The sequence below is a fragment of the Crossiella cryophila genome (assembly GCF_014204915.1).
In the GTDB taxonomy this organism is placed as follows: domain Bacteria; phylum Actinomycetota; class Actinomycetes; order Mycobacteriales; family Pseudonocardiaceae; genus Crossiella; species Crossiella cryophila.
The window spans coordinates 8,627,295-8,683,553 of the sequence record NZ_JACHMH010000001.1 but is presented as its reverse complement, the minus strand read 5'-3'; the positions used below and the strand labels follow the sequence as shown (position 1 = coordinate 8,683,553).

Annotated in this window: 54 protein-coding genes and 1 tRNA gene (2 of these 55 running past the window's edge); 40 read left to right on the top strand and 15 right to left on the bottom strand. The window is 70.9% G+C overall.

The window, feature by feature from the left end:
* The 13 genes from HNR67_RS37290 to HNR67_RS37230 all read left to right on the top strand — a co-directional run.
* On the top strand, positions 1 to 1,058 hold the 3' portion of the coding sequence (locus tag HNR67_RS37290; protein ID WP_185007779.1) for an NAD(P)/FAD-dependent oxidoreductase. 304 nt of this gene lie to the left of the window's left edge; only the last 1,058 of its 1,362 coding nucleotides appear in the window; its start codon lies beyond the left edge, outside the window; its stop codon occupies positions 1,056 to 1,058.
* Positions 1,059 to 1,067: 9 nt separating this feature from the next.
* Entirely contained in the window at positions 1,068 to 2,282 is a 1,215-nt protein-coding gene (locus HNR67_RS37285) for a cytochrome P450 family protein (RefSeq protein ID WP_185007777.1), read from the top strand.
* A gap of 3 nt (positions 2,283 to 2,285) precedes the next feature.
* Complete coding sequence (locus HNR67_RS37280) at positions 2,286 to 2,735, top strand: hypothetical protein (protein WP_185007775.1); 450 nt, start codon at positions 2,286 to 2,288, stop codon at positions 2,733 to 2,735.
* On the top strand, positions 2,732 to 3,718 hold the full coding sequence (locus HNR67_RS37275; protein ID WP_185007773.1) for a DUF2156 domain-containing protein: 987 nt from the start codon (positions 2,732 to 2,734) through the stop codon (positions 3,716 to 3,718). Before HNR67_RS37280 ends, HNR67_RS37275 begins: the two co-directional genes overlap by 4 nt.
* Before the next feature lie 71 nt (positions 3,719 to 3,789).
* Positions 3,790 to 5,418: an aldehyde dehydrogenase family protein gene (locus HNR67_RS37270; protein WP_185007771.1), complete on the top strand. Its 1,629-nt coding sequence runs from the start codon at positions 3,790 to 3,792 to the stop codon at positions 5,416 to 5,418.
* The gene (locus HNR67_RS37265) at positions 5,419 to 6,561 is read left to right on the top strand and encodes an acyl-CoA dehydrogenase family protein (protein ID WP_185007769.1); all 1,143 of its coding nucleotides are present in this window, start codon (positions 5,419 to 5,421) and stop codon (positions 6,559 to 6,561) included. It begins immediately after the preceding gene.
* Positions 6,558 to 7,811 (top strand): aspartate aminotransferase family protein, encoded by a 1,254-nt coding sequence (locus HNR67_RS37260; protein WP_185007767.1) that lies wholly within the window; start codon positions 6,558 to 6,560, stop codon positions 7,809 to 7,811. Before HNR67_RS37265 ends, HNR67_RS37260 begins: the two co-directional genes overlap by 4 nt.
* Positions 7,808 to 8,281, top strand: coding sequence for a type II toxin-antitoxin system RatA family toxin (locus HNR67_RS37255; protein WP_185007765.1), 474 nt, complete (start codon positions 7,808 to 7,810; stop codon positions 8,279 to 8,281). The genes HNR67_RS37260 and HNR67_RS37255 overlap by 4 nt, the downstream gene beginning before the upstream one ends.
* Positions 8,278 to 8,517, top strand: coding sequence for an acyl carrier protein (locus tag HNR67_RS37250; protein WP_185007763.1), 240 nt, complete (start codon positions 8,278 to 8,280; stop codon positions 8,515 to 8,517). Before HNR67_RS37255 ends, HNR67_RS37250 begins: the two co-directional genes overlap by 4 nt.
* A complete protein-coding gene (locus HNR67_RS37245; RefSeq protein WP_185007761.1) occupies positions 8,517 to 9,734 on the top strand; it encodes a beta-ketoacyl-[acyl-carrier-protein] synthase family protein in 1,218 nt (405 codons plus the stop codon). The genes HNR67_RS37250 and HNR67_RS37245 overlap by 1 nt, the downstream gene beginning before the upstream one ends.
* A complete protein-coding gene (fabI, locus tag HNR67_RS37240) occupies positions 9,727 to 10,518 on the top strand; it encodes an enoyl-ACP reductase FabI (RefSeq protein ID WP_185007759.1) in 792 nt (263 codons plus the stop codon). The genes HNR67_RS37245 and fabI overlap by 8 nt, the downstream gene beginning before the upstream one ends.
* A gap of 5 nt (positions 10,519 to 10,523) precedes the next feature.
* The gene (locus HNR67_RS37235; protein ID WP_185007758.1) at positions 10,524 to 11,000 is read left to right on the top strand and encodes a MaoC family dehydratase; all 477 of its coding nucleotides are present in this window, start codon (positions 10,524 to 10,526) and stop codon (positions 10,998 to 11,000) included.
* A 184-nt stretch (positions 11,001 to 11,184) separates the two neighbouring features.
* The gene (locus tag HNR67_RS37230) at positions 11,185 to 14,448 is read left to right on the top strand and encodes an AfsR/SARP family transcriptional regulator (protein ID WP_185007756.1); all 3,264 of its coding nucleotides are present in this window, start codon (positions 11,185 to 11,187) and stop codon (positions 14,446 to 14,448) included.
* Here the strand turns inward: HNR67_RS37230 and HNR67_RS37225 are convergent.
* Positions 14,408 to 14,980: an RNA polymerase sigma factor gene (locus tag HNR67_RS37225; protein WP_185007754.1), complete on the bottom strand. Its 573-nt coding sequence runs from the start codon at positions 14,978 to 14,980 to the stop codon at positions 14,408 to 14,410. The two genes, HNR67_RS37230 and HNR67_RS37225, sit on opposite strands and share 41 nt — an antisense overlap.
* Before the next feature lie 251 nt (positions 14,981 to 15,231).
* Between HNR67_RS37225 and HNR67_RS37220 the strand changes: the two genes are divergently transcribed.
* The 3 genes from HNR67_RS37220 to HNR67_RS37215 all read left to right on the top strand — a co-directional run bounded on the left by HNR67_RS37220 (position 15,232) and on the right by HNR67_RS37215 (position 17,279).
* Positions 15,232 to 15,405 carry a hypothetical protein gene (locus HNR67_RS37220; RefSeq protein ID WP_185007752.1) on the top strand — a complete coding sequence of 58 codons (174 nt, stop codon included), beginning with the start codon at positions 15,232 to 15,234 and terminating at the stop codon, positions 15,403 to 15,405.
* Positions 15,406 to 15,456: 51 nt separating this feature from the next.
* Positions 15,457 to 15,588 carry a hypothetical protein gene (locus HNR67_RS46000; RefSeq protein WP_281403274.1) on the top strand — a complete coding sequence of 44 codons (132 nt, stop codon included), beginning with the start codon at positions 15,457 to 15,459 and terminating at the stop codon, positions 15,586 to 15,588.
* 95 nt (positions 15,589 to 15,683) lie between these two features.
* Positions 15,684 to 17,279, top strand: a complete 1,596-nt coding sequence (locus HNR67_RS37215) for a tannase/feruloyl esterase family alpha/beta hydrolase (RefSeq protein ID WP_185007750.1) — start codon at positions 15,684 to 15,686, stop codon at positions 17,277 to 17,279.
* 1,085 nt (positions 17,280 to 18,364) lie between these two features.
* Here the strand turns inward: HNR67_RS37215 and HNR67_RS37210 are convergent.
* The 5 genes from HNR67_RS37210 to HNR67_RS37190 all read right to left on the bottom strand — a co-directional run bounded on the left by HNR67_RS37210 (position 18,365) and on the right by HNR67_RS37190 (position 24,627).
* Positions 18,365 to 19,231: a methyltransferase gene (locus HNR67_RS37210; protein WP_246493883.1), complete on the bottom strand. Its 867-nt coding sequence runs from the start codon at positions 19,229 to 19,231 to the stop codon at positions 18,365 to 18,367.
* A gap of 334 nt (positions 19,232 to 19,565) precedes the next feature.
* Entirely contained in the window at positions 19,566 to 19,784 is a 219-nt protein-coding gene (locus HNR67_RS37205; RefSeq protein WP_185007746.1) for a formate dehydrogenase subunit delta, read from the bottom strand.
* Between the two features lie 3 nt (positions 19,785 to 19,787).
* Positions 19,788 to 22,595, bottom strand: coding sequence for a formate dehydrogenase subunit alpha (fdhF, locus tag HNR67_RS37200; protein ID WP_185007744.1), 2,808 nt, complete (start codon positions 22,593 to 22,595; stop codon positions 19,788 to 19,790).
* A complete protein-coding gene (locus tag HNR67_RS37195; protein WP_185007742.1) occupies positions 22,592 to 24,145 on the bottom strand; it encodes a formate dehydrogenase beta subunit in 1,554 nt (517 codons plus the stop codon). The genes fdhF and HNR67_RS37195 overlap by 4 nt, the downstream gene beginning before the upstream one ends.
* Positions 24,142 to 24,627, bottom strand: a complete 486-nt coding sequence (locus tag HNR67_RS37190) for a formate dehydrogenase subunit gamma (protein ID WP_185007740.1) — start codon at positions 24,625 to 24,627, stop codon at positions 24,142 to 24,144. The genes HNR67_RS37195 and HNR67_RS37190 overlap by 4 nt, the downstream gene beginning before the upstream one ends.
* Positions 24,628 to 24,788: 161 nt before the next feature.
* Here HNR67_RS37190 and HNR67_RS37185 point away from each other — a divergent pair, with 161 nt between their 5' ends.
* The gene (locus HNR67_RS37185) at positions 24,789 to 25,163 is read left to right on the top strand and encodes a YciI family protein (RefSeq protein ID WP_185007738.1); all 375 of its coding nucleotides are present in this window, start codon (positions 24,789 to 24,791) and stop codon (positions 25,161 to 25,163) included.
* Positions 25,160 to 26,374 carry an RNA polymerase sigma factor gene (locus HNR67_RS37180; protein WP_185011820.1) on the top strand — a complete coding sequence of 405 codons (1,215 nt, stop codon included), beginning with the start codon at positions 25,160 to 25,162 and terminating at the stop codon, positions 26,372 to 26,374. The genes HNR67_RS37185 and HNR67_RS37180 overlap by 4 nt, the downstream gene beginning before the upstream one ends.
* Here HNR67_RS37180 and HNR67_RS37175 read toward each other — a convergent pair.
* Complete coding sequence (locus HNR67_RS37175; RefSeq protein ID WP_185007736.1) at positions 26,371 to 26,745, bottom strand: PH domain-containing protein; 375 nt, start codon at positions 26,743 to 26,745, stop codon at positions 26,371 to 26,373. The two genes, HNR67_RS37180 and HNR67_RS37175, sit on opposite strands and share 4 nt — an antisense overlap.
* Before the next feature lie 227 nt (positions 26,746 to 26,972).
* Here HNR67_RS37175 and HNR67_RS37170 point away from each other — a divergent pair, with 227 nt between their 5' ends.
* From HNR67_RS37170 to HNR67_RS37160, 3 genes are all read left to right on the top strand, one after another.
* Complete coding sequence (locus HNR67_RS37170; protein WP_185007733.1) at positions 26,973 to 28,787, top strand: DEAD/DEAH box helicase; 1,815 nt, start codon at positions 26,973 to 26,975, stop codon at positions 28,785 to 28,787.
* Complete coding sequence (locus HNR67_RS37165) at positions 28,784 to 29,314, top strand: hypothetical protein (protein ID WP_185007731.1); 531 nt, start codon at positions 28,784 to 28,786, stop codon at positions 29,312 to 29,314. The genes HNR67_RS37170 and HNR67_RS37165 overlap by 4 nt, the downstream gene beginning before the upstream one ends.
* A gap of 278 nt (positions 29,315 to 29,592) precedes the next feature.
* Positions 29,593 to 31,005, top strand: coding sequence for a carboxylesterase/lipase family protein (locus HNR67_RS37160; protein WP_185007729.1), 1,413 nt, complete (start codon positions 29,593 to 29,595; stop codon positions 31,003 to 31,005).
* A 4-nt stretch (positions 31,006 to 31,009) separates the two neighbouring features.
* On the opposite strand, the gene HNR67_RS37155 is transcribed toward HNR67_RS37160, so the two are convergent.
* Positions 31,010 to 31,846 carry an alpha/beta hydrolase gene (locus tag HNR67_RS37155; RefSeq protein WP_185007727.1) on the bottom strand — a complete coding sequence of 279 codons (837 nt, stop codon included), beginning with the start codon at positions 31,844 to 31,846 and terminating at the stop codon, positions 31,010 to 31,012.
* Positions 31,759 to 32,172, bottom strand: coding sequence for a hypothetical protein (locus tag HNR67_RS37150; RefSeq protein ID WP_185007725.1), 414 nt, complete (start codon positions 32,170 to 32,172; stop codon positions 31,759 to 31,761). Before HNR67_RS37150 ends, HNR67_RS37155 begins: the two co-directional genes overlap by 88 nt.
* 322 nt (positions 32,173 to 32,494) lie before the next feature.
* Here HNR67_RS37150 and HNR67_RS37145 point away from each other — a divergent pair, with 322 nt between their 5' ends.
* The 3 genes from HNR67_RS37145 to HNR67_RS37135 are packed head-to-tail and all read left to right on the top strand — an operon-like array spanning position 32,495 to position 35,357.
* Positions 32,495 to 34,726 carry an MMPL family transporter gene (locus HNR67_RS37145; protein ID WP_185007723.1) on the top strand — a complete coding sequence of 744 codons (2,232 nt, stop codon included), beginning with the start codon at positions 32,495 to 32,497 and terminating at the stop codon, positions 34,724 to 34,726.
* A gap of 28 nt (positions 34,727 to 34,754) precedes the next feature.
* Entirely contained in the window at positions 34,755 to 35,084 is a 330-nt protein-coding gene (locus HNR67_RS37140) for an ArsR/SmtB family transcription factor (RefSeq protein ID WP_185007720.1), read from the top strand.
* Positions 35,085 to 35,087: 3 nt separating this feature from the next.
* Complete coding sequence (locus HNR67_RS37135) at positions 35,088 to 35,357, top strand: hypothetical protein (protein WP_185007718.1); 270 nt, start codon at positions 35,088 to 35,090, stop codon at positions 35,355 to 35,357.
* Between the two features lie 244 nt (positions 35,358 to 35,601).
* On the opposite strand, the gene HNR67_RS37130 is transcribed toward HNR67_RS37135, so the two are convergent.
* Positions 35,602 to 36,249 carry a response regulator gene (locus HNR67_RS37130; RefSeq protein WP_185007716.1) on the bottom strand — a complete coding sequence of 216 codons (648 nt, stop codon included), beginning with the start codon at positions 36,247 to 36,249 and terminating at the stop codon, positions 35,602 to 35,604.
* Positions 36,246 to 37,394, bottom strand: a complete 1,149-nt coding sequence (locus HNR67_RS46520; protein ID WP_185007714.1) for a sensor histidine kinase — start codon at positions 37,392 to 37,394, stop codon at positions 36,246 to 36,248. The genes HNR67_RS37130 and HNR67_RS46520 overlap by 4 nt, the downstream gene beginning before the upstream one ends.
* A 119-nt stretch (positions 37,395 to 37,513) precedes the next feature.
* Between HNR67_RS46520 and HNR67_RS37120 the strand changes: the two genes are divergently transcribed.
* On the top strand, positions 37,514 to 38,263 hold the full coding sequence (locus HNR67_RS37120) for an ABC transporter ATP-binding protein (RefSeq protein WP_185007712.1): 750 nt from the start codon (positions 37,514 to 37,516) through the stop codon (positions 38,261 to 38,263).
* Positions 38,260 to 40,695 carry an FtsX-like permease family protein gene (locus tag HNR67_RS46515; RefSeq protein WP_185007710.1) on the top strand — a complete coding sequence of 812 codons (2,436 nt, stop codon included), beginning with the start codon at positions 38,260 to 38,262 and terminating at the stop codon, positions 40,693 to 40,695. The genes HNR67_RS37120 and HNR67_RS46515 overlap by 4 nt, the downstream gene beginning before the upstream one ends.
* Positions 40,696 to 40,713: 18 nt before the next feature.
* Here HNR67_RS46515 and HNR67_RS37110 read toward each other — a convergent pair whose 3' ends face one another.
* Together HNR67_RS37110 and HNR67_RS37105 are read right to left on the bottom strand one after the other, a co-directional pair.
* The gene (locus HNR67_RS37110) at positions 40,714 to 41,187 is read right to left on the bottom strand and encodes a carboxymuconolactone decarboxylase family protein (protein WP_185007708.1); all 474 of its coding nucleotides are present in this window, start codon (positions 41,185 to 41,187) and stop codon (positions 40,714 to 40,716) included.
* Between the two features lie 89 nt (positions 41,188 to 41,276).
* On the bottom strand, positions 41,277 to 41,735 hold the full coding sequence (locus HNR67_RS37105) for a MarR family winged helix-turn-helix transcriptional regulator (RefSeq protein WP_312988918.1): 459 nt from the start codon (positions 41,733 to 41,735) through the stop codon (positions 41,277 to 41,279).
* Positions 41,736 to 41,804: 69 nt separating this feature from the next.
* Between HNR67_RS37105 and HNR67_RS37100 the strand changes: the two genes are divergently transcribed.
* From HNR67_RS37100 to HNR67_RS37055, 10 genes are all read left to right on the top strand, one after another.
* Entirely contained in the window at positions 41,805 to 42,653 is an 849-nt protein-coding gene (locus tag HNR67_RS37100) for an SDR family oxidoreductase (RefSeq protein ID WP_221490177.1), read from the top strand.
* Positions 42,650 to 43,777: a GDSL-type esterase/lipase family protein gene (locus tag HNR67_RS37095; RefSeq protein WP_185007704.1), complete on the top strand. Its 1,128-nt coding sequence runs from the start codon at positions 42,650 to 42,652 to the stop codon at positions 43,775 to 43,777. The genes HNR67_RS37100 and HNR67_RS37095 overlap by 4 nt, the downstream gene beginning before the upstream one ends.
* Positions 43,778 to 43,824: 47 nt before the next feature.
* Entirely contained in the window at positions 43,825 to 44,826 is a 1,002-nt protein-coding gene (locus HNR67_RS37090) for an ADP-ribosylglycohydrolase family protein (RefSeq protein WP_185007702.1), read from the top strand.
* The gene (locus HNR67_RS37085) at positions 44,823 to 45,755 is read left to right on the top strand and encodes a PfkB family carbohydrate kinase (protein WP_185007701.1); all 933 of its coding nucleotides are present in this window, start codon (positions 44,823 to 44,825) and stop codon (positions 45,753 to 45,755) included. The genes HNR67_RS37090 and HNR67_RS37085 overlap by 4 nt, the downstream gene beginning before the upstream one ends.
* Entirely contained in the window at positions 45,752 to 47,164 is a 1,413-nt protein-coding gene (locus HNR67_RS37080) for a purine-cytosine permease family protein (RefSeq protein WP_185007700.1), read from the top strand. The genes HNR67_RS37085 and HNR67_RS37080 overlap by 4 nt, the downstream gene beginning before the upstream one ends.
* A gap of 88 nt (positions 47,165 to 47,252) precedes the next feature.
* Positions 47,253 to 48,476 (top strand): FAD-dependent monooxygenase, encoded by a 1,224-nt coding sequence (locus HNR67_RS37075; protein WP_185007699.1) that lies wholly within the window; start codon positions 47,253 to 47,255, stop codon positions 48,474 to 48,476.
* 50 nt (positions 48,477 to 48,526) lie between these two features.
* Positions 48,527 to 49,237 carry a TetR/AcrR family transcriptional regulator gene (locus HNR67_RS37070; protein WP_185007698.1) on the top strand — a complete coding sequence of 237 codons (711 nt, stop codon included), beginning with the start codon at positions 48,527 to 48,529 and terminating at the stop codon, positions 49,235 to 49,237.
* A gap of 11 nt (positions 49,238 to 49,248) precedes the next feature.
* Positions 49,249 to 50,199, top strand: a complete 951-nt coding sequence (locus tag HNR67_RS37065; RefSeq protein WP_185007697.1) for an alpha/beta fold hydrolase — start codon at positions 49,249 to 49,251, stop codon at positions 50,197 to 50,199.
* Between the two features lie 109 nt (positions 50,200 to 50,308).
* Positions 50,309 to 51,250: a DMT family transporter gene (locus tag HNR67_RS37060; RefSeq protein WP_407645193.1), complete on the top strand. Its 942-nt coding sequence runs from the start codon at positions 50,309 to 50,311 to the stop codon at positions 51,248 to 51,250.
* A gap of 30 nt (positions 51,251 to 51,280) precedes the next feature.
* Positions 51,281 to 51,354: transfer RNA gene (locus HNR67_RS37055), tRNA-Leu, on the top strand.
* 87 nt (positions 51,355 to 51,441) lie between these two features.
* Here HNR67_RS37055 and HNR67_RS37050 read toward each other — a convergent pair.
* Complete coding sequence (locus HNR67_RS37050; RefSeq protein WP_185007696.1) at positions 51,442 to 52,209, bottom strand: dioxygenase family protein; 768 nt, start codon at positions 52,207 to 52,209, stop codon at positions 51,442 to 51,444.
* 134 nt (positions 52,210 to 52,343) lie between these two features.
* Positions 52,344 to 53,087: an HD domain-containing protein gene (locus HNR67_RS37045; RefSeq protein WP_246492679.1), complete on the bottom strand. Its 744-nt coding sequence runs from the start codon at positions 53,085 to 53,087 to the stop codon at positions 52,344 to 52,346.
* A 25-nt stretch (positions 53,088 to 53,112) separates the two neighbouring features.
* Between HNR67_RS37045 and HNR67_RS37040 the strand changes: the two genes are divergently transcribed.
* The 4 genes from HNR67_RS37040 to HNR67_RS37025 all read left to right on the top strand — a co-directional run.
* Positions 53,113 to 53,574, top strand: coding sequence for a MarR family transcriptional regulator (locus HNR67_RS37040; protein ID WP_185007692.1), 462 nt, complete (start codon positions 53,113 to 53,115; stop codon positions 53,572 to 53,574).
* Between the two features lie 68 nt (positions 53,575 to 53,642).
* Positions 53,643 to 54,524, top strand: a complete 882-nt coding sequence (locus HNR67_RS37035) for a bile acid:sodium symporter family protein (RefSeq protein ID WP_312988912.1) — start codon at positions 53,643 to 53,645, stop codon at positions 54,522 to 54,524.
* Between the two features lie 176 nt (positions 54,525 to 54,700).
* A complete protein-coding gene (locus HNR67_RS37030; protein WP_185007690.1) occupies positions 54,701 to 55,312 on the top strand; it encodes an ANTAR domain-containing response regulator in 612 nt (203 codons plus the stop codon).
* 270 nt (positions 55,313 to 55,582) lie between these two features.
* On the top strand, positions 55,583 to 56,259 hold the 5' portion of the coding sequence (locus HNR67_RS37025) for a branched-chain amino acid ABC transporter substrate-binding protein (protein ID WP_312988910.1). Its footprint extends 532 nt past the window's final position; only the first 677 of its 1,209 coding nucleotides appear in the window; the start codon lies at positions 55,583 to 55,585; the stop codon falls past the right edge of the window.

Sequence of the window (56,259 nt, the reverse complement as noted above, 5' to 3'; positions counted from 1 at the left end):
CGCTGGAGGGCATGGCGGCGTTGCGGGAACTGGTCACCGGCGAGGACATCGACTGCGATCTGGTGCGCGGCCGGATGTACCAGCTCCCGGTCACCGCCCAGCACGTCCGGCGCTACACCGACGACCTGCCCGAGATGAACCGCCTCGGCATGCGGGCCGACTGGCTTTCCGCGCGTGAGGCGGCGGAAACCCTTGGCCTGCAAGGGGGATTCGGAGCGTTGCGGGTCGCGCCGCTGTACCAGCTCGACCCGCTTCGGTTGTGCCGGGGACTGCGTGAGGTGTTGTCGGCCCGCGGCGTCGAGGTGTACGAGGGCTCGCCGGTGCGCTCGATCGAGCCGGGGGAGCGGGTGCGGGTGCGCACCAACCGGGGCGAGGTGGACGCGGCCCAGGTGGTCCTGGCCATCGACGGCTACACCCGCGCGGCCGGACTGGTGAAGCTGCCCATCGTCCCGTTCCGCTCCCAGGCCCTGTGCACCGAACCACTCTCCGCCGCCCAGCTCGCCGGACTCGCGCTGCGGCCAGGGGATCTGGTCCTGGACTCGCGGGCCTTCTTCAACTACGTGCGGCTCAGCCCGGACGGCCGTCTCATCCTCGGCGGCGGCCGTGCCGCCAACCCGCGCACCAGCCCCGGTACCCAGCCCCCGGTCTCCGCTGGCACCTGGCGACGCCTCGAACGTGAACTGCGCCAACTGTTCCCGGGACTGGCCGAGGTGCGGATCGCCCGGTCCTGGGCCGGGGTCAGCGGCGCCACCCCGGACTGGATGCCGATCGTCGGGCAGGTCGAACCGGGAGTGTGGTTCGCCGGCGGCTGGAACGGCCGCGGCATCGCCCCCGCCCTGCACTCCGCGGGCTGGCTCAGCGGCCAGCTCGCCGCCGCCCTGCACGGCAAACCCCTACCCCCGCCCACCGTGCCCTGGCACCGGAGCGGAGCGAGACCCGCACCGGTGTTCGACCGGTTGCGTTACCCGCTGCGCCAGACCTTCCTCCAGCTCACCGACCGACGTTCACTGCACACCGGACGTTGCGCGCCGCTTCGCTTCGGCCGCGACGGGAAATGAGTGTCCACAATGGAAAGATGCCCGGTCAGGCCGGATCCGGCCGACGCCGCGTTGTTCGACGCGGACTACCAGCGCGACCCCTACCCGTCCTACGCGCGGCTGCGCGCGGTGTCCCCGGTGCGCTACCTGACCCTGCCGACCGGGCTGACCGCCTGGCTGGTCACCGGGTACGAGGAGGTCCGGCAGGCGCTGACCGATCCGTTGCTGAGCAAGGAAAGCCGCTACGACGCCGAGTCCACCGACGGGCTCTCACCGAGCATGGGCGCCAGCATGCTCAACCTGGACCCGCCCGACCACGACCGGCTGCGCAGGCTGGTGGGCAGTGCGTTCACCCGCCGCCGGATGGACGCCCTGCACGACAAACTGGCCGACAGCGCGGACCGGCTGATCGACGAGTTCGCCGCCCGCGGGCAGGCCGATCTGATGCGGGACTTCGCGTTGCGGCTGCCGGTGGGCATGATCGGCGAACTGCTCGGCGTGCCGGAAGAGGACCGGGACGCCTTCTTCGAGCTGGCACACGACTACGTCGGCTTCACCCCGGAGACCAGGGAGCGGGCCGCGGCCGCGCTGGCCGGGCTGAACGAGTACATGGCCAAGCTGATCGCGGCCAAGAAGAACGAGCCCGGCGACGACCTGATCAGCGCCATGGTCGAGGCCAGGGACCAGGAACAGCGGCTCACCGACGAGGAGCTGCTGGCCAACGCGCTGCTGCTGTTCCTGGCCGGACACGTCACCACCGCCGGGCTGATCGCCAACGCCACCCTCGCACTGCTGCGCCACCCCGAGCAGCTCGCCGCCTTCCGGGCGAACCCGGACCTGGTCGGCAATCTCGTCGAGGAGGCACTGCGGTTCGAGGGGCCTGCCGAGCTGTCCACCATGCGCTGGGCCAAGCAGGACACCGTGATCGGCGGGGTCGCGGTCGGCAAGGGCGAGCGGGTGCTGGTGTCGCTGGGCGCGGCCAACCGGGACCCACGCCGGTTCACCGACCCCGACGCCTTCGACCTCTCCCGCGCCGACGCCAACCAGCATCTCGGCCTGGGCCACGGCAGCCACTACTGCCTTGGCGCGCAATTGGCCAGGGTCGAGGTGCGCACCGCGCTGGGCCGGTTGTTCGCCCGGCTGCCCGATCTGCGGCTGGCCGCCCGGTACGCGGACCTGGAGTGGATGCCCGGCATCGGCCGCGCCCCGCTGTCCCTGCCCATCGTGTTCACCCCGGAAGGCTGAGGCGTGGATCCGCGCAACCTGTTCGAGACCCGCACCACCTACCGCCTGCTGCGACTGGAGTATCTGGCCGCGCTCGGCCTGTGCACGACGCTGTTCATCACGCACTGGCAGGAGGTGCGGCTGATCCCGGCGCTGATCCTGTTCGCCTACATCGACGTCATCGGCTACCTGCCCGGCCTGATCGCCTTCCACCGCAGCAGGTCCGGCAAGATCCACCGCGGTTTCTACGTGGCCTACAACCTGGCACACAGCTTCGTCACCGCCGGACTCGTCGCGTTCCTGTGGGCCTGGCTGGTCCGCCCGGAGTGGGCGCTGCTGGCCATCCCGATCCACCTGTGCGGCGACCGCGGCCTGCTCGGCAACTTCCTCAAGCCGTTCGCGGTGTCCTTCGAACCCAGCCCGCACCCGGCCTACATCCGGCTCGCCGCCGCGGTGTCCGGGCGGACGACGTGACCACCACCGCCCTCGACCTGCTGCGCGCGCACGGCCGCGGCTCCAGCGCCTTCCTGGCCTACAACCAGGACACCGAACACTTCCAGACCCCGGACCTCAAGGGCCTCATCGCCTACCGCCCCGCGGGCCGCAGACACCTGGTGCAGCTCACCGGACCGTGCGCGGCCGAAGCCGACCAGCCCGCGCTCACCGCGGCCTTCCGCGAGTTCGCCGCCCGGCAACGCCGCCGGATCACCGCGGTGCAACTACTCCGCGAAGAGGCCACGGCCTGCGCCGAACTCGGCTACGCGGTCAACCAGCTCGGCGTCTCCTTCAGCATCGACCTGGCCCGGTTCACCCTGCGCGGCGGCAAACTCGCCGAAACCCGCAACCGGCTGTCCCAGGCCAGACGGGCAGGCGTCGCGGTCACCGAGGAGTCCACAATGGACGCCGAACTGGCCGTGCTGCTGGCCGCGATCGACCAGGTGTGGTTGCGGGCCAAGGGCCGCGCGGTGAAACAGCTCGGTTTCATGGTCGGTGAACGCGGCGGCCGGGGCGCGGAACACCGCAGGCTGTTCGTGGCCAGGGCGGCCGGCCGGATCGTCGCCTACATCTCCTTCTCCCCGGTGTACGGCCCACGCCCCGGCTGGCTCTACGACCTGACCCGCCGCCACCCGGAAGCCCCCACCGGCGCGATCGAGTCGATCATCGCCACGGCCGCCGAGGTGTTCCGGGAGGAGGGCGCGGGCTGGCTGCACCTGGGCTTCACCCCGTTCGTGCGGTTGCACCCGGAACACCGGATCCCCGGCGCGGACAACGGAATCCTGCATCGCCTCATGCGCCAGGTGGCCGGGCGGGAACGCTGGCTGTACTCCGCCCGCACCCAGGAACGCTTCAAGACCAAGTGGGCGCCACACCACATCGAACCGGAGTACCTGGCCTTCGAGCACGGGCTGAGCCTGGGCGCGGGCTGGCAGCTGCTCCGGTTGATCGGCGCACTGTGATGTCCGGCTGTATCCACGCGGCTCCGGAGCGCCACTGTGAAGGTGACAACGCCAGTGGAGAGGGAAACCCGATGAGGCCAGCGGTTCCGGTGCCCACTTATCTGTCCTATGTGGCCGGAAAGGAGGTCGACTCCGACCGCTACGTCTACACCGTGGGCGCGCGGCCGATCCTCACCGACCTGTTCGGCAGCCTCACCCTCAAGCGGCGCCTCGAACAAGGACAGCTCGACCCGGCCACCGTCGCCGACCGGGTGGTGGGGCGGTGTGCGCTCGCCGATGAGGACACCATGGCCGCCGCCGTGGCCGCCGCCGCGGCAGCCGCACCCGTCTGGGGTGCGACGCCGTTGGCGACCAGGGTGGAGTTGGCACTGGCGTTGCGGGAGCGGATCCTGCTGGGGCACAAGGAACTGGTGGATGTGCTCATCGCGGAGGGGAATCCGCGGCCGCTGGCCGAGTGGCAGGTGGCCGGGATGTTGTCGGTGGCCAGCCAGGAGACCGTGGGCTGGCTGGCCGGGCAGCTGGAACAGGAGTTCCGGCACGGGGATCGGCGATTGTTGTTGCGGCGCAGGCCCGATGGCGTGGTGTGCGTGAACCCGCCGCAGAACGCGCCGGCCACCAGTGCGTTGTTCGGGGCGACCGCGTTGATGGCCGGCAACACCGTGGTGGTGCGGGCGCCGCGCAGTGCGCCGTTCGGGGTCATGTACGTGCTGCGCGAGTACGTGGTGCCCGCGCTGGCCGATGTCGGTGCCCCGCCCGGAGTGCTCAACGTGTTCTGCGGACGGCCCGGACCCGCGTTGCGTGGCTGGCTGGCCGATCCGCTGGTGGACGACATCTTCTACACCGGTGGGGTGGAACGCGGTCTGGAGCTGGAGCGGGACTGCATCGCGGCCGGTAAGAAGCCGATCCTGGAACTGGCGGGCAACGACTGCGTGGTCATCTGGCGGGACGCCGACCTCGACCTGGCCGTGGAAGCCCTCACCGAATGCTTCTACGGCTCCGGGCAGATCTGCATGGTGCCCAACCAGGCCGTGGTGCACCCCGACATCGCCGACGAGCTGATCGCCAGGCTGCACACCGCGGTCACCGCGCTGCGCCCCGGCTACCCCGACGAACCCGATGTGCTGCTCTCCCCGGTGTTACGGGCCGAACGCTTCGGCACCGTGGTCGAGGACGCGCTCGCTCGTGGCGCCCAGCTCGTCTGCGGTGGCGGACGCCTGGAGGTCGACGGCGAACTGTCCGAGACCGGGCCGTTCCTCGCGCCCACCGTGTTGCGGGTGGACGGACTGGACACCTCCCGGGAACTGACCGCGGTGCGCGAGGAGACCTTCTTCCCGCTGCTGCCTGTAGTTGTGCCCGCACCGGCGCCCGATGAGGAACTCCTGGACCAGATCCTCGCCTTCGTCGACAGCAACCGGTACGGACTGCGCAACTCGTTGTGGGCCAAGGACAAGGACGTCATCGAGCAGTTCCTGGCCAGGGTCGGCAACGGCGGGCTGCTCAAGGTCAACGACTCGCACATCGGGTTCCTGCCCTACCTGCCCACCCACGGCGGCACCGGACTCACCGGCGGCGCCTTCGGCGAGGCCAACTACCTGGTGCTGCGCACCACCCACCTGCAGGGCGTGTCCGTCGCGGAGAACGTGCGGCCCAGTGCCGCGGTGTTCGAGGCGTACACCCGCATCACCCAACCAGGAGCGTGAATGGATCTACAGTTCATGGCCGCCGACCGGGACGTCTGCGACGAACTGGCCCCCGGCCTGCGTGCGGAACTGGCCGGGCTCAGCCTGGCCGAACGGGAGGCCGACGACGGCAAGGCCATCCAGCTCTTCCGCGCCTGCAACGGCACCAACCTCGTGGTACCCAAGGAATACGGCGGTAGCGGCGGCACCGCGGTGCAGGCCATGCACGTCATGCGGGCCCTGGGCGCACTGGCCCCGTCCATGGCGGTGGCCACCATGATGCACCACTTCTCCATCGGCACCCTGTACTCGATGACCGCCGCCATCGGCGATCAGGTCGGCCTCGATCCCACGTTGCTGCACCGGATCGCGGCCGACCGGCTGCTGCTTGCCTCCGGCTTCGCCGAGGGCAACACCGACCAGGACATCCTGCGCCCCACCCTGCGTGCCGAACGCGTGGACGGTGGCTACCTGGTCAACGGCGTCAAGAAGCCGTGCAGCCTGTCCCGGTCGATGGACCTGCTCTCCGCCAGCGTGGCCGTGCCCACCGGCGAGGGTGAGAGCGACTTCGGGCTGATCCTGATGCCCGCGCTGACCACCGGCCTGTCCGTGCACCCGTTCTGGTCCACCTTCGCCCTGGCGGGTGCGGAAAGTCACGAGGTGCGGCTCACCGACGTCTTCCTCACCGAGGACCAGCTCGTCCGCACCACCCCGGAGCTGGCCGGGCGGATGCTGGAACTCCAGATCCTCGGCCTGATCTGGTTCCAGCTCAGCGTCTGCTCCGTCTACAGTGGACTCGCCGGAGCGCTGGTGGACCGGGTGCTGCACCGCGGCCGGGGCAGTGCCGCGGACCGGGCCGCGCTGCTCATCCGGCACCAGTCCGCCGCCCTGCTCACCGAGGGCCTGGCCCGGCGGATCGACGCCGGCGAGACCGGCGTGGACACCCTGGGCGCGGCCCTGGTCGCCAGGCACACCGTGCAACACCTGGTCACCGGCACCGCCTCGCTGGCCGCGGAACTGTTGGGCGGCATGGCCTTCATCTCCGCCAGTGAGGTGGCCTACCTGGTCGCCGCCGCGCACGCGGTCGCCTTCCACCCGCCCTCGCGGACCAGCACCGTGGAGACCATCCTCGGCCACCTCAGCTCGGCCAGGGACGCGGCATGACCCTGGACACCGCCGACTGCGAGGCCGAGTTCGAGCGCACCGCCGCGGCCTACCGCAGTCACCTCAGCCGCGGCCGCGCCGCCCTCGGCGAGCTGTTCGGCCGCGAGCTGGAACAGTCCGCCACCGGGGCCTGGGTGCGCACCAGCCGCGGCCGGGAACTGCTCAACTGCGGTGGCTACGGCGTGCTGCTCATGGGCGCCAGGCACCCCAGGGTGGTGGCCGCGGTGCGCACCCAGCTGCACACCCTGCCGGTCTCGGCCAAACTCCTGCTCGAACCCAGTGCCGCCAAGGCCGCCGCCGCGCTCACCGCGGTCGCGCCGTCCACAATGGACAAGGTGCACTTCGCCTGCTCCGGGGCGGAGGCGGTGGAGACCGCGATCAAACTCGCCCGCACCCACGGCCGCACCCACCTCATCTCGGCCACCAACGGCTACCACGGCAAAACCCTCGGCGCGCTCAGCGTCACCGCCCGCGGGGTGTTCCAGGACCCGTTCCGGCCCTTGCTGTCCGGGGTCTGCCACGTGCCCTACGGTGATCCGGCCGCGCTGCGCAAGGAACTCGCCGCCCACGAGGGCCGGGCCGCGCTGATCCTGGAACCCGTGCAGGGCGAGGCGGGGGTGATCCTGCCACCGGCCGGCTACCTGACCGAGGCGCGACGACTGTGCCACGAGTTCGGCGCCTTCCTCATCCTGGACGAGGTGCAGACCGGCCTCGGCAGGCTCGGCCACTGGTGGGGCGCGGACCGCGAACAGATCGTGCCCGACGTGCTCGTGGTCGGCAAGGCGTTGGGCGGCGGGGTGATGCCGGTGTCGGCGGTGATCGCCACCGAATCCGCCTTCCGCGCCTTCGACCGCGACCCCTACCTGCACACCTCCACCTTCTCCGCCAGCCCACTGGGCATGGCCGCGGTCCGCGGCGCGCTCACCGCCATCGAGGAGGGCGGCCTGGTCGAGGCCGCGCGCGGGCTCGGCGAACGCATCCGCGGCGAACTCTCCTTGATCTGCAAGGACATCCTCGGCACCCGGGTGCGCGAGGTGCGGGGCGCCGGACTGCTCATCGGCGTGGAGTTCAGCGAACCAGGACTGGCCGCCGACCTGCTCGCCGAACTGATGGCCGCCGGGGTCATCGCCAACCACTCGCTCAACTCCGGCCAGGTGCTGCGCCTGACCCCGCCCGCCATCCTGGACGAGTCCGAAGTGGACTTCCTGCGCGGCGCCTTCGCCACCGCGGCCAAGGCGGTGGCGGCATGAGGCGCGTGCACCTGCTCGCCGAGGTCCTCGGCGCCACCCCGGACGAGGCCTTCGCCCTGCTCACCGACTTCGCCCGATTCCCGGCCATCGCCGAGGAGGTCCGCTCGGTCCAGGTCTTCCCAGGCAACCCCCGGCACTCCGCCTGGGAGGTCACCTTCCGCCGCGGCCGGTTGCGCTGGCGGGAATGGGAGAAGCTCGACCCGGCAGGCGCCAGCGTCGAGTTCGGCCAGACCGACGGCGACTTCGAGCACTTCCGCGGCGCCTGGCGGATCACCGAGACCGACACCGGCTGCGCGGTGGACTTCCAGGTGGACTTCGACTTCGGCATCGACAGCCTCGCCGAGGCCATGGACCCGGTGGCCGAACGGCTGCTCCGCCGGGTCATGCGCTCCGTCCTGAGTGGACTCTTCGGCGAAGACACCCAACTGCACGACCTGCCCGCACACCCTGGTGAAAGGAACCACCCATGACCGCCCTGCTCGACCAGCTCAGCACGCTGCTCACCACCCGCTTCGGCGTGCCGCCGGAGGAGGTCCGCGGCGAGGCCACCTTCGCCGACCTCGACCTGGACTCGCTCGCCCTGGTCGAACTCGGACTGGTGACCGAGAAGGAGTTCGGCGTCCGGGTCAAGGACGACGAGGTGTCCACTTCGGACACCCTGGCCACCATCGCCAAGCTGATCGAGTCCAAGCGCGAGGCCGCCTGATGAGCGGCCTCGCCATCACCGGCCTCGGGCTGGTCACCTCCGCCGGGATCGGCGTCGAGGCGAGCTGGGCCCGCATCCTGCGCGGTGAGTCCACCGCCAGTCCCGATGCCAACCTGGCCGGCCAGGTCACCGATTTCAGTTGCCGGGTACCGGATTTCGACGCCGACGCCCAGCTCGGCAGGCGCACCGCGTGGCGGCAGGAACGCTGCGCGCACCTGGCCAGGGTCGCCGCCCGCGAGGCCATCGCGGACAGCGGACTGGACCCGGCGACCTGGAACGGGGCCAGGGTCGGCGTGGTGGTCGGCAACTCCCTCGGCGGCACCATGACCTTCGAGCAGCAGTACGAGATCCTGCGCCTGCACGGGGAATCCCAGATCACCCCGATGCTGATCCCGATGGCCGGGGTCGGCTCGCCCACCGCCTGGCTCACCCTGGACCTGGGCGCCCGCGGCCCCAACCTCGCGCCGGCCACCGCCTGCGCCTCCGGAGCCACCGCGCTCGGCGTGGCCAGGGACTGGCTGCGCTCGGGCATCTGCGACGTGGTCGTGGCCGGTGGCGCCGAATCCGCGCTGTCCCCACTGATCATGGCCGGGTTCGGGCAACTCGGCGCGCTGTCCACCCGCGGTGACGACCCTGGCACCGCCTCCCGGCCCTTCGACGCCGACCGGGACGGCTTCGTGGCCGCCGAGGGCGCGGGCATCCTGGTGCTGGAACGCGCCGAGGACGCCAAGGCCCGCGGCGCCAGGGTGCACGCCCGGCTGGCCGGGTACGGCGGATCCTCCGACGCGCACCACATCACCGCCCCGCACCCGCAGGGCGACGGCGTGGAACGGGCCACCCTGGCCGCACTCGCCGAGGCCGGACTCACCGCGGCCGACATCGACCACGTCAACGCGCACGGCACCTCCACCCCGATGAACGACGTCATCGAGGGCGGACTGATCAACCGGCTCTACGGCGACCAGGTCCCGGTCACCTCGGTCAAGGGCACCCTCGGGCACGCCCTCGGCGCGGCCGGTGCGATCGAGGCGGTGTGCACGGTGCTGTCCGTGCGCGACGGCATCATCCCGCCAACGGCCAACCTGGACCGGCAGGACCCTCGGATCGAACTCGACATCGTGCGCAAGGTGCCGCGGCAGCTGGACCTGCGGGCCGCGGTCAGCAACTCCTTCGGCTTCGGCGGGGCCAACGGCGTGATCGTGGTGACCCGTGACTGAACTGCTCTCCGGCAAGAAGATCCTCGTCACCGGCGTGCTCACGGAAAGCTCGATCGCCTACGGGGTGGCCAGACTCGCGCAGGAGCACGGGGCCGAGGTGGTGCTCACCGGCTTCGGCCGCGGCTTCGGCATCACCGCCGCGATGGCCGCGAAACTGCCGACGCCCTGCGATGTGCTCGAACTCGACGTCACCAAACCCGAGCACCTCGACGCGGTGGCCGACGCCCTGGACCAGCGCTGGGGCCGCCTCGATGGCGTGCTGCACTCGGTCGCCTTCGCCCCGCCCAGCGCGCTCGGCGGCGGCTTCCTCACCGCGGACTGGGCCGAGGTGGCCACCGCACTGCACATCTCCACCTACTCCTTCGCCGCCTTCGGCCGGGTCTTCGGCCCGCTGCTGGCCAAGTCCGAACACGGCTCCCTGATCGGCCTGGACTTCGACGCCAGCCTGGCCTGGCCGGGCTATGACTGGATGGGCGTGGCCAAGGCCGGACTGGAAAGCTGCTGCCGCTACCTCGCCCAGGCGCTGGGGCAGCAGGGAACCCGGGTCAACCTGGTCGCCTGCGGTCCACTCAGGACACTCGCGGCCCGTGGCATCGGCGGGTTCGACCAGCTCGACCAGGTGTGGTCCAGCCGGGCCCCGCTGGGCTGGGACCACACCGACACCGAACCGGTGGCCAGGGTCGTCTGCGCGCTGCTCTCGGCCTGGATGCCCGCGGTCACCGGGGAGATCCTGCACGTCGACGGCGGGGCGCACGCGGTCGGCGCCGCCCCAGAACGGAGTTGAGGCGGATGCGCATCTTCAGCAGTGCCACCGAATTACGCGCGGCGGTCGGCCAGCGGCTCGGCGTGAGCGCCTGGCACACCGTGTCCGCGCAACGGATCGCCGACTTCGCCGAGGTCACCGAGGACCGGCAGTGGATCCACCTGCACCCCGAACGGGCCAGTGAAGGCATGTTCGGCGGACCCATCGCGCACGGCTTCCTCACCGTGTCCCTGCTGCCCGCCCAGCTGATGGAGACCATCCACGTCGACGGCGTCGACCTGGTGATCAACAAGGGCATGGACCGGCTGCGGTTCCACCGGCCGGTGCCGGTCGGCGCCCGGGTGCGCGCGGTGTTCGAGCTGCTGGCGGCCACCGAACGTCCGCTCGGCTTCACCGATCTGCAGCTCGGCGTCACCGGGGAGATCGACGGCGGGCCGGAGGCCGCGTTCACCACCCGGATGCGGATGCTGCTGCACGTGCCGGAGCCGGCACTGGCCGGGTGACCGCGAAGCCGATTCCTGTCCGGAATGTCCGCTCGGCCGGCCCGGCGAATCACGAATTCCTGAACGAGACATTCCAGCAATGATGTCTGGGGTAATTCGGTGTTTCGCACTTTCGGAGTAACCATTCACTGAGCCTCCGCGACAAGGGGGTCACAGCCGCCGGTGAAGTGTGTGGGGACGGGCAGTGGAGTTTCGGGTACTGGGGCCGCTGGAAGCCGTGCTCGACGGCCAGGCGCTGCCGCTGGGGACGCCGAGGGCGCGGACCGTGCTCGGCATCCTGCTCGCCAACGCGGGCGCCATCGTCAGCATCGACCGGATCGCCGAGGAGCTGTGGCCGCACGGCACCACGGTGGACACCAAGGCGGAGATCTACGCCTACATCTCCCGGCTGCGCTGTGCGCTGGGCCAGCGCAAGGGCGGTCCCGCCTGGCTACTACGCCGCTCACCGGGCTACCAGCTGAGTCTGCAGCCCGGTGAGCTGGACCTGCACCGGTTCGAGGCGCTGGTGGAACAGGCCAGGGTGGCCCGCCGCCTCGGCGACCTGGAGACCTGCGCCGGGCGCTACCGGGAGGCGCTCGCGCTGTGGCGGGGCAACCCGTTCGCCGGGGTGGCGGCCACCCCGATCCTGGACGCCGAGATCGCCCGGCTGACCGAGTACCGGCTGGCCACCCAGGAGGAACTCGCCGACTGCGTGCTGGTCAGGGGCGCGGACTGCGGCAGCGACCTGGTCGCCGAGCTGAGCGCGCTGGTGGCGGCCAACCCGCTGCGCGAGCGGCTGCACGCCCTGCTCATGCGCGCGCTCTGCCAGTCCGGCCGCCCGGCCGAGGCGCTGCGGGTGCACCAGGACCTGCGCACCGCGCTGGCCGAGGAACTCGGGGTGAGCCCAGGTCCGGAGATAGGGGAGCTGTACGAGCGGATCCTGCACGGCGAGGCCGACTGCGGCACCGCCCGCCCGGCCGAGCGACCCGGCGCGGGCCGCACCAGCACCCGGCGCAACGACCTGCAGGCCGACATCGTCGACTTCACCGGCAGGCAGGAGGAGATGCGCCGCCTGCTGGCCACCCTGCCCGACACCGACCGGCCGGGCGGCACCGCGCTGGTGATCACCGCCATCGACGGGATGGCCGGGGTCGGCAAGACCACCCTGGCCGTGCACGCCGCGCACCGGCTGGCCGAACACTTCCCGGACGGCTCGCTGTTCATCGACCTGCACGCGCACACCGCGGGCCACGAACCCACCGACCCGGCCGCCGCGCTGGACACCCTGCTGCGCGCGATCGGCGTCGCGGGGGAGAAGATCCCGGAACGCCTGGACGCCCGCTCCGCGCTGTGGCGGGCCGAACTCGCCGACAAACGCGCGCTGCTGGTGCTGGACAACGCCGCCAGCGCCGCCCAGGTCCGCCCGCTGCTGCCCGGCACCGCCGGGTGCCTGACCCTGGTCACCAGCAGACGGCGGCTGACCGATCTGGACACCGCGCAAACGCTGTCCCTGGACGTGCTGCCGCACACCGCCGCCGTCGACCTGTTCACCCGCACCGTGGACCACCCGCCTGCCACCGCCGAGGCCACCGCCGTGGCCGAGGTGGTCGAACTCTGCGGCCGCCAGCCCCTCGCGCTGCGCATCGCCGCGGCCCGGCTGCGCGCCCGGCCGGCCTGGACCGCCGCGCACCTGGCCACCCGGCTGCGCGACCAGCGTCGCCGGCTGACCGAACTGGCCGCCGGGGACCGGTGTGTCGGCACCGCGTTCACCCTGTCCTACCGGCAACTCGCCCCCGCCCAGGCCCGGCTGTTCCGGTTGCTCGGACTGGTGCCCGGACCCGACTTCGACGTGCACGTGGCCGCCGCCCTTGCCGACTTGCCGGTGCCCGAGACCGAGGACCTGCTGGAGGAACTCGTCGACGTGCACCTGGTCCAGCAGCCCACCCCCGGCCGCTACCAGTTCCACGACCTGCTCCGGCACTACGCCCGCAGGGCCGCGCACGAGGAGGAGGCCGAACCCGGCCGCCGCGCCGCGCTGGGCAGGATGTTCGACCACTACGTGGCCGCCAGCGGCGCGGCCGCGACCATGCTGGACCCCAACCTGGTCTGGCTGCCCGAGGCGCCGGCGCCGCGGTCCTGGCTGAGCACCCCGGAACAGGCGCTGGCCTGGCAGGACGCCGAGTACCCGAACCTGGCCGCGGCCGCCACCCAGGCCCAGGAGGACGGCTGGCACCAGCCTGCCTGGCAGCTGCCGCACACCCTGGACGCCTACTTCGACATGCGCGGGCACTCCCCGCTGCGCCTGATGCACGGCGCGGTCGAGGCCAGCCGGGAACTCGGCGACCGGCACGCCCAGGCGTGCAGCCGGGTCGGGCTGGCCGCGGCCTGCCTGCGGCTGGGCCGCTACCGGGAGGCCGTGGACAACCTCAAACAGGCACTGGGCCTGTTCCGCGCGGCCGGTTTCCGCCGCGGCGAGGCCACCGCGCTGCGCCGCTTCGGCGGCATCTACGAACCCACCGGGCGTTACCCGGAGGCCATCGCCAGCCTCACCCAGGCACTGGAGATCTACCGCGAGATCGAGGACCTGATCGGCCAGGGCGAGGCCGAGAACGACCTGGCCAACGTCTTCCTGCACACCAGCCGCTACGACAAGGCCGAACAACGCCTGGAGTCCGCGCTGCGGCTCTACCGGCGCGGCGGCTACCGGGTCGGCGAGGGCATCTCGCTGATCAACCTCGGCTACCTGTTCCTGCGCACCAGCCGCTACCCGCAGGCCATCGAGCACTTCTCCGCCGCGCTGGATGTCAACCGCGCCACCGGATCCCGGCTGGGCATCGGCGGCGCGCTGAACAACCTCGGCCACACCTACCTGCGGGTCGGCCGCTATCCCGAGGCACTGGACCACCTGCGCGGGGCACTGGCCGTGCACCGGGAGACCGGGTACCGCAGGCACCAGGCCAACGCGCTGAGCAACCTCGGCCAGGCCCTGCTCCGGGTCGGCAAACCCGGCGAGGCCACCGAACTCCTGGAACAGGCGCTGGGCGTGTACCGGGAGATCGGCTGCCCGTCAGGGGAGGGCGCGGCGCTCGGCTACCTCGGCGAGGTGCTGCTGTGGACCGGCCAGCTGCCCGAGGCCGCGCAGAACCTGTTGCAGGGCCTGGAGTTGCAGCGCGACACCGGCAACCTGTTCAGCGAGTGCATGACCCTCAACCACCTCGGCGACCTGCACTGGCTGCTCGGCGACGCGCCCAACGCGCGGATCTGGTTCGAGCAGGCCCTGCACCGCAGCGGCGAGGCGCGCAACCGGCACGAGCTGGCGCACGCCCACCACGGGCTCGGCGCGGTGCACGAGGTCCCGGACACCGCCGCCGAACACCGGCGGCGGGCCGAGGAGACCTACCGCGAACTGGACCTGCCCGCCCCCGAACTCATGACCGCCAGCCGTCGAGGGCGTACTGGAGCTGCCTGAGCAGCCGGGCCCTGGTCGGCCCGATCGACCCGCGCGGGATGCCCAGCCGCGCGCTGATCTCGTCGTAGCTGACCGCCTGCGCGCCGAAGAGCAGGATCAGCAGCCTGCGCTGGGCCTCCGGCAGCTTGGCCACCGCGGCCAGTGCCGCGTCCAGCTCCGCGCCCAGCAGCACGTGCTGCTCTGGGCAGGGCTGCTCGTCGGCCATGTCGAAGTACTGCTGGTCGCCGATGGGCAGCTCGCCGTTGGTCCGCCGGTTGAGGTGCCGCAACGCCTCCCGCCGGGTCACCGTGACGATCCAGGCCCGCACCCGGTCCGGCTCCCGCACCGAGCGGATGCCCTCGTAGACCCGGATCCAGGTCTGCTGGGCGATGTCCTCCACATCGGCCCGGCGCAGGCCGAAGGAGGAGGCGATCATGCGTACCAACGGGCCGTACCGCTGAACCAGTTCGGTCCAGGCGTCCTCCTCGCGGTTCTGGCAACGGTTGACCAGGGTGTCGGATTGAACGGGTGGTGCGTGCAGGGTGTGCGACATGGTTTCGCCCGATCGGTTCGCGCGGCGTGGGTGCGGCAGGGGGAATCCTGCGCGGCCGGGATTGGCGAAACCTGGATGGAAACCTGACGCGACTAGTTAACTGTTCAACTTCGCTGACGTCCGGTAAACATCCCTACCGGTTTGCCTTGGCTCTTTTCTTTCCGTGTTTCGTGGTTTAGGTTCAGCGTCCGTCACGTCAGGATGGAACGCTTGCGAGGGCGGGCGTTCCCTGATTGATCAGGGGCTGATTCATGAAACGACTGATGATGGCCGTCGTCGCTCTTGCCGCGCTGGGCGGGCTTGGTTCGGGGCTTGCCTCGGCACTGAGTGCGCAGGTGAGCATGAGTGTGGACGGTGGCTCGACGTCCGATGGCTGCGAGGGCGGCTGTGGGGCGACGGTGCTGGCGGAGTGCGGCGCCTGCTGAATTGCGGACTCCGCGGTAAATAACGGATTCACGTTTCGGAGAGTGATTTTCATGAAGCGCGTGTTGCTAGTTTCGCTGGCGTTGTCGGGTGTGTTGGCGGCCGGTCTGGTCACCACCGCGGCCGACTCGCCAGCTGAGCCGGTGACCGTGGTGGCCGGTGCTTGCGGCCACTGCGATTCCTGATCCAGCCGAGCCGTCGGACGGCGCCCTGCGGGCCGTCCGGCGGCGCCGGCCGGAACTCGGTCGTGGCTGTCGGGGCCTGCCGCTAGGTTCGGCCCATGTCCACCAGTCCGGTCAACCGGCTCCGGCGTCTCGCCGTGCCGCTGCTCGCGCTCACCGCTCTGCTCCTGCCCACCGTCCCCGTCCCCGCCTCCGCCGCGCCCGCCGCCACCTCGGCGGAGTGCGCCCCACCCGCTGCCCCGAACGTGCCCGGCGCCCGAGTGCTGTCGGTGACCGCGCAGGCCAAACCGGCCGGGGTGATCGAGAGTCCGTGGTTCCCGCCGATCGCCTACCCGGCGCTGTGCGAGATCAAGGTGACGCTCACCCACCCCGGGGTGAACGACAACGTGCTCGTGGCGGCCTGGCTGCCGCGCGCGGGCTGGAACGGCCGCTTCCAGGGTGTCGGCGGCGGTGGCTACTCGATGGGCAACTTCGACTTCGGCCTGGCCATGGCACTGCGGGACGGTTACGCCGCGGCCACCACCAACGGCGGGGTCGGCGACGACGGCCTAAGCCCGGCCTCCTGGGCGCTCGGCCCGGACGGCAAGGTCAACGAGGAGCTGCTGACCAACTTCTCCTCCCGGTCCCTGCACGACATGGCCGTGGTCGGCAAGGCGGTCACCGCCGCGCACTACGGCCGCCCGGCCGGCTACGCCTACTGGAACGGCTGCTCCACCGGCGGCCGCCAGGGCCTGATGAACGCCCAGCGCTACCCGGGTGACTACGACGGCATCCTGGCCGCCGCGCCCGCGATCAGCATGCCCCGGTTCCTGGTCGCCGACCTGTGGGGGCAGGTGGTGATGCGGCAGGAGAAGGTGCTGCCGACCAACTGCGAGTTCGAGGCATTCCAGCAGGCCGCGATCAAGGCCTGCGACACCCTGGACGGCGTGGCCGACGGCGTCCTCGAACAGCCGCTGCGCTGTAGGTACGACCCCGCCGCGCTGATCGGCCAGAAGATCCAGTGCGAGGGCAAGGAGATCACCATCAGCCGGGCAACCGCCGAGGTGGTCCGCAAGATCTGGGCCGGCCACCCATCCTGGTCCGCCCTGCCCAAGAGCGCCCCGTTCAGCGTGGTGGCCGACACCCAGCCCGGCCCCAGCGGCAAACGCGTCGGCGTGCCCAACCCCATCGCCGACAACTGGGTCCGCTACTTCGTCGAGGAGAACCCCGACTTCACCCTGGACACGGTGACCTACCGCGACTTCAACCGCATCGCGGCCAAGTCCCCCGCCAAACTCGACCGCTTCATCGGCACCGACAACCCCGACCTGTCCGCCTTCCGCCGAGCAGGCGGCAAAATGATCACCTGGCACGGCTGGACCGACCCCATCATCTTCGCCCAGGGCACCACCGACTACCGAGACCGGGTCGAACACCGCATGGGCGGCGCAGCCCGCGTCGACGACTTCTACCGAGTCTTCCTCGCCCCCGGCGTAGACCACTGCGGCGGCGGCACCGGCCCAGCCCCGGTCGACCCCCTAGGCGCCCTGACCAAGTGGGTCGAACAGGGCAAGGCCCCCGAAACCCTCCCCGCCGCCACCCAATCCCCCACCGGCACCCCCATCACCCGCAACCTCTGCCGCTACCCCCAAACCTCCCACTACGACGGCAAGGGCGACCCCAACCAAGCCACCAGCTACCACTGCACCCGCTAACCCCGCCCCACAACGGCCAACCTGACGTACAACAACGGCCAACACACCGGGAGCGTTGAACCCCTCCGCGCGTGTTGGCCGTTGTGGGACGGCAGGTTGGCCGTTGTTGTACGCCGGGTTGGCCCGGCTGTTGAGCCGGTGGTTGCCCGGTTGCCTGCGGGCGGTGTCCCGGAACGGCCAACACTCGGTACGAGAACGGCCAACGTGACGTACGAGAACGGCCAACACGCGGGGTGGGGTGGACCGGGCCGGGCTGGGTCGGGACTGGCACCCGGCGCGGGATCGGGGCTGGGTCAGGGTCGGGGCCTAGCACGGGATCGAGACTGGGGTCGGGGCTGGGACTTGGGCCTGGGCCGGGGAATGGATCGGCGCTGGCGTTGGGGCCGAGACCGGGACGGGACCGAGATCGAGACCGGGACCGGGACCGAGACCGGGACCGAGATCGGGACTGGGGCAGGGGCAGAGGCTGTGTCGTGGCTGGGAACGGGATTGGCGCTCGGCACTCGGTGTACGACAACGGCCAAAACGGTGTCCCATAACGGCCAACACACCGTCCATTCCGGCCAACACACCGTCCACAACGGCCAACACACCGACGAGGGGTTCACCCCACCGGCGTGTTGGCCGTTGTCGTACGGTGTGTTGGCCGTTGTTGTACGGCACGTTGGCCGTTGTGGGCGGGCGGAGCCCGGAGCGGGGAGCGTTGGGGGCAGGCGGGCGTAGCCCGGGAACGATGCGGCTAGGCGGTTCCGACTCGCCGCGACCGGGCGGAGCCCGAACACGAGCAGACGGGGTGGCTTTTCAAACACCTCCCGAGCGGTTCCCCATCCCCGTCAGCCTGGAGAGGACACACCGCATCCCGGGCAAGCGGCCCGCAACACAAACCGCCGCCACCGCAACACAAACGCGACTGGCCGCTTGCCCGGGATGTGGTTTGGTATCGGAGGGCTGACGGGGATGGGGAACCGTACGAGCACTGCTCTGTGCCTTTGATCTTCTCCCCCCATCCTTTGATTTCTGCCCGTCCGGCGAGGACGCTCTTGATCTTCGCTCTTGCCCCACAACAGCCACCCCGCCGAGCGTGGTCAGCGAACAGCCAACCGCCACAACGTGATCACCTCGGCAGCCCGAGCCACCCCCAACGGACCATCCCCACCCCGCCGATGCCGAGCCCGAGTAGCCCGACTCCCCACCACCCGCAACCCGCTCCCCTCCACAGCCGCCCCCAACGCCCCAACCTCCCGCAACCCCAACAACTCCGCCAAATCCGACATCACCAACCACCCCTCCCCACCCGGCACCAAATGCCGAGCCAACCGATCCAGAAACGCCCCCAGCATCCGCCCACCCGGATCAAACACCCCCCGATCCAACCCACCCCGAACCCGCCCCGGCAGCCAAGGCGGATTGCACACCACCACATCCGCCCGCCCAGCCGGAAAAAGATCCGCCACCCGCACCTCAACCCGCGCCCCCAACCCAAGCCGCGCAACGTTGTCCCGCGCACACTCCACCGCCCGCGGATCAACATCAGTCGCCACCACCCGCAACCCCCGCCCCGCCAGCACCGCAGCCAACACCCCCGTCCCAGTCCCCACATCAAAAGCCAGCCCACCCGCCAACCCAGCCGAAGCCTCCGCCACCAGATCCACATACTCATGCCGGGTAGGCGGGAACACCCCATAGTGCGGATGGATACGCGCGCCCAACCCAGGCACGAAAACCCCCGTCCGCCGCCACTCGTACGCCCCCAGCACCCCGAACAACTCGCGAGCCGACACCAACGCCACCCCGCCGATCTCCCCATAGACCTGAGCGCACGCCGCCCGCACCTCCGGCGCCCCGGCCAGCGTCAACCCGCCATCCAGCGTCACCAGCACCCGCCCGAGCACTGCCGAGCGCCACGCCTGATGCTGCCGCCAACGCCCGAAATCCCCACCGCGCCAGGGCATCCGTCGATCCATCGCACGCAACAGCTGCCGCAGCCCGGCCCAATCTCCTTGCCAGTGCGGGGAAATCCCGTCCCGGCACAGGCTCAGCGCCTCAGCGGCCGATATCCGATTGTCTACTTCGCGAACGTGCTGAGGTCGCGGTTGATCCCGTGTGGACAGCCAGATCCGGCCGTCGCTGAAGAAACCCGTGTCCATGGTCCTGTTCCGCTGGTTCGACTGAGGGGCTCCGAGAACGGAGCGGCGTCAGCGAACGACGGCGGCGAACACAGGACAGGTCACGCGGCCAGCCTAACCCATCGCGCCCGCCCGGCGAACCGGACGGGCGCGTGGGGGCTCAGCCGTGCAGTAGCTTGGCCGCGGAGCGGGCCAGTGGGGACAGCGCCTCGGGGTTGGTGCGGAGCTGCTGGTCCAGGTTCGCGCGCATGCGCGGGTCCCAGAAGGCGCGGATGTGTTCGGCGATCTGGGTCGCGGCCCTGGTGACCGGCTGGCCCTCGAACTGCAGCGCGATCTCGTTGATCAGCCGCACCTGGGGTGACTGGGACGTGGTCGACATGCGTTACTCCACCAGTGCTTCGGCCGGTGCCGCGGCCTGGGACGGGGCGACCGTGCGGCGCAGTCCGACCTGGACCGCGGTGACCTTGTACTCGGGGCAGTTGGTCGCCCAGTCGGAGTTCTCCGTGGTGACCACGTTCGCCCCGGTGACCGGGTGGTGGAAGGTGGTGTAGACGACCCCGACCGGCATCCGGTCGGACAGCACCGCGCGCAGTTCGGTCTCGCCGACGCGGCTGGACAGCGACACCAGATCGCCGTCGGAGATGCCGCGCACCTCGGCGTCGTGCGGGTGGATTTCCAGGAGGTCCTCCGGGTGCCAGGCCACGTTCTTGGTGCGCCGGGTCTGCGCGCCCACGTTGTACTGGCTCAGGATCCGGCCGGTGGTGAGGATCAGCGGGAACTTGCGGGTGCTGCGTTCCTCGGTGGGCACGAAGGTGGTCGGCACGAAGTGGCCCTTGCCGCGGACGAACCCGTCCACGTGCATGATCGGCGTGCCCTCGGGCGCGTTGTCGTTGCAGGGCCACTGGATGCTGCCCAGCTTGTCCAGCCGCTCGAAGGAGACCCCGGCGAAGGTCGGGGTGACCGAGGCGATCTCGTCCATGATCTCGCTGGTGTTGTTCCAGGACATCGGATAGCCCATGGCCTGGGCGATCTCGGCGACGATCTGCCATTCGTGCTTGCCGGTCTTGGGCGCCATCACCGGGCGGACCCGGTTGATCCGGCGTTCGGCGTTGGTGAACGTGCCGTCCTTCTCCAGGAAGGAGGTGCCGGGCAGGAACACGTGCGCGAACTTGGCGGTCTCGTTGAGGAACAGGTCCTGCACCACCACCAGGTCCATCGCCCGCAACGCGCTGAAGACGTGCTTGGTGTTGGGGTCGGACTGGGCGATGTCCTCGCCGTGCACGAACAGCGCGCGGAAGGTGCCGTCGATGGCGGCGTCGAACATGTTGGGGATGCGCAGGCCCGGTTCGGCCAGGATCGGCCGCTGCCACAGGGTTTCGAACACCTCGCGCACGGCGTCGTCGGAGACGTGCCGGTAGCCGGGCAGTTCGTGCGGGAAGGAGCCCATGTCGCAGGAGCCCTGCACGTTGTTCTGCCCGCGCAACGGGTTCACGCCAACGCCGTCGCGGCCGATGTTGCCGGTGGCCATGGCCAGGTTCGCCATGCCCATCACCATGGTGGAGCCCTGGCTGTGCTCGGTGACGCCGAGGCCGTAGTAGATGGCCGCGTTGCCGCCGGTGGCGTACAACCGGGCCGCCGCACGGAGATCGGCCGCGGGCACCCCGCTGACCGCCTCGCTGGCCTCGGGGCTGTTTTCCTGGCGGGCGATGAAACTCGCCCACTCGTCGAAGCCCTCGCAGCGTTCGTCCACAAAGGACTGGTCGACCAGGCCCTCGGTGACGATCACGTGCGCCATCGCGTTGACCACGGCCACGTTCGCGCCGGGCTTGAGCTGGAGGTGGTGCTGTGCCTCGACGTGTGGTGAGCGGACCAGGTCGATCCGGCGCGGGTCGATCACCACCAGCTTGGCGCCCTCGCGCAGCCGCCTCTTCATCCGGGAGGCGAACACCGGGTGGCCGTCGGTCGGGTTGGCCCCGATCACCACGATCACATCGGCCTGCGCCACCGACTTGAAGTCCTGGGTGCCCGCGCTGGTGCCGAAGGTCTGCTTGAGCCCGTAGCCGGTGGGGGAGTGGCAGACCCTGGCGCAGGTGTCCACGTTGTTGTTGCCGAAGGCGGCGCGGACCATCTTCTGGACCGCGTAGACCTCCTCGTTGGTGCACCGGGAGGAGGTGATGCCGCCGATGGCGCCCGGCCCGTGCACGGCCTGGATCTCCCGCATCCGGTCGGCCACGGTGGTGATCGCGGTCTCCCAGTCGACCACCCGCCACGGCTCGTCGATGCTGTCCCGCACCATCGGGTTCATCTGCCGGTCCGGGTGGGTGGCGTAGCCGAAGGCGAAGCGCCCCTTGACGCAGGAGTGACCCTCGTTCGCGCCGCCGTCCTTGTACGGCACCATCCGCACCAGTTCGGTGCCGCGCAGTTCGGCCTTGAACGAGCAGCCGACCCCGCAGTACGCGCAGGTGGTGATCACGCTGCGGGTGGGCATGCCCAGTTCGATGACCGACTTCTCCTGCAGCGTCGCGGTCGGGCACGCCTGCACGCAGGCGCCGCAGGACACGCATTCGGAGTCCATGAACAACTCGCCCGCGCCCGCGGAGACCTTGGAGTCGAAGCCACGGCCCTCGATGGTCAGCGCGAAGGTGCCCTGCACCTCGCCGCAGGCCCGCACACAGCGGGAGCAGGCGATGCACTTGGAAGGGGTGAAGTCGAAGTACGGGTTGGAATCGTCCTTGAGCAGCCCGAGGTGGTTCTCGCCCTCGTAGCCGTAGCGCACCTGGCGCAGGCCGACCACGCCGGACATGTCCTGCAGTTCGCAGTCGCCGTTGGCCGAACAGGTCAGGCAGTCCAGCGGGTGGTCGGAGATGTACAGCTCCATCACGCCCTGGCGCAGCTTCTCCAGTTTGGGCGACTGGGTGCTGACCTTCATGCCCTCGGCGACCGGGGTGGTGCAGGAGGCCGGGGTGCCGCGGCGGCCGTCGATCTCGACCAGGCACAGCCGGCAGGAACCGAATGCCTCCAGTGAGTCGGTGGCGCACAGCTTGGGGATGTCGATGCCGGTCTCGGCGGCGGCGCGCATCACCGAGGTGCCCTCGGGCACCCGCACCGGCATGCCGTCCACCTCGATGGACACGGTGGCCTCACCCGGCTTGGCCGGGGTGCCGAGGTCGTGTTCCTTGAACAGGGTCATGGTGCCGTCCCCTCGTGACGGGCGGTGAAGTCCTCCGGGAAGTGCCGCAGTGCGGACAGGACCGGGTTCGGCGTCAACCCGCCCATGGCGCACAGCGAGCCGTCGGTCATCAGCTCGCACAGATCACCCAGCAGCACGAGGTTGGCCTCTGGTTCGACCCCGGCGACGATGCGGTCGATCGTCTCCACCCCGCGTACCGAGCCCACCCGGCACGGGGTGCATTTGCCGCAGGACTCCTCGGCGCAGAACTCCATGGCGAAGCGCGCCATGGACGCCATGTCCACGGTGTCGTCGAAGACCACGATGCCGCCGTGACCGAGCATCGCCTGTGCCGCGGCGAACGCCTCGTAGTCCAAAGGAAGGTCCATTGTGGACGCGGGAAGGTAGGTGCCGAGCGGTCCGCCGACCTGCACCGCGCGCACCGGCCGCCCGGACCGGGTGCCGCCGCCGTAGTCGTTGACCAGGGTGGCCAGTGACATGCCGAAGGCGGTCTCGAACACCCCGCCGTGCTTGATGTTCCCGGCCAGCTGGAAGACCTGGGTGCCCAGGGACCGGCCGACGCCCAGCGCCGCGTAGGCCGCCGCGCCCTGCGCCAGGATGCTGGGCACCGAGGCCAGGGTGAGCACGTTGTTCACCACGGTCGGCTTGCCGAACAGGCCGGTGATCGCCGGGATGGGTGGTTTCGACCGCACCATCCCGCGTTTGCCCTCCAGGCTCTCCAGCATGGAGGTCTCTTCGCCGCAGATGTAGGCGCCCGCGCCGACCCGCACGAACAGGTCGAAGCGCTGCCCGGAGCCGAGGTAGTCCTGGCCAAGCCAGCCGCGGGCGTAGGCGATCTCGATGGCCTGGCGCAGGGTGGCCACCGCGTCCGGGTACTCCGAACGCAGGTACACGTACCCCTCGCTCGCCCCGGTGGCGTAGGCCGCGATGGCCATGCCCTCGATCAGGCAGAACGGGTCGCCCTCGATCAGCATCCGGTCGGCGAAGGTGCCCGAGTCGCCCTCGTCGGCGTTGCAGCACACGAACTTCAGCTCGCCGGGGGTGTTGTGCACGGTGTTCCACTTGATGCCTGCCGGGAAGCCCGCGCCGCCACGGCCGCGCAGGCCGGAGTCGGTGACCTCCTTGACCACCTCGGCCGGGTCCATGGTCAGTGCCCGGCGCAGTCCGGCCATGCCGCCGTGCGCCAGGTAGTCATCGGCGGAGACCGGGTCGGTGACGCCGACCCTGGCGAAGCAGAGCCGCTGCTGATCGGCCATCCAGGGCAGTTCCTCGACCAGGCCGAGGCGTTTCCCGTGCGCGCCACCGGTGAACAGGCCGGCCTCGATCAGCGCGGGGATCTCGCTCGCGGACACCGGCCCGTACCCGATCCGGCCGGCCTCGGTGGCCACCTCGACCAGGGGCTCCAGCCACAGCATGCCGCGGGATCCGTTGCGCACCACGCGGACATCGGCGCCACTGGCCGCGGCTTCGCGCGTGATCGCACTCGCCACCGCGTCGGCGCCGACCGAGCAGGCGGCGGAGTCACGGGGCACATAGATAGTGATCGTCATGCGCGTTCCGCCTCCGCATCGAGGATGCCATCGAGTCTCGCCGCGTCCAGCCGTCCGTACAAGCGGCCATTGACCTGACCCGCGGGCCCCAGCGCGCAGTTGCCGAGGCAGAACACCTGCTCCAGGGTCACCTGGCCGTCCGCGGTGGTGGAGCCGATCTTGCTGCCCAGCCTGGTTTCGGCGTGGGCGACCAGGTCCTCCGCGCCGACGGACTGGCAGGCCTCGGCCCGGCACAGCTTCAGCACGGTGCGACCGGCCGGTTCGGCGCGGAAGTCGTGGTAGAAGGTCACCACCCCGTGCACCTCGGCCCTGGACAGGTTCAGTTCGGCGGCCAGCACCGGGATCATCGCCTGATCCACGTACCCGAACTCGGCCTGCAGGCTGTGCAGGATCGGCAGCAGCGCGCCGCGATCACCGCGATGCCGGTCCACCACCGAGCGCACCCGGTCGGCCATCGAAGGCTCGCTCGTGTCTATCGGCATGCCCCGTCTCCCATCGTGCATACGGTATACACAACGTTAGTCCGATCCTAACCCGAAAAAAAGAGTGACTTGGTTTCGGGGGCGTGTCGAGACCGTCCTGCCCGTTCCGACCAGGGTGTGTACGGTGCCGACGAGGCGCCGCGGACATCGAGGAGCAGGCCGTGAAGTTCTTGCTGATCATGAACGTGAACCCGGCGATCCTGGACGCGCTGACCGAAGCGGAGCGCGCCGCGATCGGGGAGGGCCACGGCGAGTTCATCCGCACCATCCAGAAATCCGGTGAGCTGATCCTGACCCAGGCCCTGGCCGAGCCCGCCGCCAGCGCGGTGGTGCGGGCCAAGGACGGTCAGCAGGTGGTCACCGACGGGCCGTTCCTGGAGGCCAAGGAGTTCATGGGCGGCTTCTACCTGGTCGAATGCGAGAACCGGGAGCGCGCCCTCGAGCTGGCGAAGCTGATCCCGGACACCAGGGTCGAGGGGCTGGGCGTGGAGGTCCGCACGGTGATGTTCTCCGGTGGCATGGAGTTGGAGATGTGAGTGGCCCGGCCGTCGAGGACCTGATCCGCGAACTCGCGCCGCAGGTCCTCGGCGTGCTCGTCCGGCGTCACGGGCAGTTCGACGCCTGCGAGGACGCCGTGCAGGAAGCCTTGCTGGAGGCCAGTCAGCAGTGGGCCGGCGGGCTGCCGGAGCATCCGCGCGGCTGGCTGCTGACCGTGGCCACCCGGCGGCTCACCGACGCCTGGCGCAGTGAGTCCGCCCGCCGCCGTCGCGAACAGGCCTTCGCGCTGGACCCGGAGGAGGCGGCCCCGGACCTGCCGCCGCCCCAGGACGATTCGCTGACCCTGCTGTTCCTGTGCTGCCACCCGGAGTTGAGCCCGCCGTCCCAGCTCGCGCTGACCCTGCGCGCGGTCGGCGGGCTCAGCACCGCGCAGATCGCCAGCGCCTTCCTGGTGCCCGAGGCGACCATGGCGCAGCGGATCAGCCGGGCCAAGGCGCGGATCAAGTCCGCCGGATCCACCTTCGGCCCGCCGCCCGCGAGTGAGCGGGACGAGCGGCTGCAGGTGGTCTTGCACGTGCTGTACCTGATCTTCAACGAGGGCTACACGGCGTCCAGCGGGCCGGAGTTGCAGCGGGCCGAACTGGCCGGGGAAGCGATCCGGCTGACCCGGCTCGTGCACCGGCTGGCCCCGGCCGACAGCGAGGTGACCGCGCTGCTCGCGCTGATGCTGCTCACCGACGCCCGCCGGGAGACCCGCACCGGCCCGGACGGCGCGCTCGTGCCGCTCACCGAACAGGACCGCACCCGCTGGGACCGGGTCGCGCTCACCGAGGGCGTCGACCTGGTCCGGCGGACCCTGCGCACCGGCGAACTGGGCCCGTACCTGATCCAGGCCACCATCGCGGCCACGCACGCCGAGGCCGCCTGCGCCGCGGACACCGACTGGCCGCAGATCCTGGTGCTGTACCGGATCCTGGACCGCATCGCGCCCAACCCGGTGGTCACGCTGAACCGGGCCATCGCACTGGCCATGGTCGAGGGACCCAAGGCGGGCCTGGACCTGCTGGACGAGCTGGCCGCCGACGAGCGGATGCGGGCCAACCACCGCCTGGACGCGGTGCGCGCGCACCTGCTGGAACGCGATGGGGAGCCCGCGGCGGCGGCGCAGGCGTATCGCCTGGCCGCCCGCCGCACCAACAGCCTGCCCGAGCAGCGCTATCTGCTGGCTCGGGCGGCCCGGCTCGGCTAGAGGGTGTGCTGGGCGATGAGTTGCCCGATGTGGCGCACGTCGGAGTCACCGCGGAACTCCAGCCGCACCTTGCCGAGTCCGCTGAACCACAGCTCCAGTTCGGCGTCCAGGTCGAAGGTGCCCGCGGTCTCGATGGAGAACGCCTGCACCTTGTTGTAGGGCAGCGAGGTGAAGTCCTTCTTCTTGCCGAGCATGCCCTGCACGTTCACCGCGATGAGCCGCTTGTTGGTGAACACCACGTAGTCCCGCACGGTCTTGAACGCGGCGATGATCTGTTCACCCTGGATGATGATCGGCGCGACGGATCCGGCGATGTCCTCGGGGCGACACGGGGAGAGCTTGAATACGGAAGCCTTCTCGAAGTCGATCACGTTTTCCACCGTACCAACGCGCGCCCGCGGGTGCCGTCATCTTCAAGAACCTGACCAGGTCAGACCTGTGGATGAGAACCCTGAGATTTGTCAAGCATTGATTCCGGGGACACCCTGATTCGGTTTTGTCAAACGTTGAATCCATTAGCGCTGGACGAATCCGGCGGGTACTCTCGATTGCCCCGGAGTTTCCGCACCCGGCTACCCCCATGCCCGAAAGGGAGGTCATGCCGACCACGCACGTCCCGTTGCAGGCCACCTTCATCCCCGCCGAGGGGGCGCTGGCCTGGTGGGGTCCGCCCGACCCGGCCGCCGCGCTGCTGGCCGCCGGATTGCCGGTGGGCCGATCGGCGCAGTGCCGACTGGCCCGGCCGGTGCAGGGCAGGCTCACCGTGTTGCCGACCCCGGTTCAGCTGGTCGAGCTGGAGGTGGCGTTGCCCGCACTGCTGCGCGTTGGGGCAGAGCTGAGCCCGTCCGCGCTGGCCTGGCGGCGGGCGGCCCTCGAACCGGGTGACGCGGATCTCCCGCTGCCGCCGGCCGCGCACGCGGTGCCCAACGCCGAGGGCACCGCGATCAGCTCGGCCGCCACCCTGCTGCGCCAGTTCCGGCAGGCCGCCCGGACCCGCGGCGAACTGCGCGCGGCGGCGGTGCGGGCCGAACTGCGCCCGTACCAGGTCGCCGGGGTGGCCTGGCTGCGCTCGGTGCCCGGCGGCGGCATCCTGGCCGACGAGATGGGCCTGGGCAAGACCCTGCAGGCGATCAGCCTGCTGGCCACCCGGCCCGGTCCGCACCTGGTGGTCTGCCCCACCTCGCTGGTTGGCAACTGGCGCCGTGAGCTGGCCAGATTCGCCCCCGACCTGCCGGTGCGGCCCTATCACGGACCGCAGCGCTCCCTCGACGATCTCGCGGCGGGCCCGGTGGTGGTGACCAGCTACGGCGCGCTGCGCGGGGATGTCGAGCAGCTGGCCGGGATCGGCTGGGACACGGTGATCTTCGACGAGGCGCAGCAGGTCAAGAACCCGGACGCGCTGGCCAGCAAGGCCGCCGCCCGGCTCACCGCGGACCTGCGGATCGCGCTGACCGGCACCCCGGTGGAGAACCGCCTGGACGAGCTGTGGTCGATCCTCAACCTCACCCGGCCGGGCCTGCTGGGCACCAGGAGCCGGTTCAAGCAGCGGTTCACCGTGCCCATCCAGCAGCGCCGCTCGGCCGCCGCCGCGGACCGGTTGCAGACGCTGATCGGCCCGCACCTGTTGCGCCGCACCAAGTCCGAGGTCGCCACCGACCTGCCGCCCAAGCTGTACGCCACGGTGGCCTGCACGCTCACCGCGGAGCAGATCCGGCTCTACCGGGACGCGCTGGACCAGGCGTTCAGCCACGGCCTCGGCTCCGGCATCGAACGCCGCGGCCGGATCCTGGCCCTGCTCACCGCGCTCAAGCAGATCTGCAACCATCCGGCCCAGCGACTCGGCCAGGACGGCCCGCTGCCCGGCCGCTCCGGCAAGTTCGACCGCGCCACCGAGATGCTCACCGAGATCGTCGAGGACCAGGACCGGGCGCTGGTGTTCACCCAGTACCGCGCCATGGGCGAACTGCTCTCCCGGCACCTCACCGAGACCCTGGGCGGCCCGCGGATCCCGTTCCTGCACGGCGGGCTCAGCATCGAGCGCCGCGACCAGCTCGTGCACGCCTTCCAGCATGAGGACGACGCCCCGCCGATCCTGCTGCTGAGCCTGCGCGCGGCCGGCTTCGGCCTCAACCTGACCAGGGCAGGGCACGTGCTGCACTACGACCGCTGGTGGAACCCCGCGGTGGAGGAGCAGGCCACCGACCGGGCGCACCGCATCGGCCAGCACCGGGTGCTCAACGTGCACACCCTGGTCACCGGCGGCACGGTGGAGGAGCACATCGCGCGCATGCACGACCGCAAGCGGGCCCTGGCCGACGTGGTCTCCGGCGACACCGAGACCGCCCTGGCCAACCTGCCCGATGAGGACCTGCACGCCGTACTGGCCCTGAACCTGGAAGGAACCGGCCCATGAACGCCGAATTCGGCGTCACCGCCTGGGGCCACGCCTGGCTGCGCATCGCCGAACCCACCAGGGTGACCCGCCCCAACTCGTTGCTGCCCAAAGCCCGCAAACTCTCCCGCGACAACAACTTCGCCGACCTGACCGTCATCCCCGGCCAGCTCACCGCCACCGTGGGCGAACAGCAGGTCCACCTCACCGTCCCCCAGTGGCCAACCGAATCCCTGACCCTGGTCAGCACCCTGCTCGCCGACCTCCCACCCACGGCCCCCGGCGACCTCCCGGACACCCTGGCCACCGCGCTGCGGCAGGCGGGCGTCGACATCGCCCCGGCACCGGAATCCCTGGTGGCGCAGTGCGATTGCCGGGCTCGAAGCTCGTACTGCGTGCATGTGCTGGCCACGCTGTATCTGCTGGTGCAGGCGGTGGACGAACGTCCGGCGCTGGCGGTGGAACTGCGCGGGGCGGTGGTCACGGGTCCGGCGGACGCGGATTGGGTGCCGCTGGGGGAGGTCTCGGTGGCGGGGTTCTACGGCTGAGTACGCCGATCCGTGTAGCGGTGGATACGGTCCCGCGGTGACGCCCTGGCAGCCCGTCCGCTGCCAGGGTCGCCTGCATGCGACAAGCAGCCCTCCTCGCCACACTGGCACTCACCCTGCTGGCCACACCCGTGATCGCCACCGGGATCCCCAGCGCCCCGGCCGCCGCGACCACGATTTCCGGAATCCCAACAGCCGCCCATAATCCCGCCTCCGCATCCCCAGCCTCCGCATCCCCAGCCTCCGGAAGCCCAGCCTCCACCACCGATCCTGCCGCCATGAACCTCACCGCCCCTGCCGCCGCGGGTGACCTGGCCCGCACCACCGGCGGCTGGGTCCGCGGCCGCGCTACCCCCGATCTCCGCGTCTACCAAGGCATCCCCTACGCCCGAGCCACCCGCTGGTCACCCCCGACCCCACCGCACCCCTGGCCCGGCATCCGCGAGGCCACCCAACCCGGCCCCATCTGCCCCCAGCCCGGCCCCGGCGGCACGGTCCAGGGCGCCGAGGACTGCCTCTCCCTCGACCTCCACCGTCCACAAGGGACAGACAGACTCCCGGTCCTGGTCTTCGTCCCCGGTGGCGGCTTCACCACCGGCGCGGGCAGTCAGTACAACCCGGCCCGCCTGGCCACCCGGGGCAACCTCCTGGTGGTCACCCTCAACTACCGCCTGGGCGCCCTGGGCTTCCTGGCCCACCCCGACCTTGGCCCCGACACCGGCAACCTCGGCCTCCAGGACCAGCAGGCCGCCCTGCGCTGGGTCCGCGCCAACATCGCCGCGTTCGGTGGCGATCCGGGCCGGGTGACCCTGTGGGGCCAGTCCGCCGGCGGCTACAGCGTGTGCGCCCACCTGTCCGCCCCCGCCTCGCGGGGCCTGTTCCACCAGGCCGCGATCCACAGTGCCCCCTGCGCCAACCCCATGATCACCCGTACCGAGGCCCAGCGCCGTGCCAAGGCCAGCGCCACCACCCTCGGCTGCCCCGACGTCACCTGCCTGCGCGACCTCCCGTTGTCCGCCCTGGTCGGCCTGCACCAGGACCAGGTCTCCCTGCTGCGCCGCGACTTCAACGGCCGTCCCTGGCTCCCGGTCACCGGAACCCCAACCCTGCCAACCCAATCCCACCTCGCCAGGGTCCCGCTGCTGCTGGGTGGCACCGCCGACGAGATGACCCCGTTCGTCGCCGCCCAGCACCGCACCCTCACCGCGGCCGAGTATCCAGCCGTCGTCACCACCCTCTTCGGCGATGACGGCCCCGCCATCCTCCGCCGGTACCCACCCGAGTCCCAGCCCACTCCGGCCCTGGCCCTGTCCCGCCTGCTCACCGACCACGGCGGCGCGCTGGGCGCCTGTACCCAGCTCCCGGTGGCCGAGTCCGCCCGCGAACCCGTGTACACCTTCGAGTTCGCCGAACCCACCGGCCACGTGGTCGGCGATTTCCCTTACGGCGCGGCCCATAGCGCCGAACTCCGGTACCTGCTGGACCTGTCCTGGCCGCAGCCACCACTCACCCCGGCCCAGCAGGAGCTGTCCCAGCGCATGATCGACCACTGGGCGGCGTTCGTGCGCACCGGCGATCCCGGCTGGCCACAGCACGGTCCGGGGCGGACCATGTCCTTGCGCGCCGGTCATACCGGGCTGTTTGACCTGGCTGCCCGGCATGACTGCGGGTTCTGGTCGCGGCTGGGGTGATCCGCTACCGCGGTTGTCCGTCCGGCCAGCCGCACGGCGAGGTCGAGCCGAGGTACAGCTCGCCGAGATCGTTGGCCTGCAAGGTGATGGTGAAGGCGTCCGTGTTGTCGCGCACCCAGCGGAACCAGCTCGTGGGCCGTTTGTCCTCGAGCAGGGTGTGGTTGCCGGCGGTCCAGTAGTTCTTGTGGGTGTCGAAGGCGCGGGGGAACTCCGCCGGGTCGCGGCCGAGCACCTGGTAGGTGTTGCGCGCCTCGACCCGGCCCCGCGGACCGTTGTCCGAGGGGACGTCGCAGGGGTTGTCGATCGCGGCCGAGACCCGTTCCAGCCGGGCCTGTGACGGCAGTCGCGCGAGGGCCTGGGGGGTGTGGGTTTCCGCGCGGTCGGCCGGCTTGCCCGCAATGATCTTTCCCATGTTCGTCAGCGAGGCGCTGTTCCGGCGCCAGTACTCGCTGTGCGCCGCCTCGCCCAGCCCACCGGGCAACCAGCCCGGCGTGCCAGGATCCGAGCTGAAGACCTTGCCGCCGAAGCCCTTGAGCGTGGGGTCCGGACCGTGTGGATCCGCCGTGGGCAGGCCGATGCCGGTGCCCAGCGGGATGTTGGTGGCCTTGATGACATCGTGCGCGGCAACGCTGGCGGTGTGGCTGGCGCGTAACCCCTCCTGGAACCTGGCCAGGTCCGCTTTGGCGTTGGCGGTGTGCTGCTGGCCACCGGCTTCGAGGATGTTCTGCGGTGCGTCGTAACCCACCCACCTGATCACCGCGGTGGACGGGGAACCGGCGAGTCTGGACTCGGTGCCGGGCACCAGGGTGGCCACGTTGGTGGAGGTGTCGGGGTTGCCCATTGCCACGATGGCACGGCCATGACCATCGGCGTTGAGGCCAGCAGGGTTTCCCGGTCGGCGATGGACAGGCTGTCCCAACACTGTCTCACCTGGGTGAGGCGGCGCGGGGCCGCGGCGGCTTCGGCGTCCACCGAGCCCGCGGTGCGCAGGCTGGTCTGCAGGCGGGTCAGGTGCTCGCCCGCGTCCCGGAGCACCGGCGGGACGCGGGTCAGGGCCTCGGCCAGGGTGCTGAGCCGGGACTGGTGGGTGCTGATCTGGGTCTGCTCGGCCTCGGCGTAGGTCCTGGCGTTCAGCTCCAGGGTGTCCCTGCCACGGTGTTCTCGCACTGGGACAGTGCCTGGGCCAGGGTGAAGGAGGTGTTGGCCGCCTCGTCCCCGTCCTGGGCGCCGCTGTGGCCGCGGATCCGGCGTCGGCGGTGTCGACCAGCGCCTGGCCCGTGCTGGCCAGGGTGTCCGCGCTCATGGCGATGCGATTCTCGGTCACTGCCAAGGCCCCCCTCGGATGTGCTCGCTGTCCACCACGGTAGGTCCGGGGCGGTGGAAACCCCGCCGGAGGTCGCCCATTGAGATGGCCGGGTTCTCTGGGTGACAACTCGGGATGGCACCTGCTAACTTTCGCTTGCAGGTATCGAGTTGGGGGAGTTGTGGCATGACGCTGACCGATCGGATCGCGGCCTGGTCCGCACGGCATCGCCGGGTGGCGATCCTGGGCTGGCTGGGGCTGGTACTGCTCGCGTTTCTGGCGAGTGTGCTGGTCACCGGGCCGGACGCACGTAATGAGGAGCCGGGGGAGACCGGCCGGGCCCGGTCCATTATGGACAGTCAGGGCGAGTACCTGCCGGTGGAGGAGAAGGTGCTGATCCAGGCCCGCGCACCGGGCAGGCACTTCGGGAACAGTCCGGAACTGCTCGCGGCCACCGAGGACCTGATCGCCGAGCTGAAGCGGCGGCCGGACGCGGTCACCGGCATCGGCTCGCCGCTGGAACCCGGTTCGCGGCCGCGACCGGGCTTGTCGCCGGAACTGGGCTCGCCGCACGTCTCCGTCGACGGCCGGTCCGGACTGGTGACCTTCAAACTGGCCTGGCCGGTGGAGAAACTCAATGAGCACTTCAGTTTTGCCACCAACGCGGTCGCTGCCGTCGCGGCCCGGCATCCGCAGGTGCGACTGGCCCAGGCCGGGGACCGCAGCCTGTCCGGCGCGGTGGACGAGGCGATCAAGGCCGATCTGGCCCGGTCGCACCTGTTGTCGCTGCCGCTGGTGCTGGTCATCCTGCTGATCGTGTTCGGTTCGGTGGTGGCCGCCGGTATCCCGGTGCTGCTCACCGCGACCGCGTTGGTCGCCACCTTCACCCTGCTGTCGGTGATCGGCAAGGTGGTGGCCATCAACAGCGCGGGCTCGGCGCTGATCCTGCTGATCGGCGTGGCCGTCGGCGTCGACTACTCGCTGTTCTACCTGCGCCGCTACCGCGAGGAACGACAGTCCGGAGCCGACGATGAGACCGCGTTGCGCACCACCGCCCGCACCTCCGGGCACGTGGTGCTGTTCTCCGGCCTCACCGTGATGCTGTCCCTGGTCGGACTGGTGCTGACCGGACTCGGCGTGTTCGCCGGCGGCGCGATCGGCATGACCGTGGCGGTCGGCCTGGCCATGATCGCCTCGGTGACCGTGTTGCCCGCGATCCTGGCCACCCTGCGGCACCGGGTGGACAAGGGCCGGATCCCCTGGCTGGGCAAGGGCCGGACCGCGGCCCGGGAGTCCCGGATCTGGTCCGGGGTCGCCCGCCGGGTGGCCAGGCGGCCGCTGGTGTGGGGCGGGGCGGCGGTGCTCGCGTTGCTGGCGCTGGCGGTGCCCGCGCTGGACCTGAAGCTCCAGGACGCCGCCGCGGTGAACAGCCTGCCGCGCAGCGTCGCCCAGGTGGACGCCGCGATCCGCATGCAGGAGGCGTTCCCCGGCGCGCCCACCCCGGCCAGGGTGGTGATCTGGCAGCGCGATCAGTCCAGAGTGGACGGAATGCTGAGCGGTGCGGTGGTGGACCGGTTGCGCACGCAGGTCCTGGAGAGCGGCGGGCTGCTGGCCGAGCCGGTCACCAGCGACCGGGTGGGCAACGCGCTGGTGGTCCGGATGCCGCTGGCCGGATCCGGCACCGACGACACCTCGGTACGCGCGCTGGAACACCTGCGGCACAAGGTGATCCCCGCGGCCGTCGGCGGGTTCGCCCAGTTGGACGCGGCGGTGTCCGGCAAGACCGCGCAGACCTACGACTTCACCAACCAGCTGCGGGACCGCACGCCACTGGTGTTCGCCTTCGTGCTGCTGTTGTCGTTCGTGCTGCTGGTCTTCATGTTCCGCTCGATCACCGTGCCACTGGTGTCGATCGCGCTGAACCTGCTCTCCATCGGCGCGGCCTACGGCGTGATCACCTGGATCTTCCAGTACGGCAATCTCAGCGGCCTGCTGGGTTTCACCCCCTATGGCGGGGTGATGGGCTGGCTGCCGCTGTTCATGTTCGTGGTCCTGTTCGGACTGAGCATGGACTACCACATCTTCATCCTCAGCCGGATCCGCGAACGCTGGACCGACGGCCTGCCCGCCCGCGAGGCCGTGATCAGCGGCCTCGGCGCGAGCGCGGGTGTGGTCACCAGCGCCGCGGTCATCATGACCTTGGTGTTCGCCGTGTTCGTCACTCTCACCTCCATCGAGAACAAGATGCTGGGCGTCGGCCTCGCCGTGGCGGTGCTGCTGGACGCGACGCTGGTACGGGGTGTGCTGGTGCCCGCCGCGCTGTCGCTGCTCGGCGAACGGGCCTGGCGGATGCCCCGGTTCCGCGTCGGGAAGGCCGGGATCGACCGTCCCGTGCGGGGCCCTCGGGTCACCGCCTAACCTTGCTGACCATGTGCTGGGTGCCGCGATGACCAGGAAGCCGCCCACGGGGGACGACCTCGTGCGGGTGCTGGCGACGCTGGCCAATCCGCACCGGCTGCGGGTGGTCGCGGCGCTGGCCGGCGAGCGCCAGTACGTCAGCGCGCTCGCCCGTGAACTCGGCATCAGCCGGGCGCTGCTCCAGGTGCACCTGCGCAAGCTGGAGGCGGCCGGTCTGGTGACCGCCCAGTTGGAGTTGTCCGAGGATGGCAAGGCGATGAAGTTCTACGAGGTGACCCCGTTCGCCTACGAGCTGACCCCGGCCACGATCGTGGCGGCCGTGCGCACCCTCAGCACACCGGAAGAACAGGAAGACTGACCCATGGGCGTCCGTGCCTGGCAGGAACTCGTCGGGGTGTTCGGCGTCTTCACGCTGATCACCGTGGTACTGACCGTGATCATCTGGCAGAGCTTCATCTCGGTGCGCGCCAAGGCCAGCGCGGCCCGCGAGCAGGCGTACCAGGAGCTGGCGGCTCGGGCGGTGGCCGCGCAGGAGGAGACCGCGCGTGAGCTGGCCGAGGCCAGGGGGCAGCTGACCGAGGTGCAGACCCGGTTGGCCTCGGTGGAGCGGATCCTGCGCGAGGTGGAGTGAGCACGCCGCGCCGAGGTCGTGGCGCGGGCGGTTGGCGGGAGTCGGCCGAGGTTGGGCTGCCGGTGGCCGGGACTCGCGGCCTGGTGGGTTTGGTGGGAGTGGGCAGCGCGCTGTTGTTGTGCGGGAGTGGGGCGGGACGGCGGGACATGGGAGCCTCCACAGTGGACGGGGGTGGGTGTGTCCACTTCAGGCTGCCGGGTTGGCAGGGGTGGGGAATCCGACTTCGGGTCAGTTCGGGGTACGACTAAAGGCCAAGGGCGCCGGTGGACCAGGCCCAGGCGGCGATCTCCACCCGGTTTCGGGCGGGGAGTTTGTGCTGGATGCTGGTGAGGTGGGTTTTCACCGTGCCCACCGCGATGTGCAGGGCGGCGGCGATCTCCGCGTTGGTGGCGCCGCGGGCCACCTCGCGCACCACGTCGAGTTCGCGTTCGGACAGCGCGACACCGGCGGCCGGACGGGGGCCGGGGGCGGTCAGCTTGCGCAGCAGTCGCACCGTGATCGACGGGCTGACCAGCGCCTCACCTGAGGCCGCCGCCCGGATCGCCTCCACCAGCAGCGCGGAACTGGCCGTCTTCAACAGGAATCCGCACGCGCCGTCCTGAAGTGCCTGGCGCACATAGGCATCCTCCTCGAAGGTGGTCACCACCACGACCTTCGGTGGATCGACGACTCCGGGAGCGGTCACCCGCCGCAACGCCTCCAAGCCGTCCAGGCGGGGCATGCGGATGTCCATCAGGACCACGTCGGGGCGTAGTTCGCGGCACAGTTCCACCGCGCGCACGCCGTCCTCGGCCTCGCCGACCACCTCGATGTCGTCCTCGGCGGCCAGGATCATGCCGAAACCGGTGCGCACCATCGCCTGGTCGTCGGCCAGCAGCACCCGGATCGTCATCGGACCGTCCCCACCGGCAGCCTCGCCTCCACCACCCAGCCGCCGGCGGCGCCCGGTCCGGATCGCAGTGTGCCACCGATCGACCCGGCCCGTTCGGCCAGGCCGCGCAGGCCGAATCCGTTGCGCCCACTGGAACGTGGCGGCCTGCCGTCGTCGGCGATCCGCACCACCACCCAGTTTCCATTGCGCTGCAACAGGACATCCACCGCGGTGACCTCCTGTCCGTGCTTGCGCACGTTGGTCAGTGCTTCCAGGACCACTCGGTGTGCGGTGGTGGTGACCTCGGCAGGCAGCTCGTCCAGTTCGCCGGACTCGTGCAGGGTGGTCGGCACGCCGTCGGCCGCGCCGAATCGCTCCACCAGCGCGCGTAGCTCGCCCAGTCCGATCGGGGTGGTGCGGGCCGGATCGTCCTCGCCGCGGAGCAGGCCGACCATGCGGTGCAGGGATTCCATCGCCTCGGTGCCGGTGTCCGCGATCCGCTCCAGGGCGGGGGCGACCAGTTCCGGTTTCTTGTCCGCGATCGCCAGTGCGCCCCTGGCCTGCACCACCATCGCGGTCACGTGGTGGGCGACGAAGTCGTGCAGGTCCCTGGCGAACTCGGTGCGCTGGGTCAGCCGAGCGTGTTCGAGCTGCCGCGCCTTGTCCCTGGTCGCCAGCCGGGCGGTCACGCCGGCGCCGATCGCGATCGCGGCGGCCAGCACCAGCACGATCGCGCCGACCACGGCGGCCAGGCCGCGGTCGGCGACCAGGAGCTGGGTCAGCAGAGCGGTGAGCAGGAGTGCCGAGGCGGTCGCCGACCACCAGACCGCGCCCCGCCAGGCCAGCACGCCCAGCAGCACCAGCACCGCCGCGCTGTAGGCGAAGCTGAACGGGGCGTCCGGCAGGCGCAGGTGCTCCCCGGTGTGGCGCAGCAGTACCGAGCCGATCGCGAGCACGCCCGCGCTGACCGCCAGGGTGCGTGGGCCGAGCCAGCAGCACACCAGGGCGAGTGCGCAGGCCGCCAGCGCGGTGCCCAGGTCTAGGCCGAAACCGGTGCCGGAGCGGAAGGCGCGGCCGGCCAGGTCGACCAGGCCCAGCGCGCCCAGTGCCGCCGCTCCCGCCAGCCACAGCAGCGCCTGTAGTGGCAGCCGGCGGTTCCTGATCACGTCCGGCAGCCTAACCGCGCGTCGACGCGGGCAGATCGGCCGAAAGTCAGAGCCACCCGACCGGGAACCGGCCCCGGGACAGATCCGCGCCCACCCCACCCGGGGAGATCGTGACCGGCATGACGAACTCCGCCCTCGCCACGGCCGCGGTCGCCGCCGTGGACCTGGTGAAGGTCTACGGCAGCGGTCCCGGCGCGGTGCGTGCGCTGGACGGGGTGACGGTCGGCTTCGACCGCGCCGCGTTCACCGCGATCATGGGGCCCTCCGGCTCCGGCAAGTCCACGCTCATGCACTGCCTGGCCGGTCTGGACACCGCGACGTCCGGGGCCGCCCTGCTCGGCGGCACCGACCTGACCCGCCTGCCGGACAAGGCCCTCACCAGGACCCGGCTGGACCGGATCGGGTTCGTCTTCCAGTCCTTCAACCTGCTGCCCCAGCTCACCGCGGGGGAGAACATCCTGCTGCCGCTGAGCCTCGCCGGCCCCGCACATGATCGCGCGCTGTATACGCGGCTGACCGAGGTATTGGGCATCGCGGACCGGCTGCGGCACCGGCCTGCCGAACTCTCCGGCGGCCAGCAGCAACGGGTCGCGCTGGCCAGGGCGTTGCTGACCCGGCCGGAGGTGGTCTTCGCCGACGAGCCCACCGGCAACCTGGACTCCCGCGCCGGCGCCGAGGTGCTGGGCTTCCTGCGGCACTCGGTGCGCGAGTTCGGCCAGACCGTCGTGATGGTCACCCACGATCCGCTGGCCGCCGCGCACGCCGACCGGGTGGTGCTGCTGGCCGACGGTCGCCTGGCCGGTGAACTGCGCGACCCTGACCTGCCGACGGTGATCGAGGCCCTGCGCACCGCAGGGGCGGGCCGGTGAACTTCACCCGCGTCCACCTGCGTGGCGTGCTGCGCTCCCCGCTCCGCCTGCTGCTCACCGGGCTGGCCATCACCGTGGCCGCGCTGTTCGCCACCGGCGCGATCATGGCCAGGGACATCGCGTTGCGCACCGCGATCGAGAACCTCACCGCCATCCCGGCCGCCGCGGACGCCGTGGTCGCCAGCCCCGCGGGCGACGGCGTCACCGCCCTGGACCGGCTCGCCCGCACCCCGGGCGCGACCAGCGCGGTCGGCCGTGCGCACGGCCGGATCCTGGTGGGGGACAACACCGTCCAGCTGCATGCCGACCCGGGTGCCGGACCGCTCAGCCGGGTCCGCCTGACCACCGGCGCCTACCCCGCCGCGGCCGGGGAGATCGCGCTGTCCGAGCGGGCGGCGCGACGGCTCGGCGTCAGCACCGGCGGCAGCGTCGAGGCCATGATCGGCGCGAAACCCGTGCGGCTCAAGGTGACCGGCCTGGTCGCCGGGCCGCCCGCGGACGGCGTCGCCGCCTACGCCCCGGACCGCCAGGTGCTCACGCTGACCGGCGCGCCCCTGGACCGGGTCGAGCTGACCGGCGACCAATCGAAGATCGTCGAAGCCCTGCGCACCAGCGCCGAATCCGCCGTGCCTGCGGCCGAGGCCCGTGCCGCCGAACTCGGCCGGGCACAGGACTCCGTCGACCAGCTCACCGCGGCGCTGACCGCGTTCGTGCTGGTCGCGCTGCTGGCCGGGGTCATGGTGGCCACCTCGGCGTTCCGGATCGTCTTCGCCCATCGCGGCCGCCAGCTCGCCCTGCTGCGCGCGGTCGGCGGCTCCCAGGCCACCCTGGCCAGGGCGCTGATCGCCGAGGGTGCGCTCACCGGCCTGGTCTGCGGTGCACTCGGCGCGGCCCTGGGGTACGGCCTCGGCTGGCTGGCCCCGCTGGTCGCCCCGGTGAGTCAGCCGAGCCTGTCACCCTTGCTGCTGCTGGTGATCGCTGCCGGAGCCATGCTCATCACCATCGGCGCGGTGCTCGCCCCGGCACTCGGCGCGGCCGGTGTCGCACCCCTGGAAGCCTTGCGCCGCACCAGCAAACCCGAGGAGAGCAAGCGCACCGGACGGCTGCGGATCGCGATCGGCGTGCTGGCCGCGGCCGGTGCGGGCGCACTGGTGTACCTGATGATCCAGGAGGGTCTGCTGGAAACCGCAAGGCCAGGCGGCGTCACCGCGGACCTGTTGCTGCTCACCGTGGGCAGTGGGGCCCTGGCCCTTGGCGCGGTGGTCGCGCTCGGCCCGCTCTACATCGGCCCGCTGCTGCGCCTGCTGGAACGCCCGGCCAGGCTGTTCGGCCCCACCGCCGTGCTCGCCGTGCGCGGGGTCGGCGGCGCGCCACGGCGGGCGGCGGCGGTGGCCGCGGTGGTCACCCTGGGCTCGGCGCTGCTGACCGGCGCGCTGGTCGGCGGCAGCACCCTGCGCGAGTACACCGCGGCCGAATCCGCCGCGAGCTATCCCAGCGACCTCCTGGTCAGTCTGCCCGAGGGCGAGTCGCTACCCGCCGGACTGGTGCAGAAACTCCGTGCCCGCCCCGAATTCCGCCAGGTGCTGGCCTACCGCGAGGTGCGCCTGGACGTGCGCGGCGCGACCGAGGCGGTGAGCGTGCAGGTGTCCGATGTGGACATCCGGGCCACCCCTGGCTTCGCCGGACTGCGGCTGACCGAGGGCAGCTGGGCACCCGGCGGGGTGCTGCTCAGTGACGGCTTCGCCCGCAGATTGCGGGTGGGGGCCGGTGACCTGATCCAGGTCGGCGGCCGGAATCTGGTGGTGCGAGGAGTGGTGCTGGGTGAACGGATCGCCGTGTCCGCCGTGGTGATCGACCGGGCCGACCTGGACCGGCTGGACGTGCCGCCGACCCCGAGCGGGGCGCTGCTCGCCGCCGCCGGGCCGGGCAACGCCGAACAGCTCGCTGCCCAGGCCGCGGCCCGGAATGTGCTGGGACAGCAGGCCGAACTGTCCTCGCTGACCGATCAGCGCACCGACCAGTCCGGGCTGCTGGACCTGCTGACCACGCTCGCGCTGTGCCTGATCGGCCTGACCGTGCTGATCGCGGTCGTCGGCGTCGGCACCACCGCCGCACTGTCCGTTGTGGAGCGTGGCCAGGAGGCGGGACTGTTGCGGGCACTGGGACTCGGCCGGGGCGCCCTGGCCGGGGCCACCCTCGGCGAGTCGGTGCTGCAGGGCCTGCTCGGCGGCCTGCTGGGGCTGCTGCTCGGCGTGCCCTACGGCTGGCTGGGCGTACAGAGCCTGGGCACCTCGGCGCCGTTCGTGTTGCCGGTACCGGGTTTGCTGCTCGCGGTGCTCGCCATGGCCGGGCTCACCGCGGTGGCCGGACTGCTCCCGGCGGTGCGGACCGCGCGGGTCAGCCCGGTCACCGCGATGCGCGCCAACGACTAGGCGAGGAGACCGGCCCGGTCAGCCGAACTGGCCGGGCTGGTAGTCGCCTGCGGGCTGCTGCAGGATCACGTTCATCCGGTTGTACGCGTTGATGATCGCGATCAGCGCCATCAGCGCGATCAGCTGCTCCTCGTCGTAGTGCTTTGCGGCGTTGGCCCACACCTCATCCGGCACCCCGCCTGCCGCGTCCGCGATCCGGGTGCCCTGCTCGGTCAGCTCCAGCGCGGCCCGCTCGGCCTCGGTGAACAGCGTGGCCTCGCGCCAGCCGGCGATCATGTGCAGCCGCTGCGCGGTCTCGCCGGCGAGCGCGGCCTCCTTGGTGTGCATGTCCAGGCAGAAGCCACAGCCGTTGATCTGGCTGGCCCGGATCTTCACCAGCTCCTGGGTCGCCGCGGGCAGCGACGAGTCCGACACCACCTTGCCAGCCGAGTTGAAGTGCTTGATCAGCTTGCCTGCCATCGGGCTGGCGAACATGTTCAGACGGGCGTTCACGGTGAACTCCTCTGCCGTTGTCGTTGCCGTACACAGCTATGACGACCCGGCTCGGCAGAGTGTGACCGGTCTGGATGTGACCTGCGTCGCTAGTCCTCGGCGCTGCTCCGGTGCAGCCGGGCGATGCGGGTCATGCACCGCTTGAACGCCGCGTACTCCTGCTCGCCCACCTCCGCCCGGTGCCTGGCCTCGATCTCGGCCATGATCTGGTCGCCGCGGCGCATCTCGTCCAGCCCGCGCTCGGTTGGCAGGATCAGCTTGGCCCGCCGGTCGTTCGGATCCGGCTCCCGGCGCAGGTAGCCCAGTGCCACCAGCTCGTCGACCAGGGTGCCGATCACCTGCTTGTGCTGGCCGGACTGGCGGGCCAGGTCGGTGGCCCGGCTGCCGTTCTCGTCCAGGTAGGCCAGCACCGCGCCATGCCGGGGCCGCAGCTCCGGGTGGCCCTGCTCGGCCAGGGACCGGAACATCTCGCGCTGCACCCCGAACAGGATGTTCCCGGCGAGAATGCCCAGGTCAGGGTCGTCTTCCTTGCGTTGGCTACGGCTCACGGCCACCCCTCCACGTGGATTTAGTCACCAATCTTGATAGTCACTGATTCTTACTATACCGTCGTGCTCATGACCATTCTGATCACCGGCGCCAACGGCACCGTCTCCAGTTCGGTACTCAGCTCCCTCGCCACCGACGAGGACGTCCGGATCATGGTGCGCGATCCGAAGCGTGCGCCCCGGCTGCCCGGCGTGCGGGTCGTGGTCGGCGACCTGGACGAGCCGGCCAGCCTGACCGAGGCATTCGCCGGGGTGGACACGCTGTGGCTGCTCACCGCGATGGGTCCGCAGGCCCCGCACGCCAGCATGAACGCGGTGCACGCGGCCAAACAGGCCGGGATCGGGCACGTGGTGCGGCTGTCCGCGATCGGCGCCGGGTACGACGCGCCGACCCGCAACGGACGGCTGCACGCCCTCTCCGACCACGAACTCATCGCCTCCGGGCTGAACTGGACGATCCTGCGCCCGCACTTCTTCATGCAGAACCTGCTCGGCTCGGTCAACGGCGACACCTTCTACGGTTTCCTCGGCGAGGGCAGGCTCGGCCTGATCGACGTCAGGGACATCGGTGATTCCGCCGCCGCCATCCTGGCCAACCCGGCCCCGCACGCGGGCCGGATCTACACCCTGACCGGCCCGGAGAGCATCACCCTGCACGAGGCCGCCGCGGCCGCTGGCGACGCACTGGGCACGCCGGTCGACTACCGGTCGCTGACCCCGGAGCAGGCCTACGAGGTCTTCATCGGGGCCGGGATGACGCCGTGGATGGCCGCGGTCACCAACGAGTACGGGGCCGCCTACGCCGGTGGCTGGGGCGATTTCACCACCCCGGCCGTGCCCGAGCTGACCGGGCACCGGGCCCGGGACTTCGCCCAGTTCGCCAAGGACCACGTCGGCGCCCTGCGCGGTCAGGCATGAGCGGGCACTGGCGGCCCGTGCACCGGGCCGCGATCGCCAGTCCCTACGACGCCTTCGCCTTCGCCCCGGCCCGCCGGTTCACCGACACCACGCTGCGGCAGATCGTGCACCTGCACCGGGGCGGCCCGACCCTGCGGCTGCACGTGGACAACCGGTTCGGCCGGACGCCACTGGAGGTGGGCGAGCTGCGGGTGGCCCGGCACCTCGGCGCGGGCAGGATCGGCCCGGACGCGCTGGTCACCGCGGGCGCGGCCAAGTCGTTCACGGTGGCCGCGGGGGAGCGGGTGATCACCGACGCGGTGGCGCTGACGCTGCCGGACGACGTCGAGCTGGCGATCAGCCTGTACCTGCCCGGCACCACGCCGTGGGCCACCCTGCACCCGGACGCCGGACAGATCAGCTATGCCCGGCAAGGGAATTCCACCGCAGTCACCGCGCTCTTCGAGGCCGAGGAACTCTCCTCCCTGTACTGGCTCAGCGGCGTCGACGCGCTGACCGACAGTCCGGCCGAGCCGGTGGTGGTGGCCTTCGGCGACTCGCTCACCGACGGCACCGGCACCACGCCGAACACCAACCAGCGCTACCCCGACCACCTGTCCAGGGCACTCGGCCTGCCCGTGCTCAACCTCGGCCTCAGCGGCAACCGGCTGCTCAGGGACGGCTTCGGCCAGGCCGGGGTCACCCGGTTCCAGCGTGACGTGCTCGCCGTGCCGGGACTCACCCACGTGATCATCGCGTTGGGCACCAACGACATCGGCCTGCCGACCATGTGGGACCAGCCGCAGCCCGGCGCGGCCGAGATCATCGAGGGCCTGACCCTGCTCGCCGAGGCCGCCCGCGCCGCCGGGGTGCTCACCCTGGCCGCCACGCTGCCGCCTACCTCGGGCACCGTCTACGGCGAGTTCTTCACCGCCGAGGGCGACCTCATCCGGCGCGCGGTCAACCGGTGGATCCGGGAGTCCCCGCTGTTCACCGGGGTGGTCGACTTCGACGCGGCGGTGCGCGACCCCGGGTACGACCTGGCCTACCGGGCGGAGCTGGACAGCGGCGACCACCTGCACCCCAACGACGCGGGCGCCGCCGCCATGGCCGCCGCCGTGCCGCTGGCGGCGTTCGGGCGCTGACCTGCGGGGAATTGCCGGCGACGGCGGCCGGGTGTACAGGTATGCACATGCACTCACGGGTCGGCCGGGCGCGCGGGGCCCTGCTCGGGCTCGCCCTGGGTGACGCGCTCGGCATGCCGACCCAGTCGATGTCCCCCTCGGACATCGCCACGCACTACGGCGAGATCACCGGACTGGTCGATGCCGTTGCCGCCCAACCGATCGCGCCAGGGCTGCCCGCCGGGACGATCACCGACGACACCGAACAGGCACTGCTGCTGGCCCGGCTGCTGATCGAGGGCGACGGGCAGGTGGATGCCAGCGCGTACGGCCGGGCCCTGCTTGTCTGGGAGGCCGGGATGATCAGCCGCGGATCGGCGGATCTGCTTGGCCCGTCGACGAAACTGGCCCTGACCCGGCTCGCGGCCGGGGTGCCACCGGCGGAGACCGGGCGGGACGGGGTCACCAACGGGGCGGCCATGCGGGTCGCCCCGGTCGGCATCGCCACCCCGCCCGCGGATCTCGACCGGCTCGCCGACGCGGTCGCGGAGACCGCCAGGGTCACCCACAACACCAGCCTCGGACTCGGCGCGGCGGTCGCGGTCGCCGCCGTGGTGTCCGCGGGAATCGCCGGTGCCGGGCTGGCCGAGGCACTTGACCTGGGCGAACAGGGTGCGCTGCTGGGGGCCCGGCGTGGGCGCCTGGTGGCCGGGGCCGAGATCGGGCCGCGGATCCGGTGGGCGCGGCAGTGGGTGCGCGGGATCCCGGCCGCGGAACTGGGCGGGGCGATCGGGCAGGTGATCGGCACCTCGGTGGCGGCGCAGGAATCCGTGGTCGCCGCCTTCGCACTGGCCGAGGCACTGGGCGAGCGGCCCCTGGACGCGTTGCTGCTGGCCGCGAACCTGGGTGGGGACACCGACACCATCGCCGCGATCTGCGGGGCGATGCTCGGCGCCTGTCACGGAAGTGCCGCGCTGCCAACGGATCTGACCACTAGGGTGATCCGGGTGAACGCTCTCGCGCTGGATCCGCTGGTGCAGGGGCTGCTCGCGCTCCGAGGGCCGGCGTGAGCGGGCAGCTCGTGCACACCGGCCAGGTCGTGGTCGACCTGGTGCTCAACGTGTCCGGGCTGCCACCCGTTGGCGGTGATGTGCTTGCCTCCGCGGTGAAACTGACCCCTGGCGGCGGGTTCAACGTGATGGCCGCGGCCTGCCGCTCCGGCGCGCGGGTGCTCTACGCGGGCAGTCACGGCACCGGCAGCTTCGGCGACCTGGCCAGGGCCGCGATGGCCGCCGAGGGCGTTGTGGTGGCCAACCCGCCCACGACCGGCGCGGACACCGGGATCGTGGTCGCGCTGGTGGACGAGGAGACCGGCGAGCGGACCTTCGTCACCGGCGTCGGGGCCGAGGGGCGACTGGAACCGGGGCAGCTGGACCAGGTGCATCCCAGTGCCGCGGACGTGGTCTACATCAGCGGGTACAGCCTGCTGCAGCAGGCCAACCGGGAGGCGCTGCTCGGCTGGCTGGCCCGGCTGCCCGGCCCCACCGTGCTGTTCGACCCCGGCCCGCTGGTCGAGCAGATCGTCTGGTCCGACCTCACCGCCGTACTGTCCAGAGTGGACATCCTGAGCTGCAACGCCCGTGAGGCCAAACAACTCTCCCGCACCAACACCACCCGGGCCGCCGCGGCCGTGCTGGCCACCCTGGTGCCCAGCTTCGCCACCGTGATCGTGCGCGACGGGCCCGCGGGCTGCCTGCTGCAACGGGACGGGCGGATCACCACGGTCGCCGGGTTCAACGTGGACGCGGTGGACACCAACGGGGCAGGCGACGCGCACTGCGGCGCGTTGCTCGCGGAGTTGTTGCGCGGCAGCGGGATGCTGGCGGCCACCCGGTACGCCAACGCCGCGGCCGCGATCGCGGTCACCCGGCACGGACCGGCCACCGCGCCGGTGCGCGCGGACATCGAAGAGCTTGTCGGAACGGGGTTCCAGCCATGAACGAAGCGCTCAAGGTCGAAACGCACGGGATCAACGTGATCGGCGACGCCGACCGGCACGGCAAACCCCGGCAGCTGTTCTGGCCCTGGTTCGGCGCGAACGTCTCCGTGCTGGGCCTCAGTTACGGCTCGTTCGTACTCGGCTTCGGCCTCTCCTTCGGACAGGCCGTGCTGGTCGCCGTACTCGGCATCGTGTTCTCCTTCCTGCTCTGCGGTTTCATCGCGGTGGCGGGCAAACGCGGCTCCGCGCCGACGATGCTGTTGAGCCGCGCGGCTTTCGGCGTGCGCGGCAACCGGCTGCCCTCGGCCATCTCCTGGCTGCTCACCGTCGGCTGGGAGACCGTGCTGGCCACCCTGGCGACGCTGGCCACCGCGACCGTGTTCGAGCGACTGGGCTGGGGCGGCGGCGCGACCACGAAGGTGCTGGCACTGCTGGTGGTCACGGTGCTGGTGGTCGGCGCGGGCGTGCTCGGCTTCGCCACCATCATGCGGCTGCAGACCGTGATCACCGTGATCACCGGCGTACTCACCCTGGTGTACCTGGGCCTGGTCGCCGGGCACATCCACCTGGATGCGGTGACCGCGATCCCGGCCGGGTCCGCCCAGCAGTTCGTCGGTGCGCTGGTGTTCCTGATGACCGGCTTCGGCCTCGGCTGGGTCAACGCGGCCGCCGACTACTCCCGTTACCTGCCAAGGGAAACCCCCAGCCGCGCGGTCATCGGCTGGACCACGTTCGGCGCCAGCCTCGCCCCGATCGTGCTGCTGCTGTCCGGCCTGCTGCTCGCCGGCTCCTCGCCATCGCTGAACACCGCCATCGCCGCCGACCCCATCGGCGCCCTGACCACCCTGCTCCCGGTCTGGTTCCTGGTGCCCTTCGCCCTGGTCGCGGTGCTCGGCCTGGTCGGCGGCGCGGTACTGGACATCTACTCCTCCGGCCTGGCCCTGCTCGCCGCGGGCGTCCGGGTCTCCCGCCCGGTGGCCGCGCTGATCGACGGCGTGCTGATGGTGCTCGGCACGGTGTACCTGGTCTTCCTCGGCGGGCAGTTCCTCGGCCAGTTCCAGGGCTTCCTGACCACACTGGGCGTGCCGGTGGCGGCCTGGTGCGGGATCATGCTCGCCGACCTCGCCCGGCGGCGGGAGTACGTCGAGGCGGACCTGTCCGATCCGGCCGGGCGTTACGGCGACATCCGGTGGGGGCCGGTGGCGCTGATCGTGCTGGCCGCCGGGCTGGGCTGGGGCCTGGTGACCAACTCGGCGGCGGGCTGGCTGGGGTGGCAGGGCTACCTGCTCGCCCCGCTCGGACTGGCGGAGAACTGGTCCGGCGCCAACCTCGGGGTGCTGCTCGCCCTGGCCCTCGGCTTCGCGTTCACCCTGGTCACCGGTGGCCGCACCCGCGCCGCGCAGGTCTGACACCGCTGTTCACCCACCCTTCCGGGAGTGACGCAGGCCACGAACTGACCAGATGACGATTCTGGTCAGTTGGGTCTAACCTGGGTTCATGGACACCACGAACACCCGCGACCGCCGCGCTCTGGTGGTCGGACTGGGCATCAGCGGAATTGCCACGGCACTGCGGCTGCGGCGGGCGGGCTGGGAGCCGGTGCTGATCGAGAAAGCCCCGGCCAGGCGCTCCGGCGGGTACTTCGTCGGCCTGTTCGGCACCGGCCGGGCGGCGGCGAAACGGCTGGGCATCCTGGACGGGATGGCCGACCGGACCGCCTCGGACGGGGTCAACTTCGACATCGACCGGGCAGGCAACCGGCGGCGCGGGCTGGGCTTCAAGGACCTGCCGGGACTGCCCAGGCTGATGCTGCGCGGCGACGTCGAACGGGCCGCCTTCGCCGCGCTGCCCGCCGACGTGGAGATCCGCTACTCGACCGTGCCCACCGCCATCGCCCAGGACGCCGACGGCGTGGACGTGACCCTGCGGAACACCGTCGACGGGCAGACCGGCACCGAGCGGTTCGACCTGGTCATCGGCGCGGACGGACTGCGCTCCACGGTGCGCTCGCTGGTCTTCGGGCCGCACGAGCGATACCTGAAGCGGCTCAACTTCATGATCGCCGCCTTCTCGCTGCCCGACCGGCTCACCGACGTGGCGCAGGAGGACGGCGTCACCCTGCTCGAACCCGGCCGGTCGATGTGGATCTTCCCGTTCGCCGACCACCCGCCGACCGTGCTGCTGTCCTACCGCACCGACGACGTGGACGCCGAGTTCACCGAACCGCCCATCCAGCGGGTGCGCGGCGTCTTCGGCGACAAGCCGACCGGGCGGGCGCTCGGCGAGGCGCTGCGGGCCATGGAGAACGCGGAGGAGTTGCTGTTCGACTCGGTCGAACAGGTCAAGATGGACCGCTGGCACGACGGCAGGGTGGTGCTGGTCGGTGATTCGGCCTGGTGCGTGACGCTGTACGCGGGCATGGGCGTCTCGGCCGGACTGGCCGGCGCGGACCTGCTCGGCACCATGCTGGAACGCCACCCCGGCGACCTGGAGCGGGCGCTGACCGAGTGGGAGGCGAAACTGCGGCCCAGCATCGAGTACTACCAGCAGAACGGGCTGGAGCAGCAGGCGTTCTTCACCCCGACCAGCCGGTTCCAGATCGCGCTGCGCAAGGTGCTCATGCGCGGGCAGAAGTGGCCGCTGATCGGCCGCCTGCTGCTGGCCATGCGCGATGGCGGGAAAGCGACGCGCATGAAGGAGCTGGACATCGCGCGGGCATGATGGTCTTGGCCCGCGGTCGCGGGCGGTCGGGCTGGGGAAAGGGATCGGTCATGGCTCAACTGGTCGAACACGACTCGGGGAAGGCCGCCCGCATCCTCGGTGTGGCCAGGGAGTTGTTGCTGCGGCGCGGGGTCAAGGGCGTCACGATCGCCGAGATCGCGGAGAAGGCGCACGTCGGCAAGGGCACGGTGTACCTGTACTGGGGCACCAAGGAGGACCTGTTCGTCGGGCTGTTCGCCAGGGACTTCCTGGAAGTGGTTGACGAGTTCATCGAGAACTTCACCGGCGATCCGGACAACGCCCGCCCGCACCGGCTGGTCCCCCGGCTGGTCCAGGTCGCGCTGGACCGCCCGATCGTGCGCGCGCTGCAGACCGGTGACGTGGAGATGCTCGGCATCCTGGCCGAGCACCCGCGCAGCACCGAACTCATCAGCGCACTCGGCCCCGGCGCGCTGATGTACGCGGTGCTGCCGGTGTGGCGGGAGCACCACCTGGCCCGCGCCGACTGGCCACTGGACGAGCAGGCGTACGCGCTGCGGGCGATGACCGCCGGGTTCTTCCAGGTGGCCGCGCACCCGCACGCGCTGACCGAGGTCGAGGTCGCCGATCCCACGGCCGTGCTGGCCACCGCGGTGACCGCGTTGCTGGGCCAGGAGACCGCCACCGCGGCGGAGGTCCGCGCCACCGCCGAGATCGGCCTGACCCTGCTGCACGAACGACGAGCGGCCGTGCTGGCCACCATCGTCACGAATACGGAATGAGGGGAATCTCGTTGCCACAGCACCGTGAAGTGTCCGTCAACGGCATCACCATGCACATCGCCGAGCAGGGCGAGGGCCCGCTCGTGCTGCTGCTGCACGGCTTCCCGGAGAGCTGGTACTCCTGGCGGCACCAGTTCGAACCGCTGGCCGCGGCCGGCTACCACGTGGTCGCGCCGGACCAGCGTGGCTACGGCGGCACCGACCAACCGTCCGATGTGGACGCTTACTCGATCTTCCACCTGGTCGGCGACGTGGTCGGCCTGATCGAGGCGCTCGGCCACAAGCAGGCCGTGGTGGTCGGGCACGACTGGGGCGGCCCGGTCGCCTGGCACACCGCCATGCTGCGGCCGGACCTGGTCCGCGGCGTGGCCGGACTCAGCGTGGCGCCCGGCCCGCGCGGCCCGGTGCCGCCGCTGGTCGCCGCGCGCGAGCGCTTCGGCGACGGCTTCTACCAGATCTACTTCCAGGAACCGGGTGTCGCCGACGCCGAGCTGAACTCCGATATCCGCGGCGCCTTCCGCAAGACCCTGGCCGCCACCTCCGGCGAGGGCGCCAACCCGGCCGCGGCCCCGCTGGCCCAGGCGGGCGGGTTCCTGGCCGCGATGCCCGATCCGGAGACGCTGCCGGGCTGGGTCACCGAGGCCGACATCGACGCCTACACCGAGCAGTACCAGCGCAACGGCTTCACCGGCGGCCTGAACTGGTACCGCAACATCGACCGCAACTGGGAGCTGACCGCGCCCTGGCAGAACGCCCGGATCACCGCGCCCGCGCTCTACCTCAGCGGCGACCGGGACCTGGTGCGCGCCTTCTACCCGCCGGAGTTCATGGACCAGGTGCTGCCGAAGATCCTGCCCGACCTGCGCGGCGTGGTCGACCTGCCCGGTTGCGGGCACTGGACCCAGCAGGAGCGCCCGGACGAGGTCAACAAGGCGCTGCTGGAGTTCCTCGGCGGCCTGTGAGCCGCCGGCTCGCGGTCTGATTCCCGCCGGACAGCCCGCCCCCGCGGCGGGTTGACTCCCTCCCGGCCCCGGCACAACCGCCGGGTGCCGCGGAGGGAGCAGCGTGCCGATCACCCGAGCCCGGCTGGGCACCCCGGTCCAGTTCGGCCTGCTGGCCCTGGCCTGGGGGTCCAGCTTCCTGTTCATCAAGATCGCGCTCACCGAGCTGAGCCCGGCGCAGATCGTGGCCGGACGGCTGCTGCTGGGCGCGCTCACCCTCGGCGTGCTGGTACTGGCCACCCGCCAATCGATCCCGCGCGAGCTGAGGCTGTGGGCGCACCTGGCCGTGGTCTCGGTGCTGCTCTGCGTGCTGCCGTTCCTGCTCTTCGCCTGGGCCGAGACCCGGCTGTCCTCCGGCCTGGCCAGCATCTACAACGCCACCACCCCCCTCGCGACCACCGCCTTCGCCGCCGCGTTGCTACGCACCGAACGCCTCACCAGGAACCGCCTCACCGGCCTGCTGCTCGGTTTCGCCGGAGTACTGGTGATCATCGGCCCGTTCACCGCCGACCTCACCGGCGACCTGCCAGCCCAGCTCGCCTGCCTGGGCGCCACCACCAGCTACGGCCTGGCCTTCGTCTACCTGCGCCGCTTCCTCGGCGACCGGGACGTACCCGCGGTGACCATGGCCTTCATCCAGGTCACCATCGGCGCCGTGCTCATGCTGCTGACCACCCCCTTCCTTGGCACACCAGGGAATCTGTCCCCGCCGGTGCTGCTGAGCATGATCGCGCTGGGCGCGGTCGGCACCGGCCTGGCCTACGTCTGGAACACCGCGGTGGTGCGCGACTGGGGCGCCACCAACGCGGCCGCGGTGACCTACGTGACGCCCGTGGTCGGCGTACTGCTGGGTGTGCTGGTCCTGGCCGAACCCGTCGCCTGGCACCAGCCCGTGGGCGCGGCCCTGGTGCTGCTGGGCATCCTGGCCGCGCACGGGCGGCTCAGCAGGCGGCGCCCGATCCCTGCTGACGCCGACCCGCCAGGTGACCCCGTCAACGAGGTGCGGCGGTGATCGCGTATGGTGCTTGTGCCCAGAAAGAAGGCCCCGGTAGCCCAACCGGCAGAGGCAGCGGACTCAAAATCCGTCCAGTGTGGGTTCGACTCCCACCCGGGGCACCTTGTGCAGTACAGAACAGCCCCTGACCAGGCAAAACCCGGTCAGGGGCTGATCTTGTCGCAGGGGTGTTCCGCCACCTGTCGCGCCTAGTCGGGCCGACCGACCTGGATGTTGGACAGGTCGAGGCCGATCGCGAAGTCCGCGGTGTAGCCGGTACCGGCCTGTTGCGGGCGCAGCAGCATCTGGGCGCCGCCGTTGCGGTAGATCGAGTCCCGGTTGTTGGTGGTGTTCGCCGGACCTCGCCGCAGGTACGGTTCGGTCCGCAGATAGGCCGCGCCGAACTCGGGGGTGAAGTACAGCTGCGAGGTGAATTCGTACGGTCGGCCGTTGGTGCCGATGGTGCGGATTTTGATATGGATGTGCAGTGTGCGACCCGTGTACCAGCCGGGCAGAATGGTGATGAATCGGGCCGCGCCCGCCTGGTCGGTGTTCTGGTAACCACGCAGGAATCGGCGGCCGGAACTGCCTTGGGACGGGATATCGGAGTACAGGCCGAACGCGTCGCACTGCCAGAGGTCGACCATCGCTCCCGGTAGTGGAGTGCATTGCTGCTGGCGAATCTGCTGGATGGTGAAGTTGATCGTCAGCGCGGTGCCGGGCACCGGTCGGCCAGTGGCCGGTTCGGTGCGGATGTCGGAGCGGTTGAGCCGCTCGTCCACGAAGTAGGGGCCCTCCATCTGCTCTGGCTTGACCACACAGTCCAGTGAGCAGACCTCGGGTGCGTCCGCGACGAAGGTGGTGGGACTGGCCATGGCGGATCCCGCGACCGTGAGTGTGGCACCCGCGGCACCGAGCAGAATCAACGCCTGCCGTCTGCCGAGTACCCGGCCGATCGGCTCATCGTCGTCATGCATGGGATTTCCTTTTGGGAGCAGGGTAAATGAGCGCGACAGGGGGTTGTTCGCAGGGAGTCGCGCTCATTTGACTGTCCGGCATGGGCTGCTTGGTGTCGAGAAATTTCACCCTCATGCATCATAAGACGGGGTCATCATATTGCTGATGGATTGAATTCCGGAACCGGCCGCGCATTGCCCTGACCGCGCTGAGTTCCAGTTCGCCGTTCGGTCCGCGTGATGGCCTCGCCGATGACGGGGCGGGCCTTCAGCCAGAACTCGTGCACCGGGTCGCCTGGCGCGTATCGGGTGAGAACCTCGTCGATCCGATCGGTGTAGGAGAGGTACTGGCCGTCCGGGCCGGTGGTCAGATCCGCGGTCGTCAGCGCGTCGGAGAACTCGTCATCCTCGAACGGATAGCGCGCCATCAGGTGCCCGAGCCCGCGTTCGACGGCCTCGAACCGTGCGCCTGAGTGGTGCGCCACCAGGTTCACCAGCTTCGGTGGAAAGCCCCGCTCCGCCAGGTATTCCGCGCCGTCCACGGCATGCAGGCGGGAGGCGACCAGTCCCGGGGAGTACCCGATGTCGTGCAGCCAGGCGGAGGCGACGAGCAGCTTCGCCGCCGCCTGATTGTGCGCGTCGGAGTCCCCGTCCCGGCGAACCGCGCCACTGATTTCCGCCGCTCGGGCGGCCACCCCGCGCACGTGCCGCCAGCGCCGCTCAAGTGGGGTCAGGAGTTGGGCAGCTGTCTCGCCGGCGGCTTTGACCAGATCCGCGGCGTTGTCCCGCTCCCATTCGGCAACCGTGTCCAGCGCGGTCGCTCGGCTGATCATCAGACCTCCAGCTGCTCGGCTGTCCGGCGCGCGGTGGCCGGGCTCCGGTGGGTTGACCTCCAGCATGCTTGAGCTTTTAGCGTCTGGTGGCATGGAACCTGACGATGCGGAACTCGCGCGGCAGCCGGTCGGCTACTGGACCGGACTCGCGCATGAAGTGGTCATCCGGCACATCCGCGAGACCGACAGCACCCTGGGCGTGACCCAGCGGCACCGGATGACGCTCAACGCCCTGGCCAGTCGCGAGGGTGGGATGACCAGAACCGAGGTCACCGACTTCCTGCGGCAGTACCTGACACCGCAGATCGGGGAGGTGTCGACCTATCCGGCGGTGCTGGACGATCTCCTCGACAAGGGGTGGATCGTGCTGGGGGACGGCGGACGGCTCACGCTGACCGAGGCCGGGTATGACGGGCGGGCGCGGCTGGCCGAACTCGCGGTGGGGATCCGGCGCCGGTTGCACGAGGGGGTCAGCGACGCGGACTACGTCGCCGCGTTGCGGGTGTTGCGCCGCATCATCGCCAACGTGGGTGGCCCGGTGACCCTGCCCTGAGCCGTGGGGGGCTGACGTACGGTCTGGGCGGGTGATCTTGGCTTTCCTGGGGTTGGCGAGGAGTTCGCGTGTCGTTCTCGATGTTCCTGCCGGTGGCGCTGGCGCTGGTGATGTTCGGGCTGGGCCTGACGTTGACGGGGGTGGACCTGCGGCGGGTGGCGCGGTCGCCGCGGGCCGCGGTGATCACCTTGGCCTGCCAGATGCTGGTGTTGCCGGTGGTGGGTTTCGGGCTGGTGCTGGCGTTCGGGCTGCCGGCCGAGCTGGCGGTGGGGGCGATGTTGCTGGCGGCCTCGCCGGGTGGGAGTTCGGCGAGTTTGTTCAGCCATCTCGCGGGTGGGGATGTCGCCCTGAACATCGCGGTGACGGCGTTGAACTCGGTGCTGGCGCTGGCCACGCTGCCGATCGTGGTCGACCTGTCGATGACCTATTTCCTGGGCGCCGGCAAGGAGATCGGGTTCCAGGCGGACAAGCTGGTGCAGGTGTTCGCGACCGTGCTGGTGCCGGTGGCACTGGGGATGTGGGTGCGGCATCGGTTCAGCGCGTTCGCGGTGCGGGTGGCGGGGTGGGTCAAGATCGCGGCGGTGCTGGTGCTGGCGATCGTGGTCACCACCGCGGTGGTGACGCAGTGGACGGTGTTCCTGGCCCACCTGGGCGGGGTTGGGTTGTGGGCGCTGGCTTTCTGCGTGTGCTGCCTGGTGATCGGGTACCTGGTGCCGAGGGTGTTCCGGGTGCCCAGGGAGCAGGCGATCGCCTCCGCCATGGAGATCGGCATCCACAACGGGGTGCTGGCCATCGCGGTGGCCACGGTGGTGCTGGGCAGTCCGGTGCTGGCGATCCCGGCCGCGGTCTACGGGATCGTGATGAACTTCCCGACCGCGGTGGCCGCGTTCGCCTTCGCCCGCGGCACGCGGCGGCGGGTCGGGGCGGTGACGCCCGCCGGAGGAGGGTGAGTGGGGGCCTCGCGGGTGTCCGGGGGCGGACAGTCCGGAAGCGGCCAGCGGGGGCGCGGGGCTCGCGGCGTGGAATGTCACACCGATCACCTGCCGCGTTCACAAAGTCGTCTCGGGGGCACAGGTAAGCTGCGGTTTCGCGTTCAGTGCAGTGCCGAGACCGCAGGAGGACCCCGGTGACCCAGCCGGCTGCCGAGGCCCAGGAACAGGCCGCCCCCGTCCAGCGCCGCGTGCTCGTCGCCGAGGACGAGGCGCTCATCCGCCTCGACCTGGTGGAGATGCTCCGCGAGGAGGGCTACGAGGTCGTCGGCGAGGCCGGAGACGGCGAACGGGCCGTCGAGCTGGCCGGTGAGCTGCGGCCGGACCTGGTCATCATGGACGTCAAGATGCCCAAGAAGGACGGCATCGAGGCCGCGGGCGAGATCGCCAGGGAGCGGATCGCGCCGGTGGTCATCCTGACCGCCTTCAGCCAGCGTGAGCTGGTCGAACGCGCCCGCGACGCCGGGGCGATGGCCTACCTGGTCAAGCCGTTCGCCAAGCGGGACCTGGTGCCTGCCATCGAGCTGGCCGTCTCCCGGTTCGCCGAGCTGAGCGCGCTGGAGAACGAGGTCGCCGGGCTCACCGAACGCCTGGAGACGCGCAAGGCCATCGAGCGGGCCAAGGGGCTGCTGATGACCAAGCAGGGGCTCTCCGAGCCGGAGGCGTTCCGCTGGATCCAGCGCACCGCCATGGACCGCCGGACCACCATGAAGGCCGTCGCGGACGCCGTGCTGGACAACCTGAACTGAACACGCGGTGAACCCATCTGGTCACCCTCCGTTGGCCTGCTCCGGAGTGTGATGTAAACGGTGGGTTACCACCCGTTTGGATCTTGTTTCTTCTTGACCGGGTCTGCTTCGTGTTCGGTGCGTCACCACCGTCACGATGTGGACACGCTCCTGTAGCGACCCTGGGCTTAGACGAAACGGACAGCTACTTTCCGGTCCAACCACGTCCCGGAGTGGTACGGGACACCGCCGCCGTTCAGCCGGTGGCGGATTGGGCAAGTGGAGGTACGGGTGTCTGGAGCACGACTCGTGCGGACCCTGGCGGTTGCGAGCGTTATCGCGCTCACCGTCGCAGGGTGCGGAGGCGGTAGCGGTTCAACGGGCAACGGGGGGCAGACCTCGGGCGGACAGGCGGCCCCTGGCAAGCCGGGTGACGCGGCCGACCCGCGCGGCGACGGCAACGCCAAGTGCAGCAACATCTCGCTCGCCTACATCGGCACCATCAACGGCGGCAACGCCGCGCTGGGCCAGGCCATCCTCAACGGCGCGCAGCTGGCGATCAACCAGCACAACAGCGCGAACGCCGGTTGCCAGGTGAACCTGAAGAAGTACGACTCCGAGGGCAGCCCGGACAAGGCGCCGGGTGTGGTCACCCAGGCGATCACCGACACCACCATCGTCGGGGTGATCGGCATGCCGTTCTCGGGTGAGTCCAAGGCCGTCGGCGGCACCTTCAACGAGGCCGGTCTGGTCACCATCACGCCGTCGGCGACCAACCCCGGCCTGACCAAGAACGGCTGGAAGACCTTCTTCCGCGGGCTGGGCAACGACGCGGTGCAGGGTCCGGCCGCGGCCAAGTTCCTCACCGAGGAGCTGAAGGCGCAGAAGGTCTGCGTGATCAGGGACGACTCGGAGTACGGCACCGGCCTGGCCGACGCGATCAAGGGCGCGCTGGGGTCGAAGGTCAC

Excerpts from the sequence above, each read along its gene's own strand:
- HNR67_RS37285 (WP_185007777.1), top strand. The coding sequence starts at position 1,068 with ATGGAAAGATGCCCGGTCAGGCCGGATCCGGCCGACGCCGCGTTGTTC.
- HNR67_RS37270 (WP_185007771.1), top strand. The coding sequence starts at position 3,790 with ATGAGGCCAGCGGTTCCGGTGCCCACTTATCTGTCCTATGTGGCCGGA.
- HNR67_RS37265 (WP_185007769.1), top strand. The coding sequence starts at position 5,419 with ATGGATCTACAGTTCATGGCCGCCGACCGGGACGTCTGCGACGAACTG.
- HNR67_RS37260 (WP_185007767.1), top strand. The coding sequence starts at position 6,558 with ATGACCCTGGACACCGCCGACTGCGAGGCCGAGTTCGAGCGCACCGCC.
- HNR67_RS37255 (WP_185007765.1), top strand. The coding sequence starts at position 7,808 with ATGAGGCGCGTGCACCTGCTCGCCGAGGTCCTCGGCGCCACCCCGGAC.
- HNR67_RS37250 (WP_185007763.1), top strand. The coding sequence starts at position 8,278 with ATGACCGCCCTGCTCGACCAGCTCAGCACGCTGCTCACCACCCGCTTC.
- HNR67_RS37245 (WP_185007761.1), top strand. The coding sequence starts at position 8,517 with ATGAGCGGCCTCGCCATCACCGGCCTCGGGCTGGTCACCTCCGCCGGG.
- HNR67_RS37235 (WP_185007758.1), top strand. The coding sequence starts at position 10,524 with ATGCGCATCTTCAGCAGTGCCACCGAATTACGCGCGGCGGTCGGCCAG.
- HNR67_RS37225 (WP_185007754.1), bottom strand. The coding sequence starts at position 14,980 with ATGTCGCACACCCTGCACGCACCACCCGTTCAATCCGACACCCTGGTC.
- HNR67_RS37220 (WP_185007752.1), top strand. The coding sequence starts at position 15,232 with ATGAAACGACTGATGATGGCCGTCGTCGCTCTTGCCGCGCTGGGCGGG.
- HNR67_RS46000 (WP_281403274.1), top strand. The coding sequence starts at position 15,457 with ATGAAGCGCGTGTTGCTAGTTTCGCTGGCGTTGTCGGGTGTGTTGGCG.
- HNR67_RS37215 (WP_185007750.1), top strand. The coding sequence starts at position 15,684 with ATGTCCACCAGTCCGGTCAACCGGCTCCGGCGTCTCGCCGTGCCGCTG.
- HNR67_RS37210 (WP_246493883.1), bottom strand. The coding sequence starts at position 19,231 with ATGCCCTGGCGCGGTGGGGATTTCGGGCGTTGGCGGCAGCATCAGGCG.
- HNR67_RS37205 (WP_185007746.1), bottom strand. The coding sequence starts at position 19,784 with ATGTCGACCACGTCCCAGTCACCCCAGGTGCGGCTGATCAACGAGATC.
- fdhF (WP_185007744.1), bottom strand. The coding sequence starts at position 22,595 with ATGACCCTGTTCAAGGAACACGACCTCGGCACCCCGGCCAAGCCGGGT.
- HNR67_RS37195 (WP_185007742.1), bottom strand. The coding sequence starts at position 24,145 with ATGACGATCACTATCTATGTGCCCCGTGACTCCGCCGCCTGCTCGGTC.
- HNR67_RS37190 (WP_185007740.1), bottom strand. The coding sequence starts at position 24,627 with ATGCCGATAGACACGAGCGAGCCTTCGATGGCCGACCGGGTGCGCTCG.
- HNR67_RS37170 (WP_185007733.1), top strand. The coding sequence starts at position 26,973 with ATGCCGACCACGCACGTCCCGTTGCAGGCCACCTTCATCCCCGCCGAG.
- HNR67_RS37165 (WP_185007731.1), top strand. The coding sequence starts at position 28,784 with ATGAACGCCGAATTCGGCGTCACCGCCTGGGGCCACGCCTGGCTGCGC.
- HNR67_RS37160 (WP_185007729.1), top strand. The coding sequence starts at position 29,593 with ATGAACCTCACCGCCCCTGCCGCCGCGGGTGACCTGGCCCGCACCACC.
- HNR67_RS37155 (WP_185007727.1), bottom strand. The coding sequence starts at position 31,846 with ATGGGCAACCCCGACACCTCCACCAACGTGGCCACCCTGGTGCCCGGC.
- HNR67_RS37145 (WP_185007723.1), top strand. The coding sequence starts at position 32,495 with ATGACGCTGACCGATCGGATCGCGGCCTGGTCCGCACGGCATCGCCGG.
- HNR67_RS37140 (WP_185007720.1), top strand. The coding sequence starts at position 34,755 with ATGACCAGGAAGCCGCCCACGGGGGACGACCTCGTGCGGGTGCTGGCG.
- HNR67_RS37135 (WP_185007718.1), top strand. The coding sequence starts at position 35,088 with ATGGGCGTCCGTGCCTGGCAGGAACTCGTCGGGGTGTTCGGCGTCTTC.
- HNR67_RS37130 (WP_185007716.1), bottom strand. The coding sequence starts at position 36,249 with ATGACGATCCGGGTGCTGCTGGCCGACGACCAGGCGATGGTGCGCACC.
- HNR67_RS37120 (WP_185007712.1), top strand. The coding sequence starts at position 37,514 with ATGACGAACTCCGCCCTCGCCACGGCCGCGGTCGCCGCCGTGGACCTG.
- HNR67_RS37100 (WP_221490177.1), top strand. The coding sequence starts at position 41,805 with ATGACCATTCTGATCACCGGCGCCAACGGCACCGTCTCCAGTTCGGTA.
- HNR67_RS37095 (WP_185007704.1), top strand. The coding sequence starts at position 42,650 with ATGAGCGGGCACTGGCGGCCCGTGCACCGGGCCGCGATCGCCAGTCCC.
- HNR67_RS37090 (WP_185007702.1), top strand. The coding sequence starts at position 43,825 with ATGCACTCACGGGTCGGCCGGGCGCGCGGGGCCCTGCTCGGGCTCGCC.
- HNR67_RS37080 (WP_185007700.1), top strand. The coding sequence starts at position 45,752 with ATGAACGAAGCGCTCAAGGTCGAAACGCACGGGATCAACGTGATCGGC.
- HNR67_RS37075 (WP_185007699.1), top strand. The coding sequence starts at position 47,253 with ATGGACACCACGAACACCCGCGACCGCCGCGCTCTGGTGGTCGGACTG.
- HNR67_RS37070 (WP_185007698.1), top strand. The coding sequence starts at position 48,527 with ATGGCTCAACTGGTCGAACACGACTCGGGGAAGGCCGCCCGCATCCTC.
- HNR67_RS37050 (WP_185007696.1), bottom strand. The coding sequence starts at position 52,209 with ATGCATGACGACGATGAGCCGATCGGCCGGGTACTCGGCAGACGGCAG.
- HNR67_RS37045 (WP_246492679.1), bottom strand. The coding sequence starts at position 53,087 with ATGCTGGAGGTCAACCCACCGGAGCCCGGCCACCGCGCGCCGGACAGC.
- HNR67_RS37040 (WP_185007692.1), top strand. The coding sequence starts at position 53,113 with ATGGAACCTGACGATGCGGAACTCGCGCGGCAGCCGGTCGGCTACTGG.